Source organism: Brevundimonas sp. SL130 (genome assembly GCF_026625805.1).
GTDB lineage: Bacteria > Pseudomonadota > Alphaproteobacteria > Caulobacterales > Caulobacteraceae > Brevundimonas.
Map to the genome: position 1 here is coordinate 2,246,685 of NZ_CP113064.1, position 55,880 is coordinate 2,302,564.

Below are 55,880 nucleotides of genomic sequence, written 5' to 3' on the forward strand. Positions count from 1 at the left end.
GGCGGCCGAGTTCGACGGCTCCAACGCCCAGATCACCCTGGGCAACACCAAGCTGAAGCCGTTCCGCGCCACCAATCTCGACTTCAATGTCGAATGGTATTTCGCCAAGGACGCCCTGCTGTCGGTCGCCTATTTCCACAAGGAGATCGAGAGCTTCCCGCAGGTCGTGCTACGTGAAGGCAAGCTGAGCGACATCTTCGACGCGGAACAGATCGCCAATCTGCGCGCCGCCTATGATGGTCTGGTCGATCAGGCCTCGGACAGCCGCCGCGCCTATATCGACGCCGATCGGCCCTTCATCCTGCGCCAGTATGACGACGCGCCGGGCGGAACCCTGTCCGGCTTCGAAATCGCCTATCAGCAGAACTTCACCTTCCTGCCGGCGCCCTTCGACGGTTTCGGGCTTCAGGCCAACTACACCAATATCGAGTCCGAGCTGGAGTACATCCTGGACCCGGCGCGCAATCTGACGGGCACCGCCCCCTTCCTGGGCGCCTCGCCGGAATCCTTCAACGCGACGATCTTCTATGAAGTGCCGCGCTGGAGCGCCCGCGTCTCGGCCGCCTACCGCGCCGCCTATCAGACCACCTATCCGCTGGCGGCGGGCGGCTGCGATCCGGGTCAATGCGACTCTCCGCTGATCAATGACTTCATCGGCTCGAACGAGACCCTGAACGTCGATGCGGCCTTCACCTACAAGGTGACGGACAATGTGACCCTGACGGCCGAGGCCCTGAACCTGACGGACCAGAAGGACGAGCGCTGGGCCTATCAGGACGATCCCGTGGTCAACAGCTACGGCAGCACCGGCCGCCAGTATTTCGTCGGCGCCCGGTTCGTCTTCTAAGGGCCATCACCTTCTCCCAAGGGCTGTAACTCAGGGGCGTCGGCGCATCGGCGCCCCTCATTTTTTAATGAAGCCGGAATGAGTCCCATGAGCCCGCGCCGTCTGATCCTGACGTCAGCCCTCGCCCTGGTCCTGTCCTCAAGCGCACTGGCTCCAGCCGTCGCTGCAACCCCGGCCGACACGCCCGCCTGGGGCTCGCAGGTCGTGCGGCTGGCCCCGGCTTGGTACGGGTCTGACGCCGCGCGCCAGATGGCGGCCACCGTCATGCTGCACCAGTCAGCCCAGGGCGGATGGCCCAAGAACACAGACCTGTTCGCCCCGCCCCGCCCGGACGCCGACCCGGGCCTGGCCAACACCATAGACAACGACGGCACCACCCTGCCGCTCGACTTCCTGGCGCGTGTCATCAGCGCAGGCGACGCCGGCGCCAAACCCGCCTTCGACAGGGGCCTGGACTATCTGTTCGAGGCCCAATCGCCGAGCGGGGGCTGGCCCCAGTTCTATCCGCTGCGCGGGGGCTACTACGACCAGATCACCTATAACGACGACGCCATGGTCCACGTCCTGCGCCTGTTGCAGACGGTTGCAGAGGGTCGATCGCCTTACGGTTTCGTCGATGCGACGCGACGCGCCCGCGCCGCCGAGGCGGTTCAGGCGGGGACAGCCCTGATCCTGAAAACCCAGGTGCGGCGGAACGGCCGCCTGACCGCCTGGTGCGCCCAGCACGACGCCGTGACCTTCGAACCCGCCTGGGCCCGCCGGTTCGAACCCCCGTCGCTTTCCGGGAATGAAAGCGTCGGCATTGTCCGCTTCCTGATGAGCATCGACCACCCCTCGCCTGAAGTGATCGCCGCCGTCGAAGGCGCCGTGGACTGGTTCCGCGCCGTGGCCCTGCCGGACCTTCGCGTCGAGACCATCGAGACCGACGGCAAGCCGGATCGGCGCGTCGTCGCGGCCCCCGGCGAAGGCCCTCTGTGGGCGCGCTTCTATGACCTCCAGACGGACGCGCCGATCTTCATGGGCCGGGAATCCATCGCCCGCGCCAGCCTGGCCGAGATCGAACAGGAGCGCCGCGCCGGCTACCACTATGTCGGAACCTGGCCCGCCGCCTTGATCAATGTTGATTATCCAGCCTGGCGGACCCGGCTGGGCCTGACTGCTCGTTAGAGGGCTTCGGCCGTAACGGTCATGGCCAGGTTCAGGCTTTCGCCCGGCAGCAGACGCGCCAGGCCGCCTTGCTCGCCGGGGGGCGCATTCAACACATCCGGCCGATGGGTCACCGGCTCCACGCAGAAATAGTCCTCGCCGACGGGAGCATAGACCTGCGCCCATTCCGCGCCGCCTCCGCCGCGTAGAGTCACACGCCGCCCACCGCCGTCCATGACCGCCTGTCCATCCCAGCCGGCATAGGCATGATCGACGAAGGGCGCATCGGCCAGGGCCAGTCCGCCGCTCCAATCGACCACCGCATCGGGCGGCGCCAACCGCTCAGGGATTTCGCGCGCATCGGTCAGCCACACTCCCTGAGCCGACAGGCTTAGGCGGCAATCTGTGGCCTTGTGGAAATAGGGGTGCAAGCCCAGGCCCGCCGGCATGACCGCATCACCGGTATTGGTCACCGAGAGGGCGATCTCCAGTCCCGCGTCGGTCAGCCGAACCGTCTGCCGCGCCCGCCACGGCCAGGGCCAGCCTGCGCCGTCCGCATCAACTTCACCCGGCCAGTCCAGGACCATCTCAATGCGGTCGTCCGAGGCCGCCTCGACCGTCCAGGGGTTCAGCCAGCCATCGCCGTGCAAGGCGTGGGGTGCGAACCGATCCAGGGCCGTCAAACGCTCGTCCCGCCCCTCGAAGGTGAAACGCGCGTCGGCGATGCGGTTCGCATAAGGGACCAGCGGAAAACAGGCCGTCTCCAGCATGTCGGTCGCACCGTCGGGCGTCGGGCGGAACACCGGCTGTCCTCGCCAGTCCAGGCTCAGGATCGCCCCGCCCTGCTCGGGCGCCACGGTGGCGCGCCAATCCCCGGCCGTCAGCGTCAGCAGGCTCACAGCTTGATCTTGTTCTGCGCCAGGCCAGGCGTCTCGACCCGCACCCGGTAAAGCCCGCCCAGGGTCGGCTGGTCGCCGCGCTTGTCGGCGTTCCCCAGCCAGGCCGTGGTCATATAGAGATCGCGCAGATCCTCGCCGCCGAAGGCCGCCTTGGTCACGGTCTGGACCGGAACCTCGATCTTGCCGATCCGCTCACCCTCAGGCGAAAACTTCGCCACGCCCCAGCCGTTGAACAGGCCGACGTGCAGGACGCCTTCGGAATCCATGCTGGGTCCGTCGGCGTAACCGTCGTCGGTCACGGCGAAGACCCGCCGGTTCGACAGCACCCCGTCCTGATGGTCGAAGGCCAGAACCGTCTTGGCCAGGGTGTCGTGGTGATACAGGATCCGGCCGTCGGGGCTCAGGCACGGCCCATTGGTCACGCCATACCCGTCATCGTGCAGGCTCAACTCACCCTGGAACCAGCGATAGAGGGCCCCGGTCTGAACCTGTTCGCTGTCGTCCATCGACCCGAACCACAGCGAGCCGTCCGGCGCGACAAAGCCGTCGTTCAGCCGGTTCTGCGGCCGATCCTGCTCGACCGGCTGGATCAGGGTGAAGACGCCCGTCTCGGGGTCGAAGCGGTGCAACCCGCCCCGAACCCCGCAGATCAGGGAACCGTCTTCCGCCGGAAGGGCGAAACCGGTCTGGTCCGGCGTATCCCACGAAACGGTCTCACCGTTCGCGGGCGTATAGCGGTGCAGCTTGCGACCCTTGATGTCGACGAACCACACCGCCTTGCGCTCGGCGTCCCAGACGGGGCCTTCGCCCAGCTCCGCCTGGATATCCCAGACCAGTTCAACACTCATAGATCAGCTCGCCGAGTAGGAGGTCTTGATCTGGGTGTAGAATTCCACGGCGGCGAAACCCTGCTCCCGCGAACCGTAGGAGGACTTCTTCGATCCGCCGAACGGCACGTGATAATCGACCCCGGCGGTGGCCAGATTGACCATGGTCATGCCGGCGCGGGCGTTCTTCTGGAAGTCGCGCGCGTATTTCAGCGACTGGGTGACAATGCCGGCCGACAGGCCGAACTCGACGCCGTTGGCGACGGCGAGCGCCTCTTCATAGCTGGCGACGCGGATGGTCGAGGCGACGGGGCCGAAGACCTCTTCGTTGTTGATCCGGGCGTCGGCGACCGTGTCGGCGATCAGGGTCGGCTGGACGTACCAGCCCGGCTTGTCGAGGTTCAGACGCTCGCCGCCGGTCACGATGCGGCCGCCGGCCTCCTTGGCGATGTCGATGTACTTGTACGAGGTTTCGCGCTGGGCCTCGCTGACAGCCGGGCCCATCTGGGTGTTGGAGTCCAGGGCGTCGCCGACGCGCAGGGCCGCAACCTTCTCGCCCAGCGCCTTCACGAAGCGGTCGTGGATGCCGTCCTGAACGATCAGGCGGCTGGAGGCGGTGCAGCGCTGGCCGGTGGCGAAGAAGCTGCCGTCCAGGGCCACGGCGACCGCGCGGTCCAGATCGGCGTCGTCCAGCACGATCAGCGGGTTCTTGCCGCCCATCTCCAGCTGGACCCGGGCCTGACGCTTCATCGCGCCCTCGGCGACGCCGGCGCCCACGGCCTGCGAGCCGGTAAAGCTGATGCCGTCGATGCCGGGATGGGCCACGATGGCGCGGCCGACGTCGCCGTCGCCGATGACCATATTGACCACGCCCTTGGGCAGGCCGGCCTCATGCAGGACGGCGATCAGGGCCTCGGCCGTGGCTGGGGTCGGGCCGGCGGGCTTGATGACGACCGTGTTGCCGAAGGCGATGGCCGGGGCGATCTTCCAGGCCGGGATGGCGATGGGGAAGTTCCAGGGGGTGATCAGACCGAACACGCCGACGGCCTGACGATAGGTCTGGATCTCGACGCCCGGACGGGTCGAGGCCAGGTTCTGGCCGTGGACGCGCAGGGCCTCGCCGGCGAAATATTTCAGGATGCGCGCGGCGCGCATGGTCTCGCCGATGCCTTCGGGCAGGGTCTTGCCCTCTTCGCGGGCCAGCAGCCGGCCGATCTCGGCGGCGCGCGCCATGATCAGCGACCCGGCCTTGTCCAGCACGTCGAAACGGACTTCCGGCGAGGCGTCGGACCAGCCGGGGAAGGCGGCGCGGGCGGCGGCGACGGCTTGATCGACCTCGGCCGCCCCGCCCTTGGGCGTGCGGGCCACGACGTCGCGCGTGTCCGACGGGTTCAGGCTTTCGCCGGCAAGCGCGCCGGAGACCTTTTCGCCGCCGATCCAGTGCGAGAGTTCAAGCGTGTCGGTCATGGGATGTCCTTTTCATAAGGCTGACGGGCGGCGGGGGAGCGCCGCCCGTCTCGGGGAGATAGGTATGGACGGGCCGGAAATCAGCCCGTCATGTCTTCCAGTTCACGACCGCGCGTCTCCTTGACCCAGGCCTGGACCAGGAAGAAGGAGATCAGGGCGCTGACCGAATAGAAGCCATAGGTGACGACCAGACCCAGATTGGCGGCCATCCAGGGGAAGCTGACCGAGATGGCGAAGTTGGCGATCCACTGGGCGAAACCGGCGACGGCCAGGGCCGAACCGCGCATCTGGTTGGGGAACATCTCGCCCAGCATGACCCACATGACGGGGCCCCAGCTGAAGTTGAAGAAGACCACATAGGCGTTGGCGGCGATCAAGGCGATCAGGCCGGTGTTGTCGTCCAGGTGCAGCGAACCGTCGATCAGGGCGGCGCGCGAGAAACACCAGGCCACGACCGCCAGGGTCACGAACATGCCGGCCGAACCGATCAGCAGCAGCGGCTTGCGGCCGATCTTGTCGATCACCGAAATGGCCGCGAGGCAGGCCGCGATCGACAGGACGCCGGACAGGATGTTGATCTGAAGCGCGTCATTCTCGGAGAAGCCGACCGACTGCCACAGCACGGCGCCGTAGTAGAAGACGATGTTGATGCCGACCAGTTGCTGGAACACGGCCAGGATCAGACCGGCCCAGACGATGGGACGCACCGTACGGGTCGTCGGGTCCAGCAGGTCCGAGAATTTCGGCTTGTGGTCGGCGACCAGGGAGGCGCGGATTTCCTGCACCTTGCGCGCGCCGGCGCCGGCGCCGAACAGCTTGGACAGCACGGCCTCGGCCTGGGCGTCCTTCTTCTTGGCCACCAGGTAACGCGGGCTTTCCGGGATGACCAGCAGAGCCAGCAGATAGATGGCGGCCGGGATGACCTGCAGCCAGAACATCCAGCGCCAGGCCGGGAAGCCCAGCCAGAAGTCGGCCGTCGATCCGCCGGCGGTCTTGGCCAGGACATAGTTGGCCACGAAGGCGCCGGTCAGGCCGGTGATGATCATGATCTGCTGAACCGACGACAGCCGGCCGCGGATCGAGGCCGGGGTCACTTCGGAAATATAGGCCGGCGACAGCACCGAGGCCGCGCCGACGCCCAGGCCGCCGATGAAGCGGGCGATGATGAAGTGGGCCGAGGTGTCGGCCGCCCCGGCCCAGAAGGCCGAGATGATGAACAGGACCGCCGAGATCTGCATCACCGTGCGACGGCCGATGGCGTCGGCCAAACGTCCGGCGATGAAGGCCCCGCAGGCGCAGCCCAGCAGAATGGCGCCGACATTGAAGCCGGTGCCCAGGTCCGACAGGTTGAAGGCGGCCTCCAAACCGTCCTGGGTGCCGTTGATGACGCCCGAGTCATAGCCGAACATGAAGCCGCCGATGGTGGCGACCGCCACGATCAGGGCGATGAAGGCCATGTTGACGCGGTCATCCCCCGCGATATCCGGGCCTGAGCCCCCCGTTGGTCCTGCCATTTCGATCTACTCCCAAAGAGCCCGTCTGACGCGGGCGTTGAACATCGCAGAAAAGCCTAGCGCCAGCCTGCGTCCACGAAATACTCGTGGCCTGTAATCAAACGTGCGTCGTCCGAGGCCAGGAACAGGCCCAGCGCGGCGACATCCTCGGGCTGAAGCCGACCCGGCAGGCACTGGGCCGCCACGATCTCGGCCTCGCCTTCGGGCGTGTACCACTTCATCTGGCGCGGCGTCTGGACATTGCCCGGCACGATACAGACCACCCGCACCCCGTCCCCGCCCAGCTCGCGCGCCAGGGCGCGGGTCATGCCCTCGATACCGGCCTTGGCGGTCTCGTACAGCGACAGATCGGGAAGCCCCAGGTGCCAGCTGATCGAGCCGAGATTGATGATCACCCCCCGCCCCTTCTCGCGCATCCCGGCCGCGACCGACTGGGCGGCGAAATAGAGGTGACGCAGGTTCACATTGATGCGGTTGTCCCAATACTCGGGCGTGACCTCGGCCAGCGTATGACGGTCGTCATTGGCGGCGTTGTTGATCAGGACGTCGATCGGACCATGGGCCGCGATCACGTTCGCCAGACAGGCTTGCAGAGCGGCGACGTTGGTCAGGTCGCAGGAATGGAAGACGGGCGCCGGCGAAAGCGCCGCCAGCGAGGTTTCCAGTGCGCGCGAATCCGCCTCGGCGATGTCGAGAAACACCACGCGGGCGCCCTGGCGTGCGAAGGCTTCGGTAAAGCCGGCGCCGATGCCGGAACCGCCGCCGGTGACGACGACCAGACGGTCCTTCAGCGACGGATAGACGGCGCGACTCATACCGAGACTCCCAGCAGGCCGCGACCGGCCAAATTACGCATCAACTCGACCACCCCGAACCGCCAGGCCGGGGCCTGGTCGCAGGTGGCCACGATGTTATCGAGCACGCCCAGCTTCTCGGAAGAGACGCGGACCCGGTCGCCGATCTTGTGGGTGAAGCCCTTGCCCGGCGCGTCGCGATCTTCGATCGGCGCGAACATGGTGCCCAGATACAGGGCGAAGCCGTCCGGATACTGGTGGGCGCTCAGCGTCTGACGCACCAGTTCCTCGGGGTCGCGACTGATCAGCCGCATCGAGCTTTCGCCGGTCATGACGAAGCCGTCCGTGCCCTCGACCTCCAGCCGGACCGTCGCGGCGCGCACGTCGTCCATGCTGAAGCCGTCGTCGAACAGACGGATGAAGGGGCCGATGGCGGCGGAGGCGTTGTTGTCCTTGGCCTTGCCCAGCAGCAGGGCCGACCGGCCTTCGATGTCGCGCAGGTTGACGTCATTGCCCAGGCTGGCGCCGACCGGACGGCCGGCCGGATCGCAGATCACGACCACCTCGGGTTCCGGGTTGTTCCAGGCCGAGTCCGCGCGAACGCCCACTTCGGCGCCCCAGCCGACCGAAGCCAGCACCGGGGCCTTGGTGAAGATCTCGGCATAGGGGCCGATGGCGACCTCCAGATACTGGGACCACAGGCCTTCGGCGATCAGTTGGGCCTTGACCGCTTCGGCCTGTTCAGAGCCGGGCCGCAGATCCTTCAGATCACCGCCGATCCGGTCGAGAATGGACTGGCGAACCGCATTGGCGGCGTCGGCGTCGCCCCGCGCCCGCTCCTCGATCACGCGCTCAAGAGCAGAGACGGCGAAGGTCACGCCGGACGCCTTGATGCACTGTAGATCCAGAGGCGACAGCAGGACGAGATCCGCCTGACCCGCCGCGTCCCAGGCCGTGGCGAACGACAGGTCGTCCAGCGCGCCCAGATCAACGCCTTCGACCCGATCCAAGCCGTTGCGCGCAACCGCCTCGGCCGTCGTCGCGACCTGGCCCGAGATGTCATAGAGGCGGCCCCCGCGGGCCAACACCGGCGAAGGCCCGGCCGGGGTCATGATCCGTCCCAGCAGGCGCGCGTCGCGCCAGTCCGCCGGCAGGTGTGCAACTAGATTCAAAATCGTCCCCCCCTTCCACACTCTACGATGTGGTAGCGCTACCATCTTGCATCGCAAACGCCCTGTCAATCGGAAGGCGGCGACGTGCTCTCGCGAAGGATCATTTCATGGGCGACGGGGCCGGAATTCTCGCCGCCGCGCCCCAGTATGATGGCGGCGCGCCGGGCCATGGCCGCGACCGGTTGGCGGATCGTGGTCAGGCCTGGCCAGACGCTGGCGGCCAGATAGGTGTCGTCGAAACCCACAATCGAAACGTCGCGCGGCGTCGACAGGCCCGCGGCGTGCACAGCCGCCAAAGCTCCTGCGGCCATGTCATCGTTGCTGGCGAAGATCGCGGTCGGGCGACGCGCCTGCGCCAGCAGACGGCGTCCAGCTTCGAACCCGGACCGATAGGTGAAGTCGCCCGGTTCGACCTGAAGCACCGCGCCCTCCACATCGTCGACGGCGGCCTGCGCGCCGCGACGTCGATCCTCGCTGGCGCTCTGGTCTTCCCGGCCCAGGATGAAGCCGATCACGCGATGGCCCATATCCAGCAGATGTCTCGTCATCTGGTGGGCCGCGCCGACGTCGTCCACCTTCAGCGAGACCAGATCTTCGCTGGCGGCCGGTGCGGCCAGGACCACGGCCTTCATCCGACTTTTGGCGATGGCGTCCAGGGTGGCCCGCGATTCGCCCAGCGGCGGCGGCACGATCACCCCCTGCGCGCCCCCCGCGCTCAACCTTTGAACCGCCTCCCGCTCTTCCTCCGGCGCGCCGGCCTGCGACGGTTCGATCAGCAGCAGAAGACCGACCGACCGGGCGCCCTCCAGAGCGCCCGACAGGACCTCGGCCAGATAGGCGTTGGACGGGTTGGCGTACAACAGGCCGATCCGCCCGGCCCCGGCCCGCGCCAGAATGCGGGCCGCGGGATCGGGGACGTATCCGGTCTCGCGAATGATCTGCTCGACCCGCGTCCGTGTCGCCTCGCGCACGCGGGCGTCGCCGTTGACCACACGCGAGACGGTCATCGGCGATACGCCGGCCAGGCGGGCGATGTCGCCCATGGTACGATTGCGGCCCTGGCCGATCTTGGAAGTCATCTTTGCAACACGACCACACCCAGGGCGCTCATGTCCAGCACCCGGACGATGGTCGGCGCATCCGCCATCAGATCAGGCCATGGCCTTTCGGCAGTTCGGCGTAACGGTGGACCCGCGTCGCCATTACCAGACCGAAACCGATCATCACCGTCAGCATCACCGTGCCGCCGTTCGACAGCAGCGGCATGGGCACGCCGACAACGGGCGCCAGCCCCATCACCATGGCCCCGTTGATCAGCACATACATGGCGAAGGTGGCGATGACGCCCGAGGCCGCCAATCGCCCGAAATGACTATGGGACAGAGAGGCTATTCGAAGTGAAATCAATATGATGGCCGCATAGGCGGTCAACAGGAAGAAGGTACCGACAAAGCCGAACTCCTCCGCAAAGGCGGCGAAGATGAAGTCGGTGTGCCGCTCGGGCAGAAACTCCAGCTGGCTCTGACTGCCCAGGCCGTAGCCCTTGCCCAGCAACCCACCCGAACCCATGGCGATCTTCGATTGGACGATCTGATACCCCTTGTCCTCCATGTCGGCCTCAGGGTTCAGGAAGGTCAGAACCCGGTGCCGTTGATAGTCGTGCATGCCGAACAACACATAGGGCGGCACGGCGACGACGCCGATCGCGGCGACGGCGGCGATGATCTTCCAGTTCAGGCCCGCCATGAACATGATGGCGGCGCCGGTCAGACCGATCAGCATGGCCGAACCCAGGTCAGGCTGGTGCGCAACCAGGATAAACGGCAGGCCGATGATGCCGATGGGGACGATCAGCTTCCAGTGGAAGCTGGCCTCCTTGGCCGACGCGCCGTGATACCAGCGCGCCAGGGCCAGAACCACGCCGATCTTCATGATTTCGGACGGCTGGATACGGGTGAAGCCCAGGTCCAGCCACCGGGTGGCGCCCAGAGCCTCATATCCCAGCGGCGTCTCGACCAAGGCCAGCAGGAAGAGCGCCAGACCATAGACGGGATAGGCCAGACCGAACCAATAGCGGATGTTGATCATGGACAGGCCCAGCATCAGCACCAGGCAGATGCCGAACCGGATCAGATGCTTGGCCGCCCACGGCGACCAAGAGCCGCCTCCGACGGAATAGAGCATCATCGCCCCCGCCCCGCCGACGGCGCAGATGAGCAGCAGCAGACGCCAGTCGATCTGGCTGATCTTAGTCGAAAAGCGCTCGCGCTCGCCGGGACGGGACAGGGCGGAAGCGGTCATCAGCGCGGCTCGATCGGAGAAACAGGCGGCTCGGCGGCAAGGGGCTGCGGCGTCGCCTCAGCCACAACCGGCGGCTCGTCCAGGCTGGTCGGCTCGACAGGCTCCGGCTCCGGCGCCGGCGGTCGCTCCATGCGCGCGCGCATTTCGGGATCCTTCAGCAGGGCCACCTTCATCACCTCGCGCGCCCGCGGCGCCCCGGCGGTGCCCCCGCCCAGGCCCCCGTGCTGCACGATCACGGACACCGCATAGCGCGGATTGTCGGCAGGCGCGAAGGCGATGAACAGGTTGTGGTCCTTCTGGCCCCAGGGCCGGCCGGCCCCCTTGCGTGAGCCCGCGCCATAATTCTGCACCTGGGCCGTGCCGGTCTTGCCCGCCATGCGAATATCGCCCAGACCCAGCTGGCTATTTCTGAAGCCGGTGCCGCCGACGTCGGTCACGGCCTCCATGCCCTCGCGCATCACCTGCCCGAAGGCGGGATCATAGGGAAGATCGGCGAAGGTTCGGTCGGCGCCTTGCTCGACGCCTCCAATCGACTTGACCAAGCGCGGCATGACGGCCTTGCGACCATTGGCCAGTCGTGAAGCATAGACGGCCAGTTGCAAGGCGTTGACCGTCAGGGCCCCTTGTCCAATCCCATAGCTGGGCGTCTCGCCAGGATACCATTTACCGTCGCCCCGGACGGGATTTTCGCGCCGCCACTTGCGGTCGGGGACCAGGCCGGGCTTCTGGCCTGGTACGCCGATGTCAAAGGTCTGGCCGAAGCCCATTTCCCGCGCCGTCTCGGCGATGGCGTCCGGCCCCATCTCCACGGCCAGGGTCATGAAATAGACGTTGCAGGAGTTCTTGATCGCTTCCCGCATGTCTTGCGAGCCATGACGCCCCAGACAGGCGAACCGGCGTCCCAGATAATAGGAGCCGTTACAGACGATACGTCGGTTCGGGTCGCCTCCCCGCTTCAGGGCCGTGAGGCCGACCACGGGCTTGAAGGTCGAGCCCGGAGCGAAGGTTCCCGCCAGCGCCTTGTCCGTCAGCGGGCGGCGCTCATAGTCGCGCAACGCCGCATAGGTCTTGGACGGCACGCCGCCGACGAACAGGTTCGGATCGAACGAGGGCGCGGAGGTCATCGCCAGGATATCGCCATTGCGCACGTCCATCACGACGCAGGCGCCGGCCTCCTCACCGAACACTTCCAGCGCCCGGTTCTGGACATCGGCGTCCAGGGTTAAGACCACTTCCTGGCCTGGCACCGCAGGCCGCGACCCGCCGATATCCTCGGCCACCACCCGACCAAGGGCGTCCACCTCGACGCGATTGCCGCCCGGCTCGCCGCGCAGCGCTTCGTCCAGAGCCTTCTCCACGCCCTGGCGGCCGATGCGGAAGCTGGGGTTGAACAACAGCGGCGGCGGCGTTTCGCCCTTGTCCCGGATCGCCTTGATGTCGCGGTCATTGACCTTGGCCACATAGCCGATGACATGGGCGAACGACCCGCCGAACGGATAGTAGCGCGCGTCGTTCATGTCGGCCATGACGCCCGGCAGCTCGTTGGCGTACAGATTGACCTTGGCGAATTCTTCCCAGGTCAGGTCGCTCTTGACCGGGACCGGGTTGAACTTGGACGAGGCGTTGACGTCGCGAATGATGGCGCGGCGGCGCTCCAGGGTGTCGGGCAGCAACCGGCCCAGCAGGTCCAGCGTCTGGTCCAGATCCTTGGTCTCGTCGCGGACCACCAGCACCCGGAAACTGGGGCGGTTGCCGGCGATGACCACGCCGTTGCGATCCTTGATCAGGCCGCGCGGCGGCGGGACCATGCGGAAGTTGAACTGGTTCTGCGACGACAGGGTCGCATACTCCTGAGCCTGAACGACCTGAAGCTGGGCCAGCCGCCCGATCAGGGCCGTGATCCCCAATCCCGTCAGGCCGCCGAACACGAAGGTGCGGCGCAGGAAGGAGCCCTGGCGCTCGTTGACGTCGGCGAAGAAGATGGAGGGCTCGCCGCTCATCGGAACCGCGTATCCCCGTCGTCGAACCGTTCCAGCATCCAGTCGGCGATCGGATACAGGATCAGGGTGGGCGCAACTTGGCCGATCAGGGACAGGATCGACGGCGGATTGGCCGCCCGGATCGCCACAATGACATAGGCCGTCAGGAAGGCGCCCAGGGTGCAGGCGGCGTACCAGGCGAAGCGGACCAATCCCTCATGCCCCGCCAGCAGATTGCGCGACAACAGGATCACCGCATAGACGCCCATCAGGCACAATGGCCACAGCCCCAGAGGCCCGCCCCAGAACAGGTCCAGGAACAGGCCGAGGCCAAACAGCACAGCCGGCGCCGTCATCGACGGTCGGATCAGCGGCCAGGCGAAGGCCAGCACCATAGGAAACACCGGCTCGGGCAGGGTCAGGCCGAACAGTTCAACGGGGGTGGCGAAGACGATGGTGGCGGCGACCATCGCGAGCGCCGGATAGACGATCCACTGCAGAGGCCCGACGACGCGGACCGCGACCGGCCGTCTCACGTCACGCCCCCCGGGGTCGGCGCGGGCTCCGGCGGCGTGCGGGGCGAAATCTCGGCAGGGCGAACCGGAGCTGGACGCGCCGAATCTGGACGCGCTGGAACAGGTGCGGTGGCGGCGGCCCGCGCGCGATCCGACTGAGCCTGAGCCGCCGTCCGGCGACGCGCCGCCGCATCACCGATGGCGCCGGCGTCTTCCTCGCTGGGCGGCGGGGCCGTCGTCAGGCCGGCCAGAGGCGCTGCATTCAGCCCCTCGGGATCAATCAGCTGACTGAAATCCTGGAACAACAGCACACGGACATAGTCCACCGCGCCGCGATCGCTGAACAGCTTGACGCGCCAGCTGCCGTCTATGCCCTTGGCGGCGATGCCGATCGGGATGCCGCGCGGCAGACCGCCGCCATCGCCGGAGCTGAGGATACGGTCGCCCGCCTGCACCGATCCGGCGCCGCGCACGAACTCCAGCCGGGGATTGCCGCTGCCGTCGCCGGTCAGCATGGCCCGGGCGTCGGTGCGGTCCACCAGCACCGGCGTGCGCGAGGCGACGTCGGTCAGTTGGACCATGCGGCTGACCCCGCCGGTTACGCCGGTCACGCGGCCGACCAGGCCATGTTCGTTGATCACCGGATTGCCGATCCGCACGCCCTTGGCCGACCCGACGTCGATCAGTTTGGCGTTCTTGAACGGTCCCCGGCTCTCGGAAATCGCCCGCGCCGTCAGCATGGGCACCGCCGGTTCAGTCCGCAGACCCAACATGGTCTCATAGCGGCCGTTGATGTTCTTCAGGGCGATGGCCTGGTCGCGCCAAGGCTGTAGTTCCGCCAGTTCCGCCTTCAGCCGCCGGTTCTCCGACACGGCGAAGAAATAGCCGCCGACATAGTCGGTGACCGCGCCGACCCAGCGCACCGGCGCCGCCAGCACGCCGCTCACCGGCCCCGTCACTGTTTCCGTTGCGCCCCGCATCCCGCTATAGCCGGCGGCGCCGTCCGGCGCCGTGCGGTCGCTGACCAGCAGCAGGCCCGCCCCGATCATGCCCACGACAGCGACCACCGCGGCGGTCCAGGCCAGCGGCACCTTCAGGTTCTCAAAGGGGCCGTCGCGAAACGCCACGGGCGACCTTCCACATAAGGGGTTGGAATCGGCAAGGGGCCCTTGCCGTCTGCCTGCCTATCGCAAAATCGGGGCCGGAATGGAACCGTCGATCACGCAGGACTGAAAAGGATTTGCGGCCAGGCTTTCACCTGGCCGCGGATCGAAAATCACAGCGCCGAGTCGAGCACGCCCTTCATCCAGCGCGGATGTTCCAGCACGCGGCCGCAACCGATGGCGACGCACGACAGCGGATCGTCAGCCACCGAGACCGGCAGGCCCGTGTGGTCGCGGATTTCGATGTCCAGACCACGCAGCAAGGCGCCGCCGCCCGTCAGCATGATGCCCTTGTCGGCGATGTCGGCGGCCAGTTCCGGCGGGGTGGCTTCCAGCGCGACCTTCACGGCCTCGATGATCTGGGTGACCGGCTCGGCCAGGGCTTCGGCGGCCTGACGTTCCGAGATGCGGACCTCGCGCGGCACGCCCTGCATCAGGTCGCGACCCTTGACCTCGATCGACAGGCCTTCGCCGTCGGCCGGGATACGGGCGGTGCCGATGTCCTTCTTGATGCGCTCGGCGGTCGTCTCGCCGATCAGCAGATTATGGTTGCGACGCATATAGCTGATGATGCTGTCGTCCATCTTGTCGCCGCCGACGCGGACCGAACGCGAATAGACGATGCCCGACAGCGACAGGACGGCGACCTCGGTCGTGCCGCCGCCGATGTCGACGACCATCGAGCCGGTCGGCTCGTGAATCGGCAGGCCGGCGCCGATCGCGGCGGCCATCGGCTCGTCGATCAGACCCACGCGGCGCGCCGAGGCGTTCAGGCAGGAATCATTGATCGCGCGACGCTCGACCGCCGTGGCGCCGGACGGCACGCAGACGATGATCTTCGGGTTCACGAAGCCCTTGCGGTTATGCACCTTGCGGATGAAGTGTTTGATCATCTCTTCGGCGACTTCGAAGTCGGCGATGACACCGTCGCGCATGGGGCGAATGGCCTCCATGTGGCCGGGGGTGCGGCCCAGCATCTGCTTGGCCTCAATACCCACGGCGTGAACGATCTTGCGTCCGCCGACATTGCGCAGGGCCACGACCGAAGGCTCGTTCAGGACGATGCCCTTGCCCTTCATGTAGATCAGGGTGTTGGCGGTGCCCAGGTCCATCGCGATGTCGTTGGAGATCGCGCCGAAAAGGGAAAAGCTCATGGGAATCGATACCGTTTTTCTTTGACCGAGGGCGTCTGTTTCGCAGTTGACCTGGCGACGCCCCTGCTGCCCTGACATCCCCTTGCCGGACAGCTTCCTGATCGTCTTCGCCACGCCTACCGCTGGCTCGTGTGCCCGTATGAAACAGGGAATACAACCCCCTTCGCGTGACGGACCCCAGTTCACCCCCAACCCTGTATAAGCTTAGCGCGTGGGGGCGTTCACGTTAGCGTCATGACGGCATCGGGCCGACTGTGAAACATGCTGCCTTCGCGTGTCGCGCGATCAGTCCCCTCGCGCGACTTCGCGTCGCCTGACCCATTCCCGCACGCCCAACATGAGCCCAAGCCAGCCCAGGGCGACGCCCGCCAATATGGCCGAAGTCCAGACTCCATCCCCGCTAACCGCCGTCATGAAAGACCCGCCGAAGAAGGCCACCAAGGCTGTCTTGGGCAGCACCCCCAGAGCGCAACCGCTCAAAAAACCGGGAAACGACGCCCGCGCCGCGCCGAACGCCATATTGACGACGATGAAGGGGGCCGAGGGGACGTTGCGGATCATGAAACTGGCGTAGAAGGCGTTCTTGCCGACGAACCGGGTCAGCCGCCCGACCGTCTTGCCGCCGTGCCGTTCCAGCAGCCGCGCCGTCGGGCCGCGGCCCATCCAATAGGTGACGGCGGCCGAGGCGACCGTGGCGATCCAGCTGTACAGAAATCCGAACCACGGCCCGAAGGCCACGACGCAGGCGGCGATCAAGATGAACTGCGGCGCCCCGAAAAAGGCCGCGACCGTGAACACGATCACCGCCGCCGGCAGACCCCACGGCCCATGCCTGAACCCGCCCAGCCAGGCCTCCAGCCGCACCTCGGCGTCCAGGCCCAGCTGGCTCTTGCCCACGGCGAACAGGGCGATCATCGCGCCCAGCAACACAACGGTCGCCAGCACGGCGCGCCAGCGCCGCGCCTCCATGTTGGAGATGAAATCGAGGATCCAGCGCATCAGACGGGCCGCTTATCATCCTGTCTTGCGATTAGCGAGCGTCGGCGGATTGTCCCGGACGGCCTCCGCGCGTAAGGAACCCCGCCTTCCCCGGCACGAACCTTCCAAGATCGACGGGATACCCATGTCCAGCCTGCAATCTTCCGCCCTCGCCCGCGTCAAGCCTTCGGCCACCATCGCCGTGACCGCCCAGGCCCGGAAGCTTAAAGCCGAGGGTCGCGACGTGATCGGCCTCGGCGCCGGCGAGCCCGACTTCGACACCCCTGAGAATATCAAACAGGCCGCCATCGACGCGATCCATCGCGGCGAGACCAAATACACCGACGCCGACGGCATGCCCGAGCTGAAGAAGGCCATCGTGGCCAAGTTCGCCCGCGAGAACGGCCTGACCTATGACGTTTCGCAGATCCACGTCGCCCCCGGCGGCAAGCCGGTCATCTTCAACGCCCTGGTCGCCACCCTGAACCCCGGCGACGAGGTCATCGTGCCCGCCCCCTACTGGGTCTCCTATCCCGACATGGTCCTGCTGGCCGGCGGCGAGCCTGTGACCGTGATCGGCGAGGAGAAGGACGGCTTCAAGCTGCGCCCCGAGGTGCTGGAGGCCGCCATCACGCCCCGCACCAAGTGGCTGATCCTGAACAGCCCGTCCAACCCGACCGGCGCCGCCTATACCCAGGCGGAACTGCTGGCCCTGGCCGATGTCCTGCGTCGCCACCCCCACGTCTGGGTGCTGACCGACGACATGTACGAGCACCTCGTCTATGGCGATTTCGAATACACCACCATCGCCCAGGTCGCCCCGGACCTGATCGACCGCACCCTGACGGTCAACGGCGTGTCCAAGGCCTATGCCATGACCGGCTGGCGCATCGGCTACGCCGGCGGCCCAAAGCCGCTGATCGACCTGATGCGCAAGGTGGCCAGCCAGACCACCTCCAACCCCACCAGCATCAGCCAGTGGGCGGCGGTCGAGGCCCTGAACGGCACCCAGGACTTCATCCCCGAGCGCAAGGCCGCCTTCGAGAAACGCCGGGACCTGGTCGTCTCGATGCTGAACCAGGCGACCGGCCTCACCTGCGCGACGCCGGAGGGCGCCTTCTACGTCTATCCGTCCATCGCCGGTCTGATCGGCAAGACGACGGGATCGGGCGTGGTCATCGACGGCGATTCCACCTTCGCCGCCGAGCTGCTGAACGCCGAGGGCGTGGCCGTGGTCCAGGGCGAGGCCTTCGGCCTGTCGCCCTATTTCCGCATCAGCTACGCCACTTCCGACGCCGTGCTGGAAGAGGCCTGCACCCGCATCCAGCGCTTCGCGGCCTCGCTGCGATAGAAGCCGTGAAGAGTGCTAGTGAGCGAGAGGTGAGCTGAACCGCCAGCATGGCGCTCGACCGGCTCACCACTTGCTCACTAGCACTCCTCGCTCACCCAAACAGAAACGGCGGCCCCGCCAAGGAGCCGCCGTTTTTATTTCCAGCAATGCGCGCCCGATCAGGGCCGGCTGGCCATGCCCAGCTTGATCGGCTTGGCGTCCTCGGCCAGGGCGCCGCGCTTGACACCCCACAGCAGGATGATCGGCGCGCCGACATAGATGGACGAATAGGTGCCGACGATGATGCCGAACATCAGGGCGATGGAGAAGCCGTAGAGGGCCTCGCCCCCGAACACGGCCAGGGCGCCCAGCACCATGACGGCGGTCACGCCGGTGATGATGGTCCGCGACAGGGTCTCGTTCAGCGACAGGTCGATCACCTCGCGCAGAGGCATGGTCTTGTACTTGCGCAGGTTCTCGCGAAGCCGGTCGAACACCACCACAGTGTCGTTCATCGAATAGCCGATGACCGTCAGGATGGCGGCGACCATGTTCAGGCTGAACTCCAACCGGAACAGCACGATCAGGCCGAAGGTCAGGATCACGTCGTGCAGCAGGCCGATCACGGCGCCGAAGCCGAACTGCGGTTCGAACCGGAACCAGATGTAGAGGAACATCAGGCCGATGGCGACGCCCAGGGCCAGCAGACCCGAGGTGAACAGCTCGCCCGAGACCTTGGAGCCGACGACGCTGACGCCGGAATAGGACACCTCGCCAACCGTCTGGCTGATCGTGGTCTCGACCTGGTTGACCACCTGGGTCTGGTCGCGGCCTTCCGGCACCTGGAAGCGCAGGATGGCGGTCGAGCCGTCATCGACATTGGTGTCGCGGCGAGCGATGCCTTGAACCTGGACGTCGCCCAGGTTCAGGCCGTTTACCGCCTCACGCACATTGTCCAGCTGGATCACCTGACCGGCCGGCTTGGACACCTCCATCGAGGCGCCGCCCCGGAAGTCGATGCCCATGTTCAGGCCGGGAATGAAGCACGCCACGATCGAGGAGACGCACAGAACCACCGACAGCACCGCGGCGAACCGGGCGTATTTGACGAACTGGAAATTCGTCTTCTGCGGCAGCAGTTTGATGAAGGGCCATCCACGCATCGCCATCACTCCGCGATCGGCAGTTTTTTGGGCTTGGCGGTCTTGAGCCAGTAGGCCAGCAGCACCTGGGCCACCAGAACCGACGAGAACACCGAGGTGAAGACGCCGATGCTCAGCGTCCAGGCGAAGCCGCGCACCGGACCGGCGCCGAAGACGAACATGATCGCCGCCGCCACCAGGGTGGTGACGTTTGCGTCCAGGATCGTGCCCCAGGCCTTGTTGAAGCCGGCGTCCATGCTGGCGATGACGCTGCGGCCCGACCGGGCCTCGTCGCGCATCCGCTCATAGATCAGAACGTTGGCGTCCACGGCCACGGCGAAGGTCAGGATCAGACCGGCGATGCCCGGCAGGGTCAGGGTCGCCTGGGTCAGCGACATGGCCGCCACGATCAGCACCCCGTTCAGCACCAGGCCCACGACCGAGACGCCCCCGAACAGGAAGCCGTAGGCCAGGATCATGAACAGCACGATGATGCCGAAGCCCACGGCGGTGGACAGGGCGCCCGCCGCCACGGCGTCCGCGCCCAGTTCGGCGGTGACGGTCCGGCGTTCCTCGACGTTCAGCGGCGCCGGCAGGGCGCCCCCGTTCAGCAGGTTCACCAGGGTCGCGGCTTCCTGAATGGAGAAGCTGCCGGTGATCTGGCCCGAGCCGGTCGTGATCGCACTTTGGATCGTCGGCGCCGAGATGACCTTGCCGTCCAGGATGATGGCGAAGGGCTTGCCCAGGTTGTTGGCGGTGGCCTCGCCAAACCGGCGGGCGCCGGCGCCGTCGAAGCGGAAGTCGATGGCCGGGCGGCCGCTTTCGTCCGCGCCGACGCCGGCCCGGGTCAGGTTCTCACCCGACACCAGAACCCGCTTCTTGACCAGATAGGGCGTGCCCTGCTCGTCCATCAGCAGTTCAGCGTCAGGCGGCACGCGGCCGGCCTGGGCCTCGGTCACCGAATTCTCGCTGTCCACCATCTGGAAGGTCAGTTGGGCCGTCTGGCCGATGACCTCTTCCAGCTTGCGCGGATCGCTCTCGCCCGGCGCCTGGACCACGATCCGGTCGGCGCCTTGGCGGGTGATGGAGGGTTCGCGCGTGCCCAGGCTGTCGATCCGGCGGCGCACCACCTCGATCGACTGATCCACGGCGGTCGAGCCCATGCCGGCCAGGGCCGTGTCCGTATAGGCGAAGCGGATGCGGTCGCCGCCGATGCGGGTCGCCGTCCGCTCGACCTGGCCCGACGGTCCCGCCGCCCCGGCCAGTTGGCGCAGGGCTTCGAAGGCCGCCGTCTGCTGTCCCGGATTGGCCAGGGTGACGATCACGCCGCCGGCTTCACGCTGGAAGCCGCTGGTGGAGACGCCCTCGCCGTTCAGCGTGACCCGCACATCCTCGATCAGGTTGGCGACACGCTTCTCGCGCATCGCCGCCACATCGACCTCAAGCAGCAGATACGATCCGCCCTGTAGATCCAGCCCCAGGTTCAGGGCGTTCTTCGGCAGCCAGCCGGGCATGGCCTCCCGCTGAGCCGGACTCAGCAGGTTGGGGAAGGCCAGCAGGCAGCCCAGGATCGCCGAAACGACGACGAGAATGACTTTCCAGCGCGACAGCTGAATCATGAGGACAGTCCAGGTTCAGCGATACGCTTCGGGTCTCAGGCCTTGGAGTCGTTGGCGGCGATGGCGGTGCGGTTGCGCACCTCGGCGATCATCGTCTTGACGACGCGCACATTGACGCTGGGGGCGATCTCGACATTGACCTCGCCCTCTTCGACGCGGGTCACCTTGCCGATGGTGCCGCTGGACAGCACGACCGTGTCGCCGCGCTTCACGGCGGCGATGGCGGCCGCATGTTCCTTGGCGCGCTTCTGCTGCGGACGGATCAGCAGGAAGTAGAACAGGATGAAGATGGCGACGATCGGCAGGAACTGCATGATCACGGCCATCATGCCGCCGTCAGCTGGGGCGTTCATGGGGTCTCTCCGAACACAAAGGGGGGCTGCCCTCGTCGGCGCCCCATTAAAACGAGGCGCGGAACCTAGGGCCGCGCTTCGCGGATTGCAACGCGGCTAGAGCCTGATCGTCGTGGGCGAAAGCGCGCAGCTCCCAAGTCCGGCTAAGACCACGGCGTGAATCAGGCTCCTGAACGGCCGTCAGCGTGGCAATACGGTCAGCGGATCGACCGCAACGGGGTCGTCGCCGCGCATCTGGCGGGTCTCGAAGTGGATTGAGGGGCGTCCGTCGCCGGCCGTCAGGCCCACGGTGCCGATCTGTTGGCCCGCCCGCACATCGTCGCCGTCCTTGACCGTGGCCGAGCCCAGATGGCCGTAAACCGTGCGCCAGCCGCCGTTGTGGACGATCAGCACCGTCAGACCCTGCCCCACCAGATCGTCGCCGACATAGGCCACTCGCCCGCCGGCGGCGGCCACGACCGAGGCGCCGGCCGAGGCGCCGATATTGACGCCGTTGTTGCGCTCGCCCATGCCCACCGGGCCGAACCGGCGCAGGACGTCGCCGCGCACCGGCCATTGCAGGGCGATGGGGCCGCCCGCGATAGGCGTCGTCGATGGAGTGACGCTGACCGGCGGACGCGCCGGGCTATCGACCGGTCGCGTCTGGGCCGGCAGGGCGGCATTGCCCGAGGGCGGCGGCGGCGGCGGAACCACCCCGGTATTCGGCACCAGGACCCCCGCCGGCGAAGGACCGGTGGCGTAGGGATCACGCCCCGTATCCACGGCGGCGTCGGGCAGGATGATTCTCTGACCCGTCGTGATCGCCCCGCGCGGGCCCAGGCCGTTCAGGTCGATCAGGGTCTGGACCGGCGTCTGGAACCGGCGGCCGACGCCGGAGATGGTGTCGCCCGGCTGGATCACATAGGCGGCGCCCGGCGTCACCACGGCGGACGGCGGGGTCGGATAGGTCGGCTGGGCCGGCGTCGCCGAAATCGGCGGCGGCAGGGCTCCGCCCACCACAGACCCGACCGGGGCCGTCACCGGCGGCTGCTGATACGGCTGGGCGGGGGTCTGGGGCTGGGCCGGCAGGGGATAGGCGCCCTGCCCCGCCGGCGTCGGTCGCGTCGAATACTGCGGCTCGGACGGATAGGTCATACAGGCCGCCGCACTCAGCGACGCCCCCGCGATCACAGTCGCTCTCATCCAGCCCGAAATCACCGCCACCGGCCGCTCCTCACATGGTTAAATCCGCCCGCCCGGTGTGCCCGCTCGCGCCGCCCAAGCCAAGCCCGCAATCATCGCCAAAGTGGGGCGGGAAGGTTAACGGGCGTCCAGAACCCCCGCTTGCGGGTGAAACACCTCACCCCTCCTTCGCCGTCCCCTCGACCAGGGGCACGAACCGCACCTCCGTCAGGCTCTCGCGGTGGAACGCCCCGTCGCCCTGTCCGACATAGCGGTGCAGCATCTGCACCGAGGTCCGGCCCACGGGCGCGACCAGCACCCCGTTCGGCTTCAGTTGTTTCAACAGTTCGGTCGGCTCGCCCGGCGAGGCCGCCGTCACCATGATCCGGTCGAAGGGCGCCTGCTCGACCCAGCCCAGGCCGCCGTCGCCGTGTTTGGTGATGACATTATCGATCTCCAGCGTTCGCAGCTTGGCCTCGGCCTCGACCAGCAGGCTGCGATACCGCTCCACCGAATAGACATAGCGCGCCAGCCGGCTCAGCACCGCGCACTGGTATCCGCTGCCGGTGCCGATCTCCAGCACCCGGTGGCGAGGCTGGACGTCCAGGGCCTGGGTCATCAGGCCGACGATATAGGGCTGACTGATGGTCTGGGCGCAGTCGATGGGCAGGGCCTGGTCTTCCCAGGCCTGGTCCAGGAATTTCTCGTGCACGAAGACCGCGCGGTCGATGCTCTCCATCGCGGCCAGCACCCGGGGATCCGTCACCCCCTGCTGGCGCAGCGACAGGATCAGCCGTCCGGCGCGGTCGTCGTGCAGGTTCATTGTCCTCCCCCCCTGGGGGAGGGGGACCGCGACGCCCTTGCGTCGTGGTGGAGGGTGCGCGAGACAGCCGGCCTCATCACGCAGCGCGCTCCGTCTTCTTCGGCGGCGCCCCGCCCAGCACCTTCTTCAGGTCATGGACGCTGGCCATATGGGTCAGGTCGATGTGCAGCGGCGTGACCGAGATCCGCCCCGCCTCGATGGCCCTCAGGTCGGTGCCCTCGGCATGCTCCTGCTTCTCGCCGCGGAAGCTCATCCAGTAATAGTCGCGCCCGCGCAGGTCGGTGCGTCGCACCGCATGCATTTCGCCCACGTCGCGGAAGCCCTGGGTCGTCACCTCGATCTGCTCCACCCGTTCCGGCGGCAGGTTGGGGAAGTTGAGGTTCATCACCACCCCATTGGCCCATTTCTGGTCCAGCAGCTTGGTGATGATGGCCGGCGCAAAGGCCTCGGCCGTCTCCCAGTGGGCGACCACCTCGTCATGGAACCGTTCCAGGCTCTGGCTCAGGGCGATGGAGCGGATGCCGAAGGCCATGCCTTGAAGCGCGCCCGCCACCGTGCCGGAATAGCTGACGTCCTCGCCGATATTATGGCCCCGGTTCACGCCGGACAGCACCAGGTCCGGCCGTTCCGGCATCAGGTCATTGACCGCCAGCACGACACAGTCGGTCGGCGTCCCCGTCACCGCGAACCGTTTCTCGCCCAGTTTATGCACTCGCAGCGGCTCGCTCAGGGTGATGCCCCGTCCCTTGGCCGACTGTTCGACGGCGGGCGCGCACACCCAGATGTCGTCGCTCAGCGTCCGCGCGATCCGCTCAAGGGATTCAAGACCTTCCGCCTCGATCCCGTCGTCGTTTGTCAGGAGGATTCTCATGCCGCAACGCTCCCTTCTCCCGTTGGGAGAAGGTGGCCCGCAGGGCCGGATGAGGGACCGCCGGTGGGCCAGTCCGCACCACCGTGCCCCTCACCCTTTCGCGCAAGGACGACGGCTTGCGCCGCCGTGCGCTCAAGCCCTCTCCCCATGGGAGAGGGGCTCACTTGGCCGCTCCCACGAATTCCAGACCACCCATATACGGCTGCAACACCATCGGCACCGCGATCCGCCCATCCTCCTGCTGATAGTTCTCCATGATCGCCACCAGCGTCCGGCCGACCGCCAGCCCCGACCCGTTTAGCGTATGGACGAACTCGGTCTTCTTCTCGCCGGCCCGCTTGAACCGCGCCTCCATCCGCCGCGCCTGGAAGTCCCCGCAGTTCGAGCAGCTGCTGATCTCGCGATAGGTCCCCTGGCTGGGCAGCCAGACCTCCAGGTCGAAGGTCTTCTGGGCCGAAAAGCCCATGTCGCCCTTGCACAGCAGCATCCGCCGGAACGGCAGCTCCAGCGCCTTCAGCACCGCCTCGGCGCAGGCCGTCATCCGCTCGTGCTCGGCGTCGGAGTCTTCCGGCCGCGCGATCGACACCATCTCGACCTTGGAGAACTGGTGCTGACGGATCAGCCCGCGCGTATCCCGCCCCGCCGACCCCGCCTCGGCCCGGAAGCAGGGCGTCAGCGCCGTCATCCGCATCGGCGTGGCGAGGTCGTCCTCGGACAGGATGGTGTCGCGCACGAGGTTGGTCAGGGAGACTTCGGCGGTGGGGATGAGCCAATGATGAGTACGGTTTTTCAACTGCTCAAGAATATAGTCTAGCTGTCCCTGCACCACAGCAGGGTCTTCGCTGCTGCCCTGAGGCGCTGCCTTCAGCCAAACATCTTGTTCGATCACGCTCGACGCATTGAACAGATCGTCGGCAAACTTCGGCAACTGCCCCGTGCCGAACATCGCCTCGTCCCGCACCAGCAGCGGCGGGTTCACTTCCAGATAGCCGTGCTGATCCGTCTGCAAATCCAGCATGAACTGACCCACGGCCCGTTCCAGCCGGGCCAGTTGGCCCTTCAGCACCGCGAACCGGGCGCCCGACATCTTCGCCGCCGCTTCGAAGTCCAGCATGCCCAGGGCCTCGCCCAGGTCGGCGTGATCCTTGGCCGGGCCGCCCTCGCGGGGCGCACCCCAGCGCGAGACCTCGACATTGCCCGCCTCGTCCTCGCCGTCCGGCACATCCTCGGCCGCCAGGTTCTTCAACCCCGCCAGCAGGTCGCGCAGTTCCTTGCCGACGCGCGCCTCGATCTCGGCGGCCGCCGCGATGTCGCCCTTCAGGGCCTCGACCTCGGCCTTCAGCCGGTCGGCCTCGGCCATGTCCTTCTTGCCCATGGCGGCGCCGATCAGCTTGGAGGCGGCGTTGCGCTTGGCCAGGGCGTCCTGGCCCGTGGTCTGGGCGTGGCGCAGTTCGGCGTCCAGCCGCAGGATGTCCGCCACCAGCCCGTCCGGCTCGTCCACCCCGCGCGACGACCAGCCCGCGACGTAAACCTGGGGGTTCTCGCGAATGGCTCGGATATCGTGCATGGTCTGGAACTTCGGCTGGGCGGGAGAAGCCGAACGCTCTACCCGCCCACGCGGAGTCGGGCAACGCCTCTCCTCCCCCCTTTGGGGGAGGTGGGTCGACGCGCAGCGGCGAGCCGGAGGGGGCAAGTCCGCCCAGCCCCCAACCATCAATGGCGCGAATCCCTCCGCCCCCCTATCTTCCCCCTCCCATGCCCATCCGCCGCCTCTCCCCCGAAACCGTCAACCGCATCGCCGCCGGCGAGGTGGTTGAGCGGCCGGCCAGCGCCATCAAGGAACTGGTCGAGAACGCCCTAGATGCGGGCGGCCGCAATATCGAGATCCAGGCCGACGGCGGCGGCCTGTCGCGCATCCTGATCGCCGACGACGGCAAGGGCATCCCGAAAGACGAGCTGCCCCTGGCCATCGAGCGCCACGCCACGTCCAAGCTGGAGCCCGACGACGCCGGTGATGTGGACCTGTTGCGCATCCATACCTTGGGCTTCCGGGGCGAGGCCCTGCCCTCCATCGGCTCGGTCGCCCGCCTGTCGATCACCACCCGGTCGCGTGACGAGGCCGAAGCCTGGGTCATCCAGGTCGAGGGCGGCGCGACCCGTCCCCTGGCCCCCGCCCCCTTCCCCGGCCCGCACGGCGCGCGGGTCGAGGTGCGCGACCTCTTCTACGCCACCCCCGCCCGGCTCAAGTTCATGAAGTCCGAACGGGCCGAGGCCATGGCCATTTCGGAAGAGATCAAACGCCAGGCCATGGCGCACGAGGCCGTCGCCTTCACCCTGTCGCTGGACGGCAAGGTCGCCTTGCGCCTGCCCGCCGAACACCCCGGCGACGAGGGCCGGCTGAAACGGCTGTCCGCCCTGCTGGGCCGCGACTTCGAGGCCAACGCCCTGCTGATCGATCAGGCGCGGGACGGGGTGCGCCTGACGGGCTACGCCGGCCTGCCCACCTATTCGCGCGGCAATGCGGCGCATCAGTATCTGTTCGTCAACGGCCGCCCGGTGAAGGACCGGCTGCTGCAAGGGGCCCTGCGCGGCGCCTATGCCGACTTTCTGGCCAGGGACCGGCACCCGGCCGCCGTCCTGTTCCTGGACATCGACCCGCTGTACGTGGACGTCAACGTCCACCCCGCCAAGGCCGAGGTCCGGTTCCGCGATCCGGCCCTGGTGCGTGGCCTGATAGTCGGCGCCCTGAGGCATGCGCTCCACGCCGCCGGCCACCGCGCCTCCACCACCGTCGCCGCCGACGCGATGGCGGGCTTCCAGCCCCACACCGGCGTCACCACCGGACCGGCCTACAGCCCCAGTTCCCCGTCGGCACAGGGGTTCAGCGGCTGGACCGGCTGGTCCCAGCCCGCCGCCGCCGCCCAGGTCCTGCCCGGCCTCAACGAACGCAGCGCCCGCGTCGAACCCAGCTGGGACGGCCCCGCCTGGCCTCAGCCGTCAGCTGCACACGACCCGTCCGCTCACGACTCACGACTCACTAGTCACCCCACGCCCCAAGACCCCCTCGACTACCCCCTCGGCGCCGCGCGGGGCCAACTCCACGCCAACTATATCGTGGCCCAGACCCGCGACGGCCTAGTCATCGTCGATCAGCACGCCGCCCACGAGCGGCTGGTCTATGAGCGGATGAAGGCCCAGATGGCCGAGGGGTCCGTGACCCGTCAGGCCCTGCTGACGCCCGAGGTGGTCGATCTGGACCCGGCCGAGGCCGAACGCGTCGCCTCGCGCGCCGAGGAACTGGCCGAGATGGGCCTGATCGTCGAGGCCTTCGGCGCCGGCGCCGTCCTGGTGCGCGAGACCCCGGCCATGTTGGGCGACACGGACGTGCAAGGGTTGATCCGCGACATCGCCGACGACTTGGCCGAACACGGCCTGGCCCTGTCGCTCAAGGAACGCCTCGCCGCCATCTGCGGCACCATGGCCTGCCACGGCAGCGTCCGCTCCGGCCGCATCCTCACCGCCCCCGAAATGAACGCCCTGCTCCGCCAGATGGAGGCCACCCCGCATTCGGGCCAGTGCAACCACGGCCGGCCGACCTATGTGGAGCTGAAGCTGCACGATCTAGAGAAGCTGTTCGGGCGGCGGTGAAGGCTGAGCCTTCGCCATAACCCGCCGCCCGTCCTCCCCGCGACGCCCTATTCCAGGACCGACTTCAGCCAGCCATAGGCTTCCTGAACATCATAGTCGCCGCTGTGAGGCGTCATCCACGGCGTGGCGAAATTCACCTGTTTGACGTCCGCGTCGCCCGCCGCAGCCCGTGACAGGACCACCCCCACCGTAAAGCCGGTGTCGCGGTCGATCATCCCATGCCGGACATACCAGAAGGGGGCCGCCGCCGCCGTAGGCTGACCGAGATAGGTCAGGGGATCGATCAATCGGACCTGGTCCGCCAGTCCCGCTCCAGGTCCAGCGGTCCACTCCGACCAGCTCATGCCCGTGTCGTCGGGGCCGGAACCGTCGCCCGCGACCGTATTGTTCGCCCAGCCGTAGGGCGTGAAGTTCGAATAGGATTGATCGGCCGCCCCGAACAGGGTGTTTTCTCCGTCCGCGCCGTTGCCGGTGTTGCCGGTGCGGTCAAACGCCGGCACCGGCTTCAAGGCCGCCGTCTTGGCGACGAAGCGCAGGAAGTTCGCCAGATCGAGGCGCGTCACCTTGCCGTCGGCGACCTCAAGCCAGTCGTTCGCGATCTCCACCTGGCGGCCGCCCCCAGGCCCAAATCCACGCAGGGTGATCTGGAAATCATCGCCCAGGGCCGGAACGGCGCCGCCGGCGGCGATATGGCGTTCGACCTCCAGCGCCACCTGTCGCGCGACCGCTTCCGGCATGGTCGCCGTCGTCAGGGAGCGACCGTCGGCCAGAGTGAGCTCCAGGCCCGCCAAATAGGCGGGATAGCCGGCGGCCAGCTCTGCGGACGCCGCCGCCTGCGCCGCGCCCCACACGCCCCCCGCCGTCGTCTCTGGAGCGCGCACATCGCGATAGAGCCATTCATAGGCCATGTCCGCATGGCCCAGATCAGTGATCGGGCAATAGGCGATCACGGCGAACACCCGGTCGGACAAGGTGCTGCGTCCGTCGGCCGCCACCCCGGCCGCGCCGATCTCAGTCAGGAAAGGCAGGAAATCTCGACTGTCGCCAGAGGCGGCGACCACGGCCGACAACCCGCCGCCGCCCGACGTGCCGGTCACCACGATCCGCTCGGCCGACCCCGCCAGCGCACCGTCATTCAGGCGCAGCCAGCGGATGGCCGCCTTCGTATCGACGACCGCCGCCGGCGCGTGGCCGGGGAATCCTCCATCCGCGCCGACCAGACCCCGCCCCCGTGTCCCGACATCGACATAGACATAGCCGGCGGCCAGGGCCGCGCCCGCCTTGTCGGTGTCGCTGGTGGAGGAATAGACCCCGCCGTCCGTAATCCCCGCCCTCAGCTCGCTGGCGAACCAGCCGGCGTTGTTGACGTTCAGGATGATCGCCGCCGTCTCGCTCGCCCCCTCCGGCACGAAGACGTACAGCGACTGATAGGTCAGCGGATCCTGAAGCGTCTGGCTGGCGGCGCCCGACGGGCTGCCGCCCGGCCCCATCTTCCGGCTCGGTTGCTCAGCCGCCAAGGCCACAGGCTTGGCGACATAGGTCGCCCGATAACGCCGCACCATCAGGGGCGCCCCGTCCACCGTAACCGTGATCCGCGTGTAGGCTGTTGGATCCAGACGCAGCGCAGCATCGAACCCGCCGTTTGCGGGGGCCTGGGTCTGGCTCTGCATCTGGCCTTGCGCGGGGGTGTCAGGCTGAGCGAGGGCCGCGCCCGACCAAAGCGCCAAGCCGGTCGCCAGCGAGGAGACGAGCGCGCGACGAATAGGGGACATTTTTGACCGAGCCTGTGGCTGTTCGACCGCCACCCTATAGTCAGACCGCCCAAAGTAAACCGCGCCGCCCTCGAAATGAACGCCCTGCTCCGCCAGATGGAAGCCACCCCGCATTCGGGCCAGTGCAACCACGGCCGGCCGACCTATGTGGAGCTGAAGCTGCACGATCTGGAGAAGCTGTTCGGGCGGCGGTGAGGAGATGGCGTTAAGGCGACCTCAAATGGACACATTGACAAATATACGTTAAAATGCGACACACAGACCATGCTGTACCGTCTTGAACTCGAGAACTTCTACTCTGTCCGCGATCAGCAGGTCATCGACGTGACCGTCGCTCCGAACGTACCGGATGACGAGGACAGATTCGGGCCTATTTTTACGGGTGCCACCGACCGTGCCCCCAAGGTGCTGGTCCTTTACGGACCCAATGCGTCGGGCAAAACGACCATCCTGCGCGCCTTGGAATTCGTCGCGATCTTCATCCGAGACAGCGCCCAAACGAACGGACCTGGCTTTCCGTGCCAGCGCTTCAACGACGACGAATGTTCCAACCGCCCGATCCGGCTCGCTGTCGAGTTCGGCGGCACAATGGATTTATCGGAGGTGGTCGTCGAACGCGCTGAACACGGACTCGACGTCGAACATGGGCTCTATCGCTATGAACTGGAACTCAACGTGGTCGATGGCACGCCTGTGTCCGTTCGACTAGAAGCTCTGCGCCAGAAGCCACTCGGCAAGGGCAAGTGGCAGAGAGTGTTCGAGCGCATTGAGGGCGACGTCCAAGGTTCAAAGACCTTCGCCATTTCCGGCTATCGGCATCTGCTCAACACCCTGAAACCGAACGTCTCGGTGATCTCCTCCTTCGCCCAGTTTGGACACCCGACGGCGGAGTTGTTCGCAGATGTCGCAAGGACGGTCTATTCGAACATCGGGCGACAAGTACTAGGCGACGAGGGCATCCTCAACATCTTCCGGCAATCTTCGGACTTGATAAACCGGGTCACACGCGACCTAAACCGGATTGACGTCGGCATTGAGGGCATGCGCTTTGTCGATACACCGACCGGCCCGTTAGCGATGTTCAAGCACTCCGGCCTGACGCTCGAAATGCCTTGGCAGCTCCAGAGCGACGGGACCCGTTCTTTCATCCGTGCCTTCCCTTATCTGGCGCTGGCGCTGGAGCGCGGCGGCGTGGCGATCCTGGATGAGTTTGACACCATGATACACGCTGTGGTCCTGCCCGACATTCTGAGGTGGTTCTACGACAAGCAAGTCCGGAATCAGGAGGACGCCCAAGCTTGGATCAGTGTACATTCTGCCTCGCTCCTCGATGACCTAGTCAAGGAACAGGTGATCTTGTGCGAGAAGGATGCGCTGGGTCGAACTCACGTCTTCAGCCTCATGGATGTTAAGGCCGTGCGGCGCGATGAGAACCTGTACAAAAAATACCTGAGCGGTGCGTTCGGCGCGCTCCCTCATATCGGATGAGCCGACGCCCGCCACATATTCCACAGCGGACGCCCATCTTCGTGGGATGCGAGGGTGAGTCCGAGGCCGCCTACGTCGCACTCTTACAAGACCTGTCGCTGGCGAATGGCGCACATGTTCATGTTCACATCGAAGCTCTCACGCCCGGCGCCGGCGACCCGTTGGCGCGCGTAGAACGAGCGATCGCCCGTCTGGATAGGTTGCGGGGGCGTCGGACACCGTTTGCCCACGCCTTCATCCTGCTGGACTCCGATCAACTGCAGTTAAGCCGTGACCGGGCCGAACGAGCCCGGCGCGAAGCCGACGCCTTTGGCCTAAACATGATCTGGCAAGATCCCTGTCACGAGGCTCTACTGCTACGGCATCTGGAAGGCCGCACCAACCGCCGACCGATGACTAGCCCACTATCGCTTCAAGCACTCCAGCGAGATTGGCCGGATTATCACAAACCGATGAGTCGACATGGCCTTCGACAGCGACTGGATTTAGCCGCCGTTCGCCGTGCCGGTGAAAGTCATCCCGACCTTTCGGCTCTACTCGCAGTTCTTGGCCTGCTTTAGCCATGCCCTCCATCCTCTTCGTCTGCCTCGGCAACATCTGTCGCTCCCCCCTCGCCGAGGCCGCCCTCCGCGCCGAGGCCCAACGCCTGCGCTTCGATCTGATCGTCGAGTCCGCCGGCACGGGGAACTGGCATGTCGGCCATCCGCCCGATCCGCGCGCCCAGGCCGTGGCGCGCAAACATGGGATCGATATTTCCGGCTATCAGGGCCGGCAGGTGACGCCGGCGGACTTCCGCCGCTTCACCCACCTCATCGCCCTGGACCACGACAACCTGGCCAATCTCCGCCGGATTCAACCCGCCGACGCGGTCGCCGAACTCAGCCTGCTGCTCGACCACGTGCCCGGCCGCGAGGGCCAGGCCGTGACCGATCCCTATTTCGGCGACGACGCCGGGTTCGAGGTCACCTGGGCCGAGGTTACGGCTGCGGCGGAACAGCTGGCGGCGCGGCTTCGGGCGTCTCCCGTCCCGTGATCTTGCGCCAGATCCGCTTGCGCGCCTCGACCACCGACACCCCCAGCAGGGCCGCCGTGGTCCAGAACAGGGCCTCGGTCGTCACCGCCGCGACGATGGCCAGGGTGATGCGCGCGCCGCGATCCAGATCCAGATAGAGGCCCAGCCCGAACCCGGCCCAGGCGCACACCGCCGCCACCAGCAGGGCCGCCGCCAGGGCCTTCAAAAATCCCTTGCCGCGCGTCAGCACGCCCTTTTTCGGCGTCTCTACGGTCCCTGTCTCAATGGTCATGGCGAACTCCTTTGTTTTTCTACGCCTGACCTGAAAGTCTCGGCCCTTCCTCGAGTCTTTCATCCCGACCGACGATTTTTTCACGGAGACCGCCGCGCTTGGGACGCGACCAGACCTTTGAGGCCCTGCTGGCCGAGCACGGCGGCATGCTGCGCCGCATCGCCTCGGCCTATGAGGCGGATCGCGAGCGGCGGCGCGAGCTGGAGCAGGACATATTGCTGGCCGTCTGGCGCGCCCTGCCCAAACACCGGGGCGAGGCCCCCTGCGCCATTTCATCGCCCGCGTGGCCCACAACCGCGCCGTCACCCATGTGGCGCGCGAGGCGGCCGAGCCGCGCCGCCAACCTCTGGACGAGGCCGCCCCGTCGGACGCCCCCACCCCGCACGAGGCGGCCGAGACGCGGGATCTGCACGACCGACTGGGCCAGGCGGTGCGCGCCCTGCCCCTGTCGCTGCGCCAGCCGGCTCTATTGACCCTGGAAGGTTTCGCCCCGGCCGAGATCGCCGACATGCTGGGGATGAACCCCAACACCGTCTCCATCCGCCTGACCCGCGCCAAGGCCGCGCTGCGTGAGGCCCTGAACCCCGCTCCATCGCAAGAGGTCCGCTCATGACCCGCCCTGATGACGACTGGACCGACCTGACCCAGGCCTGGACCGAGACCCCCGACCTCGAACCCCGGCTGGACGCCGGTTTCATCCGGTCCTTACGCCGCCGCGACCGGCTGGCCCGGCTCAATTTCTGGCTGGAGATGGGCGGCGGGGTCGTCGTGATGGGGGTCATGGGCTGGGCCGTGCGTCGCGGCGTCCCCCTGCCCGCCGCCGGCGCCGCCCTGGTCTTCGTCCTGTTCGCCATGGGCCTGACCCTATGGTCCCGGCGCGGCCATCCCGGCCTGTTGACCGAGACACCTCAGGCCGTGCTGCGCTCGGCCCTGGGCCAGGCCCGCACCGGCTACCGCTGGGCTCTATCCGGGGTGGCGATCAGCGTCGCGGCCATGATCTTCCAGGGGATCATCCTGACGACGGTCGATCCCGCGCGGGGGCATATCGAGGCCGTCACAACCGCAGTGTTCGCCTTCCTGCTGATCTGCATCGGCTACTACCTGCGCCACGCCCGCCGCTGCCGCCGTCGGATGGCGGCGCATCGGGCGGCGCTGGAGGCGTTGGAAATGGACGCCTCGTAGGTCCGGATTAGGCGACCTGGAGGAACAGCACCCGCGCCGCCCCATAATCCCGCGCGTCCAACCGTTGATAGCCGGGCGTGTCGATGTCCGGCTCGTCCGACCCGCGCTCGAACACCACCAGGGCGCCGGGCTTCAGCCAGTTGCCCTCCAGCAGCCGCGCCAGCGTCTGCTCCCCCAGCCCCTTGCCATAGGGCGGGTCCAGGAAGGCGATGTCGAAGGCCTCGCCGTCTGATCCGGGCCGCACGCCCAGGTCGGTCGCGCTGCGCCGATGAACGCGCGTGCGGCCCATCACTCCATAGGCGTCGGCGTTCTCGCGGATCGCGCCCCGCGCCCCGTCATCGGTCTCGACGAACAGGCAGAAGCCCGCCCCCCGGCTGATGGCCTCGAAGCCCAGAGCGCCCGATCCGGCGTACAGGTCGATGACCCGCGCGCCGTTCAGGCTCTCGGCCCAGGCGGCGTGTTCCAGCACATTGAACACGGCCTGCCGCGCCCGGTCAGAGGTCGGGCGCGTGCCCTGCCCCTCGGGCGCGACGATGGCCCGGCCCTTCAGGCTTCCCGCAACGATCCGCAAGCCTCAGCTCCGGGGCGTGCGGGGCTTGCCCCCCGGCGCGCGGCCGCCCGGCTTGAGCCCGCTGGTGCCCGAAGGTCCGGCCGGCTTGCCGCCGCCTGTCCGTGGCGGCCGGGTTTCGCGTCCGCTGGGCGAGGCTGCGCCGAAGCCGCGGGGTTTGAACTCCCGCTTGCCCGCGTCGGCGCCAGCCGTGCGCGGCTTGTACTCGCGCTTGGGCCCGTCGCTGCTGCGAGCCGGAGCCCCCTCGCGCGGCGTATAGGCGCGAGCGGGACGGTCGCCCTCTTCACGCGGCTTGTAGACGCGGGCCGGACGTTCGCCGTCGGTCGGCGCGCCTTCGCGCGGCTTGAAGGTCTTCTTCGGATGGACGGTCTTGGGCGTCGCCTTGGCCCAGCCTTCCTTCTTGGGCGGACGTTCGCGGCGCTCGACCGCGTCGGCCTGGGCCGTTTCGGCGGCGCGGACGCGGCTGGGCTTGCGCGACGGGTCCGACATGGCCGAGCCCGAGTTCCCCTTGAGGATCGGCGTGGACACGCGACGACCGGGGATGGGCGCAGGCGTCTCGACCGTATTGCCGGTCGGCAGGTTCTCGGGCCGGATGTAGTCGGCCAGCAGTTCGCGGATCACGCGCGGCCCGATTTCTTCGACCGAGCCGACGGGCAGGACGTCAAGACGGAACGGGCCATAGGCCAGGCGGATCAGCCGGTTGACCGTCAGGCCGACAGACTCCAGCACCTTGCGGACTTCGCGGTTCTTGCCCTCGGTGATCGAGACCGAGATCCACAGGTTGCTCGGCGTGCGGCCGTCCTCGGATTTGGACTCCTTGGCCTTGTCCAGCGTCGCCACCATGGGACCGTAGGAGATGCCCTCCACGACGGCGCCGTTCTTCAGCTCGTCCAGTTGCGCCTGGGTGATCTTGCCCCGCGCCCGCGCCCGGTACTGACGCACCAGCCCGGCCGAGGGCAGCTCCATCGCCCGGCTCAGTTCGCCGTCGTTGGTCAGCAGCAGCAGGCCTTCGGTCGACAGATCCAGCCGTCCGATGGAGATCACGCGCGGCAGGCCGGCCGGCAGGGCGTCGAACACCGTCGGACGTCCGGTCGGATCCCGATGGCTGGTCAGCAGGCCCGCAGGCTTGTGATAGCGCCAGACGCGCGTCGCCTGGGTCGAGCCGATGGGCTTGCCGTCCACAGTAATCACGTCGTCGCGCGTCACCAGGGTGGCGGGCGTGTCCAGGATGCGGCCGTTGACCGCCACCTTGCCCAGACCGATCAGCCGTTCGACCTCGCGCCGCGAGGCGATGCCGGCGCGGGCCATGGTCTTGGCGATTCGCTCGGCGCGCAGCGGCGTGTCGGACTTGCCCGAACCGGACGACGGCTTGCCGTCCTTGCCGGCGCGCGGCCGGTCGCCTCGGTCCGGCTTGTCGCCGAACCGCTTGGGGCCGTCGTCGCGAGGGCTGCGCGGCTTGTCGCCGAAGGAGGTCTTCCCGTCGCCGCTCTTGCGAGGACCGGAGGATTTAAAGGGCCGAGGCGACCGTTCGTCTTGACGGGCGCGGGGCTTCTTGTCGTTGTCGTCTGTATGGCGGACCATGATGAGCGGTTCATGCGCATGGCGCTGGACCAAGCGCAAGCGGCGGCGGACGCAGGAGAGGTGCCTGTAGGTGCAATTCTTGTCGATCCGGCCTCAGGTGAGGTAATTTCGACCGGCGCCAACGGCCCGATCGGCGCCCACGACCCTACGGCCCATGCCGAGATCGTCGCTCTGCGCCGCGCGGCGACCGCGTTGGAGAACTATCGGCTGACCGGCTTGACCCTCTATGTGACGCTCGAACCCTGCGCCATGTGCGCCGGCGCCATAAGCCACGCCCGAATCGGGCGCGTCGTCTGGGCCGCCGACGATCCGAAGGGCGGCGCAGTGATCCACGGCCCGCGCCTGTTCGAACAACCCACCTGCCACTGGCGCCCGGCGACGGACTCGGGTCTGTTGGCGCAAGAGGCGTCCGCGCTGCTGAAATCCTTCTTCCGTCAACGGCGGGGAACGGCGGCGAGCGGCGCACGTTAGATCGCCGCGCCAAGCGGCGCCGTTGTGAGGAGTATCGCCTTGTCCAAGCCGGGCCTGCCGCCGTCGATCATGTTCAGCGGTCTCGCCGCCGCCCTTCTCCTGACGGCCTGCGGTCCCGACCCCGACAAGGCCCCCGCCACCGGTGACGAGGTCAAGGAGCGCGCCATCGAGGCCCAGACCGCCCGCCAGCGCACCGGCGCCGAGATCCAGGACCGCTCCCTGAACCGCGTCGTCCACACCGTCTATCTGTGCGACAACGGCGAACGCCTGTCGGTCGATTTCGACAACCCCCGCCAGATGGCCACCATCCGCAACTCGTCCGGCGAGGCCACAGACCTGTATCAGGAGCGCGCCGCCGACGGCATCTGGTACCGCGCCTCCAACGTCGAACTGCGCGGCAAGGGCGTCCTGGCCACCTGGTCCGTCGAAGGCCGTCAGCCGACGCAGTGCCGCGCGGTGGATTAGGCGAAACCCGCCAGCCGTTGATCCAAGCCGTCACGAACCACCGGCCAGTCATCGTCAATCACCGCGAACACCGCCGTGTCCCGCGCGCGCCCAGTCCAGGTGATCTTGTGCTTCCTCAGAACGCCTTCGGCCTTGGCGCCCAGCTTGAGGATCGCCGCCTGGCTCCGGGCGTTGAGGGCGTCGGTGATGATCTCGACCCGCACCGCGCCTGCGTTGAAGGCGTGGCCAAGCAACAGCCGTTTGCAGGCCGGATTGATCGGTCCGCCGCGCACTTCGGGCCGATAAAAGGTCGAGCCGATCTCGCAGCGGCGATAGGCCGGGTTGATCTCGTACAGGCTGGTCGTGCCGACCACCGCCCCGTCTGAGCGCCGCCGCACCGCATAGGCGATCCGAGTCCCGGCCCGCATGGCCGTCAGCGCGCTCTCCCACCAGCCGTCGAAATACTCACCCTGGGCCGAGCCGACCATGGCCGCCCAGGCCTCGGGATCGCAGTCCAGCGCCGCGCGGACCTCGTCTTTCAGCCTGTCCTCGAACGGCTCCAGCCGCACGAACCGATCCTCCAGCGGGACCTTAGCGATCCGCATCACGCCGTCGCGCCTTCCTCGATCAGGAAGGCGCGCACCTTGTCCGCATCCACGCCCTTGGCCACAAAGGCCTGGCCGACGCCGCGCGCCAGGATCAGGGTCAGCGCCCCGCCCTCGGCCTTCTTGTCCCCCGCCATCAGGGCCAACAGCCGGTCGGCCGCAAACGACCCCGCCTGATCCAGCCGCGTCGGCAAGCCCGCAGCTGCAACCACCGCCTCGACCCGCGCCACGTCCTCAGCCGAACACAGTCCCTCGCGCGCCGAATAGCGGAAGGCCATACAGCACCCCAAGGCCACGGCTTCGCCGTGCGCCAGCGCGCCTTCGTCGAACCCGACCTCGGTCTCCACCGCATGGCCGAAGGTGTGGCCCAGGTTCAGCAGGGCGCGACGCCCCGCCTCCTTCTCGTCTTCGCCGACCACCGCGCTCTTGATCTCGACCGAGCGGATCACCGCACGCTCCAGCGCCGCCGGATCGCCGGCCGCGCCCGCGGCTCCCTCGCCCGCCAGCCAGTCGAAGAAGGCTGCGTCGCAAATCAGCCCGTGTTTCAGCACCTCGGCCCAGCCGGACTTTACCTGACGCGCCGGCAGGGTCGCCAGCACGTCTATGTCGGCCAGCACCAGTCGCGGCTGATGGAAAGCCCCGACCAGGTTCTTGCCGCGTGGCGTGTCGATGGCCGTCTTGCCGCCAACGGACGAGTCCACCTGCGCCAACAGAGTCGTTGGGATCTGAACGAAGTCGATGCCGCGCATGAACAGCGCCGCCGCCAGACCGGCCAAATCCCCCACGACCCCGCCGCCCAGGGCGATGACCACGTCCTTGCGGTCCAGCCCGATCTCCAGCAGCCGGTCCAGAACGCGCTCAAGCTCGGCAAAGGACTTCGACCCCTCGCCCGCCGGCACGGCCACGATCTCGCTCTTCACGCCCGCCGCCGTCAGCGACGCCGTCAGCGCCTCGGCATGGATGCCCGCCACCGTCTCGTCGGTGACGATGACGGTACGGCCCTTGGCCAGGGGGGCGATCCGTTCACCCGCCTGAACCAGCAGTCCACGCCCCACCATCACGTCATAGGCCGCAAAGGCCCCGCCGCTGACCGGAATGATTGTCACGTCTTCGTCTCCGCGCGCCGTCTCTGGCGCCAGTGCCGGCGCAGGTTCTTGTGAATGGCGTCCACCGCCTGACCGTGAGAGCCCTGCCCAACGTCCACGGCGACGTCCGCCTCGCCATAGATTGGATAGCGGACCTCGGCCAAGTCGGTCAGCACCGTCAGCGGGTCCTTGCCGCGCAGGAGCGGCCGGGTGTCGCGCCGCGCCACCCGTTCGGCGATGACCTTCAGATCAGCCCTCAGCCAGACCGTGTCGGCCCGTTCCTTCAGCAGAGCCCGCGTCTCCGCATTCATCATCGCCCCGCCGCCGGTGGCGAGAACGATGGGCGGCCCCTCCAGCAGGCGGCGGATCACCCGCGCCTCGCCGGCCCGGAACTCTTCTTCCCCCAAAGCAGCGAAGATTTCGGACACGGTCATTCCCGCCGCTGATTCGATCTCCACATCCCCGTCGGCGAAGGGCAGCCTCAGTCGGTTAGCCAGTCGGCGGCCCACCGAAGATTTGCCCACCCCCATCAGGCCGACCAGGGCTATGGTGCGGGTCGGTCCCGGATTCGCGCGCCGCCTCATCCGGCGGCTCCGGCGGAACAGACGGTCGAAGGAACGGCGAAGGCGAAGGCGCAGGCGGACATGATCCTGAAAACCTCTACACCAAGCCTGACGACACGCCATCCGTTCGCGGAACGGATTGCAGCATGACGCCGCAGATCGAGGCGTTTCTGGAGATGATGGCGGTCGAACGGGACGCCTCGCCCCACACCCTGTCCGCCTATGGCCGCGACCTGGCTGATGCGGAGGCCGCTCTCTCAGACGCCGGCGGACTGATGAAGGCGGACGCCGCGGCGCTGGAAGTCTGGTTCGCCGACCTGTCGCGACGCGGCCTGTCCGCCGCCACCGCCGCCCGACGCCGGTCCTCCGCCCGGCAGTTCTATCGCTTCGCCCTGGCTGAAGGCTGGCGGACCGACGATCCATCGCGCCGCCTGGACGCCCCCAAACAGGGCCGCCCCCTGCCCAAGCTGCTCAGCCGTGACGAGATCGACCGACTGTTGGCCGCCTCGGCCGCCCGCGACGCGGCGGCAGGCCTGCGCCTGGTCGCCCTGGTCGAGATGGCCTATGCCTCGGGCCTGCGGGTGTCGGAACTGCTGGGGCTCAAGGTCGAGGCTGTCCGCCGCGACCCCGCCTATCTGATCGTGCGCGGCAAGGGCGGCAAGGAACGCCTGGCCCCGCTAAACACCGCCGCCCGCGAGGCCATCAAGGCGTGGCTGATCGCCCGTGACGCGAAGCGCAAGCCGGAGACACCCGACAGCCCCTGGCTATTCCCGTCATCCGGCCGCACCGGCCACCTGACCCCGCGTCGCTTCGCCCAGCTTCTGGACGAGGCGGCGCTGGTCGCCGGGATCGACCCCACCCGCGTCAGCCCCCACGTCCTGCGTCACGCCTTCGCCACCCACCTGTTGGAAGGCGGCGCCGACCTTCGCGTCGTCCAGACCCTGCTGGGCCACGCCGACATCGCCACGACCCAGATCTACACCCACGTCGCCACCGACCGCCTGGCCCAGGTCGTCCAGCAAAACCACCCCTTGGCGCGGGATGATTGAACCCCGCTTGCCCCGTCGCCCCGACCTCTCTAGTTTCCCCCGCCTTCCCTAGGGGCGGTTTCCCGCCTGCAGTCCCGGACGCCTTTATGGCCACGCACTATCTCGATTTCGAAAAGCCGATCGCCGATCTGGAAGCCAAGATCGAGGAACTGTCGGCCCTGTCCGAGACCTCCGGGGGTTTCGACGCCGAGATCGCCGGCCTGCGCAAGAAGGCCGAGCAGATGCGCAAGAAGACCTATGCTGGCCTCGACCCCTGGATGAAGACCCAGGTCGCGCGTCACCCGCAGCGGCCCCACTTCATCGACTATGTCGAGAGCCTGTTCACCGACTGGAACGAACTGCACGGCGACCGTCAGTTCGGCGACGACCAGGCTATCCTGGGCGGCCTGGCTCGATTCCGGGGTCGTCCGGTCGTGATCATGGGCCACGAGAAGGGTCACGACACAGCGACCCGCATCACCCACAATTTCGGCATGGCCCGGCCTGAGGGCTATCGCAAGGCCGTGCGCCTGATGGACATGGCCGAGCAGTTCGGCCTGCCCGTCCTCAGCTTCATCGACACCGCCGGCGCCTATCCGGGTCTAGGCGCCGAAGAGCGGGGCCAGGCGGAGGCCATCGCCCGCTCGACCGAACGCTGCCTGACCCTCGGCGTGCCCTCCATCGCCACGATTACGGGCGAAGGCGGATCGGGCGGCGCCATCGCCATCGCGGCCGCCAGCCGCGTGCTGATGCTGGAACATTCGATCTATTCGGTCATCTCGCCGGAAGGGGCCGCCGGCATCCTGTGGCGCGACGGCGCGCGGGCCAAGGACGCCGCCATGGCCATGAAGATCACCGGCCCGGACCTGATGAGCCTCAAGATCGTCGATCGGTTGATCGAGGAACCTATCGGCGGCGCTCACGCCGACCGCGAGGCCGCAATGGCCAATGTCGGCGACGTATTGGTCGAGGAGCTGAAGGCCTTCGAGGGCCTGTCGCCCCAGCAGATCAAAAAGCAGCGCGCCGACCGCTTCTACGCCATCGGCGCCCTCTGACCGAACGGCGTTAATCGCCCATCCATCAAATCAAACGACTTTCCCGGCCTAAACGGGCGGGAAAGTACCGGACATGACGACGGGCGACGCCCTGAGAGACAGCGCGGTTTTCAACCTGGGCGGCACCATCGCCATGGTCGTCGACGACTCGCCCTTTTCGCTGACCCTGACGACCGGCGTCCTGGCGGGTTTCGGCGTCCGACCAGCCTTCAGCCTCGAACGAAGCGTCGAGGCGCGACGCATTTTGCAGGAAAAGCCGGTCGATCTGCTGTTGGTCGATACCGACATGCCGGACATCGATGGATTCGAACTGGTGCGATGGCTGCGTCGGTCAGGGCCGAACCCCAACGCCTTTACCCCCGTCATCATGACCGCCAGCCACATCCGCCGGGGCCGGGTGGCTGAAGCGCGCGACTGCGGCGCCAACTTCGTCGTCACCAAGCCCTTCAGCGCCGCAATGCTGCTGGAGCGTATCCTTTGGGTCGCCCGCGACGATCGCCCCTTCCTCGAGGTGGGCGACTACCTGGGGCCAGACCGTCGCTTCCGACACGAGGCCTATAAAGGCGAGGAACGGCGCGGCCGTGTCAAACGCCAGGAGACGGTGGAGTTCGCATGACGGTCATCACTCATCCCCGACGTCCTTCGCGCCTAGCCGAGATGATTGATCGACCCGGCGGGGTCAGCGTCGGCGTCGCCCTGATGCAGGCCAAGGCCAATCTGGACGCGCTGAAAGACCAGGGCCAAGCCATCATCGTGGAAAACATCGCCGCCTTGCTGGCCGAACCGGAGCCAGACATTTCCGAAGACGCGCGGCTGGATCATGCCTACGCCGCGTCGAGTCAGATCATCGACGCCGCCAGCCCCTTCGCTCTGGACGACCTTTGCACTGCGGCCAAGGGCCTGTGCGATCTGCTGGACGCTGCGTCGCGCGAGGGCGGCTTCGACTGGCGTATCGCCACGGTCCATGCCCAGGCCATGAAGCTGTTGCTGGCCCTTCCGGCCGACGCCCCCGAGACGCCCGAAGCGCGCGCGGCCATTGTGACCAACCTGGGCGAGGTCGTGCGGCGCAAACTGCCGCCGGCGCCTGCGGTCTAGGTCTGAGCGGCCCTGCCCGTCCGCGTCTGCTTGCGCCACAGGGCCGCATATTCCCCGCCCAGCCGCGCCACCAGCTCATGGTGCGCGCCTCGCTCGACGATCCGACCGGCCTTCAGCACCAGGATCTGATCGGCGTCCGCCACCGTCGACAGCCGGTGCGCCACCACCAGGGTGGTGCGGCCGGCGCTGACCCGCCTCAGGGTTTTCTGGATCGCGGCCTCGGTGCGGCTGTCCAGGGCGCTGGTGGCCTCGTCCAGGATCAGGATACAGGGGTCGGCCAGCAGGGCGCGGGCGATCCCCACTCTCTGGCGTTCTCCCCCTGAAAGCTTCAGCCCGCGTTCGCCGACCCGCGTCGCCATGCCGTCGGGCAGGCCGCGAATGAAGTCTGACAGCTCGGCCGCCTCGGCCGCCGCCCACACCTGGGCGTCTTCAGCATCCGGGCGGGCGAAGCCGATATTGGCGTACAGGGTGTCGTTGAACAGGGCCACGTCCTGCGGCACCAGGGCGACCGCCGTCCTCAGCGAGGCCTGGGTCACCGCCCGCGCGTCATGGCCATCGATCAAGACCCGTCCCTCCTGAGGGTCCAGCAGCCGCAGCGCCAGCTTGACGATGGTCGATTTGCCGGCGCCCGAAGGTCCGACCAAGGCCGTGGTCGTTCCCGGCGCGGCGACGAAGCTGACGTCTTCCAGACCATTGGCCCGGGCGTCATGGCGGAACCCGACATGCTGGAACTCGACCGACGCGCCGCGCGCGTCCGCCGGGCGCGGCAAGGGCGTCGCCTGGGCCGCGTCGGCGACCTGCGGCGTCTGGCGCGTCACCTTCAGCATCTCCTCCATGTCGATGAAGGACTGACGAATCTCGCGATAGGCGAAGCCCAGGATGTTCAGCGGCGCGTACAGCGAGATCATGATCAGCACCGCCGCCGTCACATCGCCCGGGCCCATCCGACCCGCCGCCGCCTCGAACCCGGCCATGACCGCCATGACGCCCAGGCCCAGGTTCATGATCAGGGCCTGAACCCCGTTCAACAGAGCCAGTGAACTATTGGCCTTCAATGAAGCCTGGGCGTAGTCGCCCAACGCCCGGTCATAGGTCTGGGCCGCTCGACTTTCGGCTCCGAAGGATTTGACCGTCTCATAGTTCAACAAGGCGTCGACCGAGACGCCGGCCGCCTCGGAATCCGCGGCGTTCATCACGCGTCTATGCTCCAGCCGCCAGTTGGACAGGGCGAAGGTCGCGACCGTGTAAACGACCACCACCGCCACCGCGACCGCCGCGAACCGCCAGTCGTATTTGCCGCCCAGCACGGCCGCCGCCAGAATCAGCTCCAACCCTGTCGGAACCAGGTTGAAGGCCAGGATGCGCAGCAGGAAATCCACGGCCCGCGACCCGCGATCCATCGTCCGCGACAAGGCGCCCGACCGCTTGGTCTGGTGGAAATCCAAGGACAGGCTGAGCGCATGGGCGAAGGCCTCGGCCGCCGTCGTCCGTTGCGCGGCTGCGCGAACGGGCGCGAACACGACATCCGATATCTGCGGCGCGGCCGCCGACAGGAACCGCACGAAAGCCCAACCCACGGCGAAGGCGGCAAAGCCCCAGCCGACGGCGACGGCCGCGCCTTGCCCGGCCGCCAGACGGTTGACCGCAGCCCCCAGCACCAGGGGCGCCAGCACGCCCAGCCCCTTGCCCGCCAAGGTCAATCCGATGGCGGACACCAGCCGCACGCGAAGATGCGGAGCCCCCGAACGGCCGACCAGCCGCACCAGATCCGCCAACGCCTTCAGCGTTGGGGGGCCTTCCGTCTTTTCCTGCATGCTCCCCGCCTGTTGCGCCTTGACCATAGGATCGCGCCGGCCGCCGGAGCGCTCTCCGCGCATCGCCATGATCCGCATATGGACAGTCTATGCGACCGAGGAAAGGCCGCCGGCGCGCATGGTCTCAGTTGAGGCCCGCGATCGCCTCGATCAGTTCATCCACGGCGTCTGCCTGGGTCGCCCATGAGCAGACGAAACGCACCGACCCGTCGTCGAACCGGTAGCAGGCCCAACCCAGGGCGTTCAGCCTCTGATGCGCCTCGGCCGGTATTCGCACGAACACGGTGTTGGCCTCGACCGGATGGGCCAGCACATAGGGCGAGCGCGCCGCCACGCCCGCCGCCAGACGCTGAGCCATCAGATTGGCGTGGGCGCCGCCCGACTCCCAGTCGCCGCTTTCCAGAAGGCCCAACATCGGCCCGGCCAGCAGCCGCGCCTTGGACGCCACCTGCCCGGCCTGTTTCAGCCGATTGTCCAGCCGCCGCGCCAGGCTCTTGTCGAACAGGACCAGGGCTTCGACACAGTTCGCGCCCGCCTTGGCCCCGCCGAACACCAGAATATCCACCCCAAGGCGCGGAATATCCTTCAGGTCGAAGCCCGCCGCCGCGGCATTGGCCAGCCGCGCCCCGTCCATATGGACGCCGTATCCCGCCGCCTTCACCGGCTCGATCAGATGGCGCAGTTCTTCCTCGGTATAGACCGCGCCGTATTCGGTGGCCTGAGTCAGGGACAGGGCCGCCGGAGGCTGTCGATGACCAACCTCGGGCTCGGCCATTTGCGCCTTCAACGCCAAGGGGTCGATCCGCCCGGACAGGCCCGGCAGGCCGATCAAGCCCATGCCCTGGCCGAAGAACCCCGGCGCCCCCGTCTCGTCGGTGCAGACGTGGGCGGTATGGTGCGCCAGCACCGCCTCGAACGGAAACGCCAGCATCGACAGGGCGATGGCGTTCGCCGCCGTACCGCTGAAGACGAACCGAATGTCTGCGTCGGCGTCCAGCCTCTGGCGGATCTGATCTGCGGCCTGGGCCGTAACCTCGTCGGCCCCATAGGAGGGGGCGAAGCCGGCGTTCGCCCGCACCAGACCTTCGACGGCGCTCGGCGCCATGCCGGCGGTGTTGTCGGAACCAAAATCGTAACGCATCAGCTCTTCTTCACCGTCAAATCGCGCGCGCCATCCTCGACTGTCCGCAGGCGGACCACCGGCATGACATCCTCGTCGCCATAGGGCACGGCGACCTGATGGGGGAAGGGAATCTCGATCCCGGCGGCGTCCAAGGCCTCCTTGCCGCCCTGCATCAGATCGGCCTGGGTCTGCCACCAGTCCTCGACCTTGACCCAGGCGTGCAAGGTCACCTGAACCGAGCTGTCCAGCAGAGCCGTGACGCCCGTCCATGGATGCGGATCGTCCAGCACCTTCTCATGCGCGGCCGCCATGTCGGCCAGAACGCAGCGCGCCTTGTTCAGGTCGTCGCCGTATCCGACGCCGAAATTGATCTCGATCCGCCGCGTCTGCTGGCCCGTCAGATTGGTCAGGGGGTCGCTCAGAACCTTGGAGTTCGGAATGACGATCTTGTGGTTGTTGGCGTTCGACAGCTGGGTCGTGAACAGATCCAGACGCTGCACCGTGCCGGCCATGCCGCCCACATCCACCACGTCACCCACCCGATAGGGCCTCAAGATCAGCAGCATGATCCCCGAGGCCACGTTTGAAAGCGTCCCCTGCAAGGCCAGGCCGACGGCCAGGGATGCGGCGCCCAGCACGGCGATGATCGAGGTCGTCTGCACGCCCAGCCGCTGCAAGACGGCGATCATGCCGATGATGATCACGATCACCCGCACCACCTGGACGGCGAAACTCAAAACCGTCGGATCGTGGCGGAAACCCCGCAACCGCGACAGAGCCTTGCGCGACGCCCGCGACGCCCATTTCGCTGCGAACAGCGTCGCGGCGAAGATCAGAACCGCGATGGTCAGATTGATGGCGAAGTCGCCCGCCATGTCGGTGATCTTGGCGATCATGGCGGAATCGACGGCGACGGCCTGACGCCCGGCGGCGACGGCTTCTGCAATAGGAGAGGCGCTCAACATGGGGCGGGTCTAACGCCTGAAGCGCCGATTGGAACCCCTGCGGGCGTCAATACTCGGCTTATTGCGCCCACTCAGGCTTGCGCTTGTCCAGGAACGCCCTCACGCCCTCCTGGCCTTCGGGCGAGACGCGGGCGCGCGCAATGCGCTTGGCCGTATCGTCCAGCAAGCCGCCGTCGATCTTGTGGCCGGCGATGTCGTTGACCAGTCGTTTGGCCTCGCCCATGGCGCCGGGCGCGTTTCCGGTCAGGCTGTCCGTCAGCATGGCGATGAACTCGTCCACTGAGCCCTCTGGCAGGACCAGATCGATCAGACCGGCATGGGCGGCGTAGTCAGCATCGAAGCTGTTGCCGGTCAGGAACAACTGGCGCGCGCGCCGCGCGCCGACAGCCTCGATGACATAAGGGGCGATGGTCGCCGGGATCAGGCCCAGCTTGACCTCCGAGAAGGCAAAGCGCGCTCCCTCGACCGCCACCGCCATGTCGCAGGCGGCGACGATGCCGGCCCCGCCACCCATGGCCGCGCCCTCGACCAGGGCGACCGTCAGGGCCGGGACGTCGTGCAAGGCTTTGAGCATCCGGGCCAGACCCAGGGCGTCGTCGCGATTGTCGGCCTCGGACCAGTCGGCGGCGTCGCGCATCCAGTTCAGATCGGCCCCGGCGCTGAACGTGCCGCCGGCGCCGCGGATGAAGACCGCGCGCACATGGTCAGCGCCGTGCAGGGTCTCGAACGCCTCGTGCAGGGCGGCGATCGTGGCGGCGTCGAAGGCGTTCTTCTTCGCCGGACGATTAATGGTGATGAAGACCACGCCGTCCGTGGTGGCGTCGATCTGAACCAGGTCGTCGTTGGCGTCCGGCGCGGGATCGGCCAACAGCGGATGCGAGATACTGTTGATCTCCGCCGCTTCGGCGTCGATGACGTCCAGGGCGTTGAGGTCGGCGTCGGTGGGTTGATCGGCCATGGTCGTCTCCAAATTTAGGGTCCGCTCCCAACGAAGGGCGGAAGAATAGGTTACATCCGGAAGAGGCCGAACGTGGTCTCCGGGATCGGCGCGTTCAGGCTCGCCGATATAGCCAGACCGAGCACATCCCGTGTTTGCGCAGGATCAATGACGCCGTCGTCCCAAAGCCGCGCCGTCGCGTAATAGGGATTGCCTTCGTCCTCATACTTCTGACGGATCGGCGCCTTGAAGGCCTCGGCGTCTTCCGCGCTCCAGGTCTCCGCGTCGCGGTGGACCGTGGCCAGGACCGAAGCCGCCTGTTCCCCGCCCATCACGCCGATCCGGCTGTTGGGCCAGGTGAAGAGGAAACGCGGGCTATAGGCCCGACCGCACATGCCATAGTTCCCAGCGCCGAAGCTGCCGCCGATCAAGACGGTGAACTTGGGCACCTCAGCCGAAGCGACGGCGGTGACCAGTTTGGCGCCGTCCTTGGCGATGCCGCCGGCCTCGTACTTGCCGCCGACCATGAAGCCCGAGATGTTTTGCAGGAACAGCAGCGGGATCTTGCGCTTGCAGGCCAGCTCAATGAAGTGGGCGCCCTTCTGGGCGCTTTCGGAGAAGATGACGCCGTTGTTGGCCAGGACCGCGACCGGATAGCCCCAGAGGCGGGCGAAGCCGCAGACCAGGGTCGAGCCGTACAGAGCCTTGAACTCGTCGAACTCGGAGCCGTCCACCAGCCGGGCGATGACCTCGCGCACATCATAGGGGGCGCGGACGTCGTCAGGGATCAGGCCGTACAATTCTTCGGCCGCGAAGGCCGGCGCGCGCGGTTCGCGCACGTCCATGTCCACGGACTTGGTCGTGTTCAGATTGGCGACGATGGACCGCACAATCTCCAGCGCATGCTCGTCGTTCTCAGCCACATGATCCACCACGCCCGAGCGACGTCCGTGGGTCTCCGCCCCGCCCAGTTCCTCGGCCGAGATGACCTCGCCGGTGGCGGCCTTCACCAGAGGCGGGCCGGCCAGGAAGATGGCGCCCTGGTTGCGCACGATGATCGTCTCGTCCGACATGGCCGGCACATAGGCGCCGCCGGCGGTGGACAGACCCATGACGCAGGCGATCTGGGCGATGCCCTTGGCGCTCATCCGGGCCTGGTTGAAGAAGATGCGGCCGAAGTGGTCGCGGTCGGGGAAGACCTCGGCCTGGTGCGGCAGATTGGCCCCGCCGGAATCGACCAGATAGACGCACGGCAGACGGTTCTGCTCGGCGATCTCCTGGGCGCGCAGGTGCTTCTTCACCGTCATGGGGAAGTAGGCGCCGCCCTTCACCGTCGGGTCGTTGGCGACGATCATGACCTCGCGGCCCGAGACGCGACCGATGCCCGCGATCACCCCTGCGGCAGGCGCCTCTCCGTCATACATGCCATGCGCGGCCAACTGCCCGACCTCGAGGAAGGGCGAGCCGGGATCCAGCAGCCGCTCGACCCGGTCGCGCGGCAACAGCTTGCCGCGCGAGACATGACGCTCACGCGCCTTGTCGGACCCGCCGCGCGCGGCCTTGGCCACATGATCGCGCAACTCGGCGACCAGGGCGCTGTTGTGCGCGTGCAGGGACTTGTATCTGGGGCTCTGCGGATCGACCGCTGACGTCAGCTTCGGCATGGGGTTGGTTTAGGGGCGCTGGGTGAAAAGTGCTAGTGAGCGAGAAGTGAGCCCAGTGCGGCTTTCGCTCACCCCTTGCTCACTAGCACTTTTCACTGAAGCCATTCAGCCAACCATCGCTGTCCTTGCCTCCCCGCCCCTTTTCCCCTATAGGCCCCGCCTTTCCAGGGCTTCGGTCCTGTCGTGGAACACCAAAGGGTTGGACGTTCGGTCCGGCCGCCGCGACAGGAGCCATCGTGGGGATCGACTTAACCCGGTCGTTTCCACGCCGACGCCCACAAGGGAGACTACCGCATGGCTCTTTACGAGCACACGGTCATGACGCGCCAAGATATCTCGGCGCAGCAGGCCGAAGCGCTGAACGACACCATCAAGGACCTGATCGTGCAAGGTGGCGGTTCCGTCGCCAAGATCGAGTACTGGGGTCTGCGCAATCTGACGTACCGCGTGAAGAAGAACCGCAAGGCTCACTATTCGCTGCTGGCCGTCGACGCCCCTCCGGCCGCCATGGCCGAAGTCGAGCGTCAGCTGGGCATCAACGAAGACGTGCTGCGTTGGCTGACCGTCCGCGTCGAGGAACTCGACCTGGAACTGTCGCCGCTGCTGGCCCGCCGCGAGCGTGAACGCGAGCGTGAGCGCGAGCGCACCCCGCGCGACGACGCCGCCGCCGACGCCGAATAAGGAACCCGGAACATGACCGATACTACTGCCCCGACCCCGGGCGCACCGGCGGGCTCCGGCGCCGCCGGCCGCCGCCCCTTCTATCGTCGCCGCAAGGTCTGCCCGTTCTCGGGCGCCAATGCACCGAAGATCGACTACAAGGACGTGAAGCTGCTGCAGCGTTACGTCTCCGAACGCGGCAAGATCGTGCCTTCGCGCATCACCGCCGTCTCCCAGAAGAAGCAACGCGAACTGGCCAAGGCCATCAAGCGCGCCCGCTATCTGGCCCTCCTGCCGTATGTGGTGAAGTAAGATGAAGGTCGTTCTGCTGGAACGCGTCGAGAATCTCGGCGCCATCGGCGACGTCGTGTCCGTCAAGGACGGCTTCGCCCGTAACTTCCTTCTGCCGCGCGACAAGGCCCGTCGGGCCACCGCCGCCAACCTGAAGGCGTTCGAACTCGACCGCGTCGCCATCGAGCAACGCAACGAGAAGAACAAGGCCGATGCACAGAAGGTCGCCGACAAGATCGACGGCCAGACCTACATCATGATCCGTCAGGCCGGTGAAACCGGTCACCTGTACGGTTCGGTCGCGGGCCGCGACGTCGCCGAGGCCATCCAGGCCGAAGGCGGCAAGGTCGAGCGTTCGCAAATCGTCCTGAACACGGCGATCAAGAACCTGGGCGTCCACGAAGTGCCGGTCCGCCTGCACGCCGAGGTCCGCGCATCGGTCAAGATCAACATCGCCCGTTCGATGGATGAAGCCGAGCGTCAAGCCAAGGGCGAGGACGTGATCCGCAGCCAGTTCGACGATGAGCGCCAGGCCGCCGAGCAATCGGCCCAGGAACTGATCGAAGGCGGCGCCGGTCAACAAGAAGGCTTCAGCGACGAAGCCTGATCCAGACCCGGCCCTTAAGGGTCGGATCGCCGGAAACATCAGGGGCGCGTTCCGCAAGGGACGCGCCCTTTTTGCTGCGCGGTCCCTCGGAAGGATTGAAGGCGCGCCGCCACGCAATTCACGACAAGTTTGCAACAGATGTCACGGCTTGGTGCGGCCACGAAGACCTCATGCAAACTCCTTTCTTGACCAACACAAAAAGCGGTGAACATTCTCAATTCAGGCCGAGATTTGTGCATCGCGCGACAATTTTATTGCACCCTTCAACTCGGCCAGGGCGCCGAAATCGTGGCCGGTCGTCGCCCCTCCCAATAGGCCGCTGTCATTTGGGGATAGTCATGAAGCTGATTTCCGGTCGTTCCGTCTTGTTAGCCTTCGTATCCACAAGCGCGCTGATGTCCGCGCCTGCCGCCTTCGCTCAGGAAGCGACATCGGCGGATGACACCGCCGACGTCGGCGAGATCGTGGTGACCGGCACGCGCGCCATAGGTCGGACCCGGCTGGACACAATCGCCCCCGTGGACGTGATTACCGGCGAGACCCTGACCCGCAGCGGAACGGGCACGGAGACCGCCGCCGCCCTGGCCGCCGCCGCCCCGTCGATCAACTTCCCCCGCCCCGCCATCTCGGACGGCTCGGACCACGTCCGGCCGGCGACCCTGCGCGGCCTGGCCCCCGACCAGACCCTGGTGCTGATCAACGGTCAGCGGGGCCACGTCGGAGCCCTGGTCAATGTGAACGGGGCTTTGGGACGCGGATCCACGGCCTTCGATCTGAACACCATTCCTTCGGTCGCCCTCGGCTCGGTCGAGGTGCTACGCGACGGCGCCTCGGCCCAATACGGCTCGGACGCGATCGCGGGGGTGATCAACCTGCGTCTGCGCCAGGCCCGCGACGGCGGCGGTCTGACGCTGAACTATGGGCGTTACGACACAGAATACGACACCGCGCGCGGATCGCATGAGGCCACGGACGGCGAGCAAACGTCTCTAGCCGGCTGGATCGGCCTGCCGCTGGGCGAGGACGGCTTCGTCACCGTGTCGGGCGAACTGCAGAAGCGCGATCCGACCAACCGTTCGGACTACGCCGCGCCTTCGGCCGTGGTCGGCAATACCTCCACGAACACGGTCCTGGGCCGGTTCGGCGATCCGGCGGTGAAGTCGCAGTCGCTGTGGTTCAATGCCGGCAAGCCGATCAATGCCGGCTGGGAAGCCTATGCCTTCGGCGGCATCCAGCACAAAGAGAGCGAATCCGGCGCGACCGCCCGCGCCTACAACAACGCCAACAATGTTCTGGCCATCTATCCCAATGGCTTCCTGCCGCTGATCAACACCGAGATCGTCGACTACAACCTGTACGGCGGCGTCAAGGGCGAGGCGGCCGGGATCGATTGGGACGTCTCGGTCGGATACGGGCGCAATGTGCTGGACTACCGCGTCACCAACTCTTTGAACGCCTCGTATGGCGCGGCGTCGCAGCAGGAGTTCAAGGCCGGGGGGCTGAAATATGATCAGCTGACCTTCGGCATTGACGGGGTGAAGCCGTTGGAGCTCGGCCTGTACGAGCCCGTCAACCTCGCGTTTGGCTTGGAGTATCGCACAGAAGGCTTCGAGGTTTATGCTGGCGAACCCGCCTCCTACAATCGTGGAACGGGTGGAACAGCGACCGCCGGTCTCGGCTCACAAGGGTTCCCCGGCTTCTCGCCCGCGCATGTGGCAGACGAGGACCGCAATAACTGGAGCGCCTATGTGGATCTTGAAGGCAAGCTCACGGAAGGTTTAACCGTCGGCATCGCGGGGCGTTACGAGGACTATTCCGACTTCGGCGATCAAGTCACCGGCAAAATTTCGGCACGTTACGACTTCTCGCCTGCCTTCGCCCTGCGCGGCGCGGTGTCCACCGGCTTCCACGCCCCAGCACTGCAACAGCAGTTCTTTAGCTACACCGCCACCAATCTCGTCACGACAACCGCTGGCACTGCACTGATCCAGGCGGGAACCTTCCGCGTCGATGATCCCATCGCGATTTCGCTGGGTTCGCGCCCATTGGAACCGGAGACCTCGGTCAACTATTCGATCGGGGGCGTCTTCCGCGCCGCAGGTCTGGAGCTGACCATCGACGCCTATCGGATCGAGCTGGACGATAGGATTGTCTATTCGGAAAACCTCGGCGGGACGGGCGCTCGGCTCGGCCAGACCGCCGCCCAAGCCTTGACCATCAGCAATCAGCTTCAAGCCGCCTATGGCGTCAGCGCCGCGCGCTTCTTCCTGAACGGCGTGAATACGGTGACAGAGGGCGTGGACGTGGTCGGGCGCTATCGGCTGCCCACAGACTACGGCCGTTTCGACTTCACACTGGCCGGCAACTTCAACAATACCGAAGTGACCGCCACGCCGACACCGGCTGCGGGCGCGCCTTCGACGTCGGAGTTCTTCCTGTTCGACCGAGCCAATATCCTTGCGTTCGAAGAAGGGACCCCAGGCACAAAGGTCGTCGGCGGAATAGACTGGAGCATGGGCGGGTTCGGCGTCTCGGCCAAGGCGACCTATTATGAAAGCGTCCTGGTCGCGAACAACTCATCCACTCTCGACTACGAAACCGGCGACAAGACGCTGATAGACCTCGAAGGCCGCTATCAGTTCCCAGCAGGCGTGGGCCTGGCGGTGGGTGTAAACAACCTATTCGACGAATACCCGGAGTACACGCCGACCGCGAACAACGGCGCGACCGGGTCGGTGGGCTTCCCCAGCTATTCGCCCTTCGGCTTCAACGGCCGCTTCCTATATGCGCGGCTCAGCTACAGCTTCTGATCAAGTCTGAAGTGACGAAAGGGGCGCTCGCAAGAGCGCTCCTTGCTCGTTGACGGCCCACAGGAAGATTACCAAAGTTTCAGAACCACACGGCATTCGCGCCGTCGTTGCGCCACATATCGCCGCTCAATCTCGACCTCTTGTTCGGAGGGGATCAATGAAGACTAGGATCATCGCGGGCGTCCTAGCCCTGTCGCTTATCGCGGGGGCGGCGCAGGCCATGACGGTGCAGGAATTCCTGACCACCGCCGCCGGCATTCCCCAAAACCCTACCGCCCTGCTTCGATCCGATACGCGGCGGCTGATGGGCGAATTTCGCGGCGCGGCGCGGACGGTTCGCGCCGAACAGACCGCGGCGACGGCGGCGGGACGCGCCCCCGCCACCTGCATGCCGGACAAGGTCGGCTTCTCGCCGGACGAAATCCTGGGCCGGTTCAACACCATTCCCCAGGCCCGACGGAACATCAGCGTGACCCAGGCCATGCGGGAATGGATGATCGAGAAATATCCCTGCCCGGGCTGATCCAGCCAAGTTCGGCGCGCCGCGACTACGGAATTCCAGTTCACCCACAGGGTGGACGATCTGTCCACGGTCGCGGCGACGTCCCGGACTGACGCAGGCGCGCGTCAGGGATAAGGCGTTAAGACAATGAACGCTTTCGCCCCCATGCCCTTCTCGTCCTCGCCGATGGATTCCAGCGGCGTCGCCTCGATGCCCCATAACCTGGAGGCCGAACAGGCTCTGCTGGGGGCGCTGATGTTCGACAACGGCGTGTTCGAAAGACTCAGCGACCGCCTGCGCGGCCCGCATTTCTACGAGCCCTTCCATCAGCGCCTGTTCGAGGCGATCGAGGACCATATCCGCCAGGGCATGCTGGCCGAACCGACGATCCTGATGGAGCGGTTCAAACAGGATCCGGCCTTCCAGGAATTCGGCGGCCTGCGCTATTTCGCCGATCTGGTCGACCGCGCCCCACCGGCCGCCAACGCGCCGGACTATGCGCGGGTGGTCTATGACACGGCCCTGCGCCGCGACCTGATCCGCATCGGCGGCGAGATCATCAAGGAGGCGCCCAATCCCGAGACGCCGGCCGACGAACAGATCGAACAGGCCGAACAGACCCTGTATTCGCTGGCCGAAACGGGCAAGCCGTCGTCCGGTTTCGTCAGCTTTTCCCACGCCTTGTCCGGCGCCGTTCAGATGGCGGCCGAAGCCTATCAGCGCGAAGGCAAGCTGGCGGGGCTGGCCACCGGCCTGAACGACCTCGACCGAAAACTGGGCGGGCTGCACCCGTCCGACCTTTTGATCCTCGCCGGCCGTCCGTCGATGGGCAAGACGGCGCTCGCCACCAACATGGCCTTCAACGTGGCCCGCGCCTATCAGTGGGAACCGACGCCGGAGGGCCGCAAGACGGTCAATGGGGGCGTCGTGGCCTTTTACTCGTTGGAAATGAGCGCCGAACAGCTGGCCATGCGGATCCTGGCCGACGCCTCGGGCGTGTCCTCGGACAAGCTGCGCAAGGGCGAGATCGACGCTTCGGACTTCGGCAAGCTGCGCGACGCGGCGGTCGAGATCGGCGAGAGCCCCCTGTACATCGACGACACCGGCGGCCTGTCCATGTCCAAACTGGCCGCACGGGCGCGACGCCTGAAGCGGATGGAGCAGGGACTGGACCTGATCATCGTCGACTACCTGCAACTGATCACAACCGGCAATGCCGGCGGCCAGAAGAACCGGGTCCAGGAAGTGTCCGAGATCACCGGCGGCCTGAAGGCCCTGGCCAAGGAACTGTCGGTGCCGATCATCGCCCTGTCGCAGCTGTCGCGTCAGGTGGAACAGCGCGAAGACAAACGGCCACAACTGTCCGACCTACGCGAATCCGGCTCGATCGAGCAGGACGCCGACTGCGTGATGTTCGTCTATCGCGAAAGCTACTACCTGGGCCGGGCCGAGCCGCGCGAAGGCACCGAGGAACACCTGCAATGGCAGCAGGACATGGACCGGCTGCAAGGCCAGGCCGAGGTCGTCATCGGCAAACAACGCCACGGCCCCATCGGCATCGTCAAACTGGCCTTCGACGCCGACACCGTCCGCTTCGGCAACCTGGCGCACGGCTATGAGGAAGTCAGCTACGAATAGTTGACCTGGGCCGCGAACAGGCCCCTTGGGTGCGGATGGCCAGCGAAACCGTCTACATCCTCCAGACCTATGTTCAGGGCCGCGGCAAGGGGCTGAAGGCCGAGCCGCAGGTGGGCTGCAAGGACGCCGAGGAGGCGCGGCGCAAGGCCGAGCGGCTGGCGCCCCTGCGGCTGGGCGTGGTGGCCTTTTCGGTCTCGGCCGACACCGAGATGGGCGACTACGACGAAGAACCGACCATCATCTTCAAGTCCGGACGACTGCCCCCGCCGTTCAGCGACGAGGATTGATCGGCGTCAGGCCTTCCATCGTCGGGAAGTTGCGCCAATAAGGGCCGCCATGCCCTCCCCCGCCCTGCTGTCCGTCGATCTGAACGCGCTCGCCCGCAATTTCCACACGCTGGAGGCTCTGACGGGCGTTCCCGTGCATCCCGTGGTCAAGGCGGACGCCTATGGCCTGGGCGCCGAGGCCTGTGCGAAACGGTTGATGGCCGAAGGCGCGCGGACCTTTTTCGTGGCGCGGGCGGGCGAAGGCGCAGCCCTGCGAACGGCGTTGGGCGCCGAGCCCGTCATCTATGTGCTGGACGGATGCCATGGCGAGGCGGCGGGCCTTTTGAAGGCGGCGGACCTGCGGCCCGTGCTGAACCAGCCGGCGCAGATGAAGGCCTGGACCGAGGCCGGCGGCGGGGCTTGCGGGCTACAGATCGACACCGGCCTGAACCGGCTGGGCTTTCGCCCCGAAGACGCGCCCGAAGCCTTTGACGGGCTGAGCCTGGTCATGAGCCATCTGGCCTGCGGCGACGAACCGGATCAGCCGATGAACCGGCGCCAGCGCGACCGGTTTGCGGGCGTCGTTGAACGCTATCCGGGCGTGACGCGATCCTTCGCCAATTCGGGCGGGTGTTTTCTGGGGCCGGACTACAGCTTCG

The 55,880-nt window shown here is 67.0% G+C and carries 55 protein-coding genes and 1 pseudogene (2 of these 56 cut by a window edge); 24 read left to right on the top strand and 32 right to left on the bottom strand.

Going from position 1 to position 55,880, the window contains the following annotated elements:
• Together OU998_RS10970 and pelA are read left to right on the top strand one after the other, a co-directional pair.
• A protein-coding gene (locus OU998_RS10970) for a TonB-dependent receptor domain-containing protein (RefSeq protein ID WP_267513515.1) crosses the window boundary here: on the top strand, positions 1-847 show its 3' end. It extends 2,558 nt beyond the left edge of the window; only the last 847 of its 3,405 coding nucleotides appear in the window; its start codon lies off the left edge, out of view; the stop codon is at positions 845-847.
• An 87-nt stretch (positions 848-934) separates the two neighbouring features.
• Positions 935-2,014 (top strand): pectate lyase, encoded by a 1,080-nt coding sequence (gene pelA, locus OU998_RS10975; protein ID WP_267513517.1) that lies wholly within the window; start codon positions 935-937, stop codon positions 2,012-2,014.
• On the opposite strand, the gene OU998_RS10980 is transcribed toward pelA, so the two are convergent.
• The 13 genes from OU998_RS10980 to OU998_RS11040 form a co-directional block, all read right to left on the bottom strand.
• The gene (locus OU998_RS10980) at positions 2,011-2,892 is read right to left on the bottom strand and encodes an aldose 1-epimerase (RefSeq protein ID WP_267513518.1); all 882 of its coding nucleotides are present in this window, start codon (positions 2,890-2,892) and stop codon (positions 2,011-2,013) included. The two genes, pelA and OU998_RS10980, sit on opposite strands and share 4 nt — an antisense overlap.
• Positions 2,889-3,740 carry an SMP-30/gluconolactonase/LRE family protein gene (locus tag OU998_RS10985; protein WP_267513519.1) on the bottom strand — a complete coding sequence of 284 codons (852 nt, stop codon included), beginning with the start codon at positions 3,738-3,740 and terminating at the stop codon, positions 2,889-2,891. The genes OU998_RS10980 and OU998_RS10985 overlap by 4 nt, the downstream gene beginning before the upstream one ends.
• A gap of 3 nt (positions 3,741-3,743) precedes the next feature.
• Positions 3,744-5,186 (bottom strand): aldehyde dehydrogenase family protein, encoded by a 1,443-nt coding sequence (locus OU998_RS10990; protein ID WP_267513521.1) that lies wholly within the window; start codon positions 5,184-5,186, stop codon positions 3,744-3,746.
• Positions 5,187-5,266: 80 nt separating this feature from the next.
• Positions 5,267-6,700, bottom strand: coding sequence for a sugar porter family MFS transporter (locus tag OU998_RS10995; protein ID WP_267513523.1), 1,434 nt, complete (start codon positions 6,698-6,700; stop codon positions 5,267-5,269).
• Between the two features lie 56 nt (positions 6,701-6,756).
• Positions 6,757-7,515, bottom strand: coding sequence for an SDR family NAD(P)-dependent oxidoreductase (locus OU998_RS11000; protein ID WP_267513525.1), 759 nt, complete (start codon positions 7,513-7,515; stop codon positions 6,757-6,759).
• A complete protein-coding gene (locus OU998_RS11005) occupies positions 7,512-8,666 on the bottom strand; it encodes a fumarylacetoacetate hydrolase family protein (protein WP_420709729.1) in 1,155 nt (384 codons plus the stop codon). The genes OU998_RS11000 and OU998_RS11005 overlap by 4 nt, the downstream gene beginning before the upstream one ends.
• A 65-nt stretch (positions 8,667-8,731) precedes the next feature.
• On the bottom strand, positions 8,732-9,745 hold the full coding sequence (locus OU998_RS11010) for a LacI family DNA-binding transcriptional regulator (RefSeq protein WP_267513526.1): 1,014 nt from the start codon (positions 9,743-9,745) through the stop codon (positions 8,732-8,734).
• Positions 9,746-9,812: 67 nt separating this feature from the next.
• Positions 9,813-10,967, bottom strand: coding sequence for a rod shape-determining protein RodA (gene rodA / locus OU998_RS11015; protein WP_267513528.1), 1,155 nt, complete (start codon positions 10,965-10,967; stop codon positions 9,813-9,815).
• Complete coding sequence (gene mrdA, locus OU998_RS11020) at positions 10,967-12,967, bottom strand: penicillin-binding protein 2 (protein WP_267513529.1); 2,001 nt, start codon at positions 12,965-12,967, stop codon at positions 10,967-10,969. Before mrdA ends, rodA begins: the two co-directional genes overlap by 1 nt.
• A complete protein-coding gene (locus tag OU998_RS11025) occupies positions 12,964-13,482 on the bottom strand; it encodes a hypothetical protein (protein WP_267513530.1) in 519 nt (172 codons plus the stop codon). Before OU998_RS11025 ends, mrdA begins: the two co-directional genes overlap by 4 nt.
• A complete protein-coding gene (gene mreC, locus OU998_RS11030; protein WP_267513531.1) occupies positions 13,479-14,588 on the bottom strand; it encodes a rod shape-determining protein MreC in 1,110 nt (369 codons plus the stop codon). The genes OU998_RS11025 and mreC overlap by 4 nt, the downstream gene beginning before the upstream one ends.
• Positions 14,589-14,737: 149 nt before the next feature.
• Positions 14,738-15,778, bottom strand: a complete 1,041-nt coding sequence (locus OU998_RS11035; RefSeq protein WP_008260883.1) for a rod shape-determining protein — start codon at positions 15,776-15,778, stop codon at positions 14,738-14,740.
• A gap of 285 nt (positions 15,779-16,063) precedes the next feature.
• Positions 16,064-16,777, bottom strand: a complete 714-nt coding sequence (locus tag OU998_RS11040) for a TVP38/TMEM64 family protein (protein WP_267513533.1) — start codon at positions 16,775-16,777, stop codon at positions 16,064-16,066.
• A gap of 124 nt (positions 16,778-16,901) precedes the next feature.
• Here OU998_RS11040 and OU998_RS11045 point away from each other — a divergent pair, with 124 nt between their 5' ends.
• Positions 16,902-18,107: a pyridoxal phosphate-dependent aminotransferase gene (locus OU998_RS11045; protein WP_267513535.1), complete on the top strand. Its 1,206-nt coding sequence runs from the start codon at positions 16,902-16,904 to the stop codon at positions 18,105-18,107.
• 158 nt (positions 18,108-18,265) lie between these two features.
• Here the strand turns inward: OU998_RS11045 and secF are convergent, their stop codons facing one another.
• The 7 genes from secF to serS all read right to left on the bottom strand — a co-directional run bounded on the left by secF (position 18,266) and on the right by serS (position 25,622).
• The gene (gene secF, locus OU998_RS11050; RefSeq protein WP_267513536.1) at positions 18,266-19,255 is read right to left on the bottom strand and encodes a protein translocase subunit SecF; all 990 of its coding nucleotides are present in this window, start codon (positions 19,253-19,255) and stop codon (positions 18,266-18,268) included.
• Positions 19,255-20,847: a protein translocase subunit SecD gene (gene secD / locus OU998_RS11055; RefSeq protein WP_267513539.1), complete on the bottom strand. Its 1,593-nt coding sequence runs from the start codon at positions 20,845-20,847 to the stop codon at positions 19,255-19,257. The genes secF and secD overlap by 1 nt, the downstream gene beginning before the upstream one ends.
• A gap of 35 nt (positions 20,848-20,882) precedes the next feature.
• On the bottom strand, positions 20,883-21,200 hold the full coding sequence (gene yajC, locus OU998_RS11060; RefSeq protein ID WP_267513540.1) for a preprotein translocase subunit YajC: 318 nt from the start codon (positions 21,198-21,200) through the stop codon (positions 20,883-20,885).
• Positions 21,201-21,380: 180 nt separating this feature from the next.
• Positions 21,381-22,403: a peptidoglycan DD-metalloendopeptidase family protein gene (locus OU998_RS11065; RefSeq protein WP_267513542.1), complete on the bottom strand. Its 1,023-nt coding sequence runs from the start codon at positions 22,401-22,403 to the stop codon at positions 21,381-21,383.
• A gap of 136 nt (positions 22,404-22,539) precedes the next feature.
• The gene (locus OU998_RS11070; protein WP_267513544.1) at positions 22,540-23,184 is read right to left on the bottom strand and encodes a protein-L-isoaspartate(D-aspartate) O-methyltransferase; all 645 of its coding nucleotides are present in this window, start codon (positions 23,182-23,184) and stop codon (positions 22,540-22,542) included.
• A 76-nt stretch (positions 23,185-23,260) separates the two neighbouring features.
• On the bottom strand, positions 23,261-24,055 hold the full coding sequence (gene surE, locus OU998_RS11075) for a 5'/3'-nucleotidase SurE (protein ID WP_267513545.1): 795 nt from the start codon (positions 24,053-24,055) through the stop codon (positions 23,261-23,263).
• Between the two features lie 160 nt (positions 24,056-24,215).
• Positions 24,216-25,622: a serine--tRNA ligase gene (gene serS, locus OU998_RS11080; RefSeq protein WP_267513546.1), complete on the bottom strand. Its 1,407-nt coding sequence runs from the start codon at positions 25,620-25,622 to the stop codon at positions 24,216-24,218.
• Between the two features lie 188 nt (positions 25,623-25,810).
• Here serS and mutL point away from each other — a divergent pair, with 188 nt between their 5' ends.
• Positions 25,811-27,703 (top strand): DNA mismatch repair endonuclease MutL, encoded by a 1,893-nt coding sequence (gene mutL, locus OU998_RS11085; RefSeq protein WP_267513547.1) that lies wholly within the window; start codon positions 25,811-25,813, stop codon positions 27,701-27,703.
• Between the two features lie 47 nt (positions 27,704-27,750).
• Here the strand turns inward: mutL and OU998_RS11090 are convergent, their stop codons facing one another.
• Complete coding sequence (locus OU998_RS11090) at positions 27,751-29,475, bottom strand: subtype B tannase (RefSeq protein ID WP_267513548.1); 1,725 nt, start codon at positions 29,473-29,475, stop codon at positions 27,751-27,753.
• Between the two features lie 72 nt (positions 29,476-29,547).
• On the opposite strand from OU998_RS11090, the pseudogene OU998_RS17095 reads away from it, so the two are divergent.
• The 4 genes and pseudogenes from OU998_RS17095 to OU998_RS11100 all read left to right on the top strand — a co-directional run.
• Positions 29,548-29,670 (top strand): annotated as a pseudogene (locus OU998_RS17095) (hypothetical protein); the annotation flags it as partial.
• Positions 29,671-29,739: 69 nt separating this feature from the next.
• Positions 29,740-30,963, top strand: coding sequence for an AAA family ATPase (locus OU998_RS11095; RefSeq protein WP_267513550.1), 1,224 nt, complete (start codon positions 29,740-29,742; stop codon positions 30,961-30,963).
• Positions 30,960-31,523, top strand: a complete 564-nt coding sequence (locus OU998_RS17100; RefSeq protein ID WP_420709731.1) for an RloB domain-containing protein — start codon at positions 30,960-30,962, stop codon at positions 31,521-31,523. The genes OU998_RS11095 and OU998_RS17100 overlap by 4 nt, the downstream gene beginning before the upstream one ends.
• A gap of 2 nt (positions 31,524-31,525) precedes the next feature.
• Positions 31,526-31,996, top strand: coding sequence for a low molecular weight protein-tyrosine-phosphatase (locus OU998_RS11100; protein ID WP_267513553.1), 471 nt, complete (start codon positions 31,526-31,528; stop codon positions 31,994-31,996).
• Here OU998_RS11100 and OU998_RS11105 read toward each other — a convergent pair.
• The gene (locus OU998_RS11105) at positions 31,941-32,267 is read right to left on the bottom strand and encodes a hypothetical protein (protein ID WP_267513555.1); all 327 of its coding nucleotides are present in this window, start codon (positions 32,265-32,267) and stop codon (positions 31,941-31,943) included. The two genes, OU998_RS11100 and OU998_RS11105, sit on opposite strands and share 56 nt — an antisense overlap.
• Positions 32,268-32,529: 262 nt before the next feature.
• Between OU998_RS11105 and OU998_RS11110 the strand changes: the two genes are divergently transcribed.
• Together OU998_RS11110 and OU998_RS11115 are read left to right on the top strand one after the other, a co-directional pair.
• Positions 32,530-32,880: a sigma-70 family RNA polymerase sigma factor gene (locus OU998_RS11110; protein ID WP_267516777.1), complete on the top strand. Its 351-nt coding sequence runs from the start codon at positions 32,530-32,532 to the stop codon at positions 32,878-32,880.
• Entirely contained in the window at positions 32,877-33,449 is a 573-nt protein-coding gene (locus OU998_RS11115; RefSeq protein WP_267513557.1) for a hypothetical protein, read from the top strand. Before OU998_RS11110 ends, OU998_RS11115 begins: the two co-directional genes overlap by 4 nt.
• Before the next feature lie 7 nt (positions 33,450-33,456).
• Here OU998_RS11115 and rsmD read toward each other — a convergent pair whose 3' ends face one another.
• Together rsmD and OU998_RS11125 are read right to left on the bottom strand one after the other, a co-directional pair.
• Positions 33,457-34,020: a 16S rRNA (guanine(966)-N(2))-methyltransferase RsmD gene (gene rsmD / locus OU998_RS11120; protein ID WP_267513559.1), complete on the bottom strand. Its 564-nt coding sequence runs from the start codon at positions 34,018-34,020 to the stop codon at positions 33,457-33,459.
• 3 nt (positions 34,021-34,023) lie between these two features.
• The gene (locus OU998_RS11125) at positions 34,024-35,598 is read right to left on the bottom strand and encodes a pseudouridine synthase (RefSeq protein WP_267513560.1); all 1,575 of its coding nucleotides are present in this window, start codon (positions 35,596-35,598) and stop codon (positions 34,024-34,026) included.
• A 12-nt stretch (positions 35,599-35,610) separates the two neighbouring features.
• On the opposite strand from OU998_RS11125, the gene tadA reads away from it, so the two are divergent.
• Together tadA and OU998_RS11135 are read left to right on the top strand one after the other, a co-directional pair.
• Positions 35,611-36,069 (top strand): tRNA adenosine(34) deaminase TadA, encoded by a 459-nt coding sequence (gene tadA / locus OU998_RS11130; protein WP_267516779.1) that lies wholly within the window; start codon positions 35,611-35,613, stop codon positions 36,067-36,069.
• A 39-nt stretch (positions 36,070-36,108) separates the two neighbouring features.
• A complete protein-coding gene (locus OU998_RS11135; protein ID WP_267513561.1) occupies positions 36,109-36,534 on the top strand; it encodes an MliC family protein in 426 nt (141 codons plus the stop codon).
• Here OU998_RS11135 and OU998_RS11140 read toward each other — a convergent pair.
• The 3 genes from OU998_RS11140 to OU998_RS11150 are packed head-to-tail and all read right to left on the bottom strand — an operon-like array spanning position 36,531 to position 38,787.
• Positions 36,531-37,118 (bottom strand): GNAT family N-acetyltransferase, encoded by a 588-nt coding sequence (locus OU998_RS11140; RefSeq protein WP_267516781.1) that lies wholly within the window; start codon positions 37,116-37,118, stop codon positions 36,531-36,533. The two genes, OU998_RS11135 and OU998_RS11140, sit on opposite strands and share 4 nt — an antisense overlap.
• Positions 37,118-38,176, bottom strand: coding sequence for a 3-dehydroquinate synthase (gene aroB / locus OU998_RS11145; protein ID WP_267516783.1), 1,059 nt, complete (start codon positions 38,174-38,176; stop codon positions 37,118-37,120). The genes OU998_RS11140 and aroB overlap by 1 nt, the downstream gene beginning before the upstream one ends.
• A gap of 44 nt (positions 38,177-38,220) precedes the next feature.
• Entirely contained in the window at positions 38,221-38,787 is a 567-nt protein-coding gene (locus OU998_RS11150; RefSeq protein WP_267513562.1) for a shikimate kinase, read from the bottom strand.
• Between the two features lie 125 nt (positions 38,788-38,912).
• Here OU998_RS11150 and OU998_RS11155 point away from each other — a divergent pair, with 125 nt between their 5' ends.
• From OU998_RS11155 to OU998_RS11170, 4 genes are all read left to right on the top strand, one after another.
• On the top strand, positions 38,913-39,815 hold the full coding sequence (locus OU998_RS11155) for a site-specific tyrosine recombinase XerD (protein ID WP_267513563.1): 903 nt from the start codon (positions 38,913-38,915) through the stop codon (positions 39,813-39,815).
• 86 nt (positions 39,816-39,901) lie between these two features.
• Complete coding sequence (locus tag OU998_RS11160; protein ID WP_267513564.1) at positions 39,902-40,849, top strand: acetyl-CoA carboxylase carboxyltransferase subunit alpha; 948 nt, start codon at positions 39,902-39,904, stop codon at positions 40,847-40,849.
• 73 nt (positions 40,850-40,922) lie between these two features.
• Positions 40,923-41,465, top strand: coding sequence for a response regulator (locus OU998_RS11165; protein ID WP_267513565.1), 543 nt, complete (start codon positions 40,923-40,925; stop codon positions 41,463-41,465).
• Positions 41,462-41,944 carry a chemotaxis protein CheE gene (locus OU998_RS11170; RefSeq protein ID WP_267513566.1) on the top strand — a complete coding sequence of 161 codons (483 nt, stop codon included), beginning with the start codon at positions 41,462-41,464 and terminating at the stop codon, positions 41,942-41,944. Before OU998_RS11165 ends, OU998_RS11170 begins: the two co-directional genes overlap by 4 nt.
• Here OU998_RS11170 and OU998_RS11175 read toward each other — a convergent pair.
• From OU998_RS11175 to OU998_RS11195, 5 genes are all read right to left on the bottom strand, one after another.
• Positions 41,941-43,758, bottom strand: coding sequence for an ABCB family ABC transporter ATP-binding protein/permease (locus OU998_RS11175; protein ID WP_267513567.1), 1,818 nt, complete (start codon positions 43,756-43,758; stop codon positions 41,941-41,943). The genes OU998_RS11170 and OU998_RS11175 overlap by 4 nt on opposite strands.
• A gap of 124 nt (positions 43,759-43,882) precedes the next feature.
• Positions 43,883-44,899 (bottom strand): threonine aldolase family protein, encoded by a 1,017-nt coding sequence (locus OU998_RS11180; protein ID WP_267513568.1) that lies wholly within the window; start codon positions 44,897-44,899, stop codon positions 43,883-43,885.
• Positions 44,899-45,846: a mechanosensitive ion channel family protein gene (locus OU998_RS11185; protein ID WP_267513569.1), complete on the bottom strand. Its 948-nt coding sequence runs from the start codon at positions 45,844-45,846 to the stop codon at positions 44,899-44,901. Before OU998_RS11185 ends, OU998_RS11180 begins: the two co-directional genes overlap by 1 nt.
• 58 nt (positions 45,847-45,904) lie before the next feature.
• Positions 45,905-46,804: an enoyl-CoA hydratase-related protein gene (locus tag OU998_RS11190; RefSeq protein ID WP_267513570.1), complete on the bottom strand. Its 900-nt coding sequence runs from the start codon at positions 46,802-46,804 to the stop codon at positions 45,905-45,907.
• 50 nt (positions 46,805-46,854) lie between these two features.
• Entirely contained in the window at positions 46,855-48,447 is a 1,593-nt protein-coding gene (locus tag OU998_RS11195; protein ID WP_267513571.1) for a carboxyl transferase domain-containing protein, read from the bottom strand.
• 294 nt (positions 48,448-48,741) lie between these two features.
• Between OU998_RS11195 and rpsF the strand changes: the two genes are divergently transcribed.
• The 8 genes from rpsF to alr form a co-directional block, all read left to right on the top strand.
• Positions 48,742-49,128 carry a 30S ribosomal protein S6 gene (rpsF, locus tag OU998_RS11200; RefSeq protein WP_040349448.1) on the top strand — a complete coding sequence of 129 codons (387 nt, stop codon included), beginning with the start codon at positions 48,742-48,744 and terminating at the stop codon, positions 49,126-49,128.
• A 12-nt stretch (positions 49,129-49,140) separates the two neighbouring features.
• Complete coding sequence (gene rpsR / locus OU998_RS11205) at positions 49,141-49,419, top strand: 30S ribosomal protein S18 (protein ID WP_008259463.1); 279 nt, start codon at positions 49,141-49,143, stop codon at positions 49,417-49,419.
• A 1-nt stretch (position 49,420) separates the two neighbouring features.
• Positions 49,421-50,005, top strand: coding sequence for a 50S ribosomal protein L9 (gene rplI / locus OU998_RS11210; protein ID WP_267513580.1), 585 nt, complete (start codon positions 49,421-49,423; stop codon positions 50,003-50,005).
• A gap of 395 nt (positions 50,006-50,400) precedes the next feature.
• Complete coding sequence (locus tag OU998_RS11215) at positions 50,401-52,815, top strand: TonB-dependent receptor plug domain-containing protein (RefSeq protein ID WP_267513582.1); 2,415 nt, start codon at positions 50,401-50,403, stop codon at positions 52,813-52,815.
• 157 nt (positions 52,816-52,972) lie between these two features.
• Positions 52,973-53,338, top strand: coding sequence for a hypothetical protein (locus tag OU998_RS11220; protein WP_267513583.1), 366 nt, complete (start codon positions 52,973-52,975; stop codon positions 53,336-53,338).
• Between the two features lie 126 nt (positions 53,339-53,464).
• A complete protein-coding gene (locus OU998_RS11225) occupies positions 53,465-54,955 on the top strand; it encodes a replicative DNA helicase (RefSeq protein ID WP_267513584.1) in 1,491 nt (496 codons plus the stop codon).
• 35 nt (positions 54,956-54,990) lie between these two features.
• Entirely contained in the window at positions 54,991-55,242 is a 252-nt protein-coding gene (locus OU998_RS11230; protein WP_267513585.1) for a hypothetical protein, read from the top strand.
• Positions 55,243-55,291: 49 nt separating this feature from the next.
• Positions 55,292-55,880, top strand: partial view of an alanine racemase gene (gene alr, locus OU998_RS11235; RefSeq protein ID WP_267513586.1) — the 5' portion only. 464 nt of this gene lie beyond the right edge of the window; the window shows 589 of its 1,053 coding nt (coding positions 1-589); its start codon is at positions 55,292-55,294; its stop codon lies beyond the right edge, outside the window.

Excerpts from the sequence above, each read along its gene's own strand:
- pelA (WP_267513517.1), top strand. The coding sequence starts at position 935 with ATGAGCCCGCGCCGTCTGATCCTGACGTCAGCCCTCGCCCTGGTCCTG.
- OU998_RS10985 (WP_267513519.1), bottom strand. The coding sequence starts at position 3,740 with ATGAGTGTTGAACTGGTCTGGGATATCCAGGCGGAGCTGGGCGAAGGC.
- OU998_RS10990 (WP_267513521.1), bottom strand. The coding sequence starts at position 5,186 with ATGACCGACACGCTTGAACTCTCGCACTGGATCGGCGGCGAAAAGGTC.
- OU998_RS10995 (WP_267513523.1), bottom strand. The coding sequence starts at position 6,700 with ATGGCAGGACCAACGGGGGGCTCAGGCCCGGATATCGCGGGGGATGAC.
- OU998_RS11000 (WP_267513525.1), bottom strand. The coding sequence starts at position 7,515 with ATGAGTCGCGCCGTCTATCCGTCGCTGAAGGACCGTCTGGTCGTCGTC.
- OU998_RS11010 (WP_267513526.1), bottom strand. The coding sequence starts at position 9,745 with ATGACTTCCAAGATCGGCCAGGGCCGCAATCGTACCATGGGCGACATC.
- rodA (WP_267513528.1), bottom strand. The coding sequence starts at position 10,967 with ATGACCGCTTCCGCCCTGTCCCGTCCCGGCGAGCGCGAGCGCTTTTCG.
- mrdA (WP_267513529.1), bottom strand. The coding sequence starts at position 12,967 with ATGAGCGGCGAGCCCTCCATCTTCTTCGCCGACGTCAACGAGCGCCAG.
- OU998_RS11035 (WP_008260883.1), bottom strand. The coding sequence starts at position 15,778 with ATGAGCTTTTCCCTTTTCGGCGCGATCTCCAACGACATCGCGATGGAC.
- OU998_RS11040 (WP_267513533.1), bottom strand. The coding sequence starts at position 16,777 with ATGCGCTGGATCCTCGATTTCATCTCCAACATGGAGGCGCGGCGCTGG.
- OU998_RS11045 (WP_267513535.1), top strand. The coding sequence starts at position 16,902 with ATGTCCAGCCTGCAATCTTCCGCCCTCGCCCGCGTCAAGCCTTCGGCC.
- secF (WP_267513536.1), bottom strand. The coding sequence starts at position 19,255 with ATGGCGATGCGTGGATGGCCCTTCATCAAACTGCTGCCGCAGAAGACG.
- secD (WP_267513539.1), bottom strand. The coding sequence starts at position 20,847 with ATGATTCAGCTGTCGCGCTGGAAAGTCATTCTCGTCGTCGTTTCGGCG.
- yajC (WP_267513540.1), bottom strand. The coding sequence starts at position 21,200 with ATGAACGCCCCAGCTGACGGCGGCATGATGGCCGTGATCATGCAGTTC.
- OU998_RS11070 (WP_267513544.1), bottom strand. The coding sequence starts at position 23,184 with ATGAACCTGCACGACGACCGCGCCGGACGGCTGATCCTGTCGCTGCGC.
- surE (WP_267513545.1), bottom strand. The coding sequence starts at position 24,055 with ATGAGAATCCTCCTGACAAACGACGACGGGATCGAGGCGGAAGGTCTT.
- serS (WP_267513546.1), bottom strand. The coding sequence starts at position 25,622 with ATGCACGATATCCGAGCCATTCGCGAGAACCCCCAGGTTTACGTCGCG.
- mutL (WP_267513547.1), top strand. The coding sequence starts at position 25,811 with ATGCCCATCCGCCGCCTCTCCCCCGAAACCGTCAACCGCATCGCCGCC.
- OU998_RS11090 (WP_267513548.1), bottom strand. The coding sequence starts at position 29,475 with ATGTCCCCTATTCGTCGCGCGCTCGTCTCCTCGCTGGCGACCGGCTTG.
- OU998_RS11095 (WP_267513550.1), top strand. The coding sequence starts at position 29,740 with ATGCTGTACCGTCTTGAACTCGAGAACTTCTACTCTGTCCGCGATCAG.
- OU998_RS17100 (WP_420709731.1), top strand. The coding sequence starts at position 30,960 with ATGAGCCGACGCCCGCCACATATTCCACAGCGGACGCCCATCTTCGTG.
- OU998_RS11100 (WP_267513553.1), top strand. The coding sequence starts at position 31,526 with ATGCCCTCCATCCTCTTCGTCTGCCTCGGCAACATCTGTCGCTCCCCC.
- OU998_RS11105 (WP_267513555.1), bottom strand. The coding sequence starts at position 32,267 with ATGACCATTGAGACAGGGACCGTAGAGACGCCGAAAAAGGGCGTGCTG.
- OU998_RS11115 (WP_267513557.1), top strand. The coding sequence starts at position 32,877 with ATGACCCGCCCTGATGACGACTGGACCGACCTGACCCAGGCCTGGACC.
- OU998_RS11125 (WP_267513560.1), bottom strand. The coding sequence starts at position 35,598 with ATGGTCCGCCATACAGACGACAACGACAAGAAGCCCCGCGCCCGTCAA.
- tadA (WP_267516779.1), top strand. The coding sequence starts at position 35,611 with ATGCGCATGGCGCTGGACCAAGCGCAAGCGGCGGCGGACGCAGGAGAG.
- OU998_RS11140 (WP_267516781.1), bottom strand. The coding sequence starts at position 37,118 with ATGCGGATCGCTAAGGTCCCGCTGGAGGATCGGTTCGTGCGGCTGGAG.
- aroB (WP_267516783.1), bottom strand. The coding sequence starts at position 38,176 with ATGGTGGGGCGTGGACTGCTGGTTCAGGCGGGTGAACGGATCGCCCCC.
- OU998_RS11150 (WP_267513562.1), bottom strand. The coding sequence starts at position 38,787 with ATGAGGCGGCGCGCGAATCCGGGACCGACCCGCACCATAGCCCTGGTC.
- OU998_RS11155 (WP_267513563.1), top strand. The coding sequence starts at position 38,913 with ATGACGCCGCAGATCGAGGCGTTTCTGGAGATGATGGCGGTCGAACGG.
- OU998_RS11160 (WP_267513564.1), top strand. The coding sequence starts at position 39,902 with ATGGCCACGCACTATCTCGATTTCGAAAAGCCGATCGCCGATCTGGAA.
- OU998_RS11165 (WP_267513565.1), top strand. The coding sequence starts at position 40,923 with ATGACGACGGGCGACGCCCTGAGAGACAGCGCGGTTTTCAACCTGGGC.
- OU998_RS11170 (WP_267513566.1), top strand. The coding sequence starts at position 41,462 with ATGACGGTCATCACTCATCCCCGACGTCCTTCGCGCCTAGCCGAGATG.
- OU998_RS11175 (WP_267513567.1), bottom strand. The coding sequence starts at position 43,758 with ATGCAGGAAAAGACGGAAGGCCCCCCAACGCTGAAGGCGTTGGCGGAT.
- OU998_RS11180 (WP_267513568.1), bottom strand. The coding sequence starts at position 44,899 with ATGCGTTACGATTTTGGTTCCGACAACACCGCCGGCATGGCGCCGAGC.
- OU998_RS11185 (WP_267513569.1), bottom strand. The coding sequence starts at position 45,846 with ATGTTGAGCGCCTCTCCTATTGCAGAAGCCGTCGCCGCCGGGCGTCAG.
- OU998_RS11190 (WP_267513570.1), bottom strand. The coding sequence starts at position 46,804 with ATGGCCGATCAACCCACCGACGCCGACCTCAACGCCCTGGACGTCATC.
- OU998_RS11195 (WP_267513571.1), bottom strand. The coding sequence starts at position 48,447 with ATGCCGAAGCTGACGTCAGCGGTCGATCCGCAGAGCCCCAGATACAAG.
- rpsF (WP_040349448.1), top strand. The coding sequence starts at position 48,742 with ATGGCTCTTTACGAGCACACGGTCATGACGCGCCAAGATATCTCGGCG.
- rpsR (WP_008259463.1), top strand. The coding sequence starts at position 49,141 with ATGACCGATACTACTGCCCCGACCCCGGGCGCACCGGCGGGCTCCGGC.
- rplI (WP_267513580.1), top strand. The coding sequence starts at position 49,421 with ATGAAGGTCGTTCTGCTGGAACGCGTCGAGAATCTCGGCGCCATCGGC.
- OU998_RS11215 (WP_267513582.1), top strand. The coding sequence starts at position 50,401 with ATGTCCGCGCCTGCCGCCTTCGCTCAGGAAGCGACATCGGCGGATGAC.
- OU998_RS11220 (WP_267513583.1), top strand. The coding sequence starts at position 52,973 with ATGAAGACTAGGATCATCGCGGGCGTCCTAGCCCTGTCGCTTATCGCG.
- OU998_RS11225 (WP_267513584.1), top strand. The coding sequence starts at position 53,465 with ATGAACGCTTTCGCCCCCATGCCCTTCTCGTCCTCGCCGATGGATTCC.
- OU998_RS11230 (WP_267513585.1), top strand. The coding sequence starts at position 54,991 with ATGGCCAGCGAAACCGTCTACATCCTCCAGACCTATGTTCAGGGCCGC.